Below are 53,543 nucleotides of genomic sequence, written 5' to 3'. Positions count from 1 at the left end.
ACCAGCTGGCATGGCTTTGCCGAGGCGATCTTCGCCGAAGCGGTGGAAGCGGGCCTGCTGCCGCGCGCGCCGCGGGTGCAGGCGATCACCACCGCCGAGTTCCCGACCCCGGCGCGGCGCCCGGCCTACTCGTGCCTGGATACCACCGCGCTGCGGCGCGACTTCGCGGTGGCGCTGCCGCACTGGCGCGACGCGCTGCGCCCGGTGATCGCCGCACTGGCGGCCGAACGCGCCGCCGCTCCGGCGGCCTGACGGCCGGCACGGGAACGTGCCGGCGCTGCCCGCGGCCGCTCAGGTGCGGCCATAGGTGTCCTCGAAGCGGACGATGTCGTCCTCGCCCAGGTAGCTGCCGGACTGGACCTCGATCAGCTCCAGAGGCAGCTTGCCGGGATTGCGCAGGCGGTGGGTCACGCCCAGCGGGATGTAGGTGCTCTGGTTCTCGGTCAGCAGGATCACCTCGTCGCCGCGGGTGACCTCGGCGGTGCCGCTGACCACCACCCAGTGCTCGGCGCGGTGGTGGTGCATCTGCAGGCTCAGGCTGGCGCCGGGCTTGACCGTGATCCGCTTGACCTGGAAGCGCTGGCCGCTGTCGATCGAGTCGTACGCGCCCCAGGGACGGTAGACCTTGCGGTGCCAAGTGGCCTCCGGGCGATCCTCGGCGCGGATCCGCGCCACCACTTCCTTGACCTCCTGCATGCGGTCGCCGCGCCCGACCAGCACCGCGTCGGCGGTTTCCACCACCACCACGTCGTCCAGCCCGACCAGGGCGATCAGGCGTTCACCGTAGGCGAAGGTGTTGCGGCAGTCGATCGCGATCACGTCGCCGTGGTGGGCGTTGCCGTCGGCGTCGCGCTCGGACACCTCGCGCAGCGCGGTCCAGGAGCCGACGTCGCTCCAGCCGGCGTCCAGCGGCACCAGCGAGGCGTGGTCGGTCTTCTCCATCACCGCGTAGTCGATCGAGTCCGAGGGCACCTCGGCGAAGGCCGCCGCGTCCAGGCGCACGAAGTCGGCGTCGCGGCGCGCGCCGGCCCAGGCCTTGCGCACCGCCGCCAGCATCTGCGGGTTGAACCGCTCCAGCTCGGCCAGGTAGCGCGAGGCGCGGAACAGGAACATGCCGCTGTTCCAGTAGTACGCGCCGGAGGCGACGTAGCCTTCCGCGGTGGCCAGGTCCGGCTTCTCCACGAACTGCTCCACCGCGCGCACGCCCTCGCCGGCGGTGGCGCGGATGTAGCCGTAGCCGGTCTCCGGGCCGGTGGGGACGATGCCGAAGGTGACCAGGCGCCCGGCCTCGGCCGCCGGCAGGGCCTCGAGCACCGCGCGGCGGAAGGCCTCGGGGTCGCGCACCACGTGGTCGGAGGGCAGCACCAGCAGCACCGGATCCTCGCCGCCGGCGCCGGCCTCCAGCGCGGCCACGGCGATCGCCGGGGCGGTGTTGCGGCCGGCCGGCTCCAGCAGGATCGCCTGCGGCACCGCGCCGACCTGGTGCAGCTGCTCGGCGGCGACGAAGCGGTGCGCCTCGTTGGCCACCACCAGCGGCGCGCGGGTGGCCAGCGGGGCCACCCGGCGCCAGGTCTCCTGGAGCATGGTCAGCTCCCCGTGCAACGGCAGGAACTGCTTGGGATAGGACTCCCGCGACAGCGGCCACAGCCGCGTGCCGGAGCCGCCGGACAACAGGACGGGGAGCAGGTCGTTCATGGGCTTCCAGGTCAGGCCGAGAGCAGCCGCGAGATTTCCTCGGTGCGCGCGCGCAGCAGCGCCTCGTCGCCGCGGGCCTCGACGTTCAGCCGCAGCAGCGGCTCGGTGTTGGAACTGCGCAGGTTGAAGCGCCAGTCGCCGAAGTCGGCGCTGATGCCGTCGGTGTGGTCCAGCGCCGGCGACTGCGCGGCGAAGTGGTCCATCACCCGCGCCACCGCCGCCTTGGCGTCGGCCACGCGGAAGTTGATCTCGCCGCTGCACGGGAACTTGCGCACGCGCGCCTCGACCAGGTCGCCCAGGCTGCGCCCGCTGGTGGAGACCAGGCTGGCGATCAGCAGCCAGGGGATCATGCCCGAGTCGGCGTAGGCGAACTCGCGGAAGTAGTGGTGGGCGCTCATCTCGCCGCCGTAGACGCAGTCCTCGGCGCGCATCTTCTCCTTGATGAAGGCGTGGCCGCTCTTGCACAGCACCGGCACGCCGCCGGCCTCCTGCACCTGCTCGACGGTGTTCCAGACCAGGCGCGGGTCGTGCACCACCTTGCCGCCGGGGTGCTTGGCCAGGATCGCCTGGGCCAGCAGGCCGACCAGGTAGTAGCCCTCGATGAAGCGGCCCTGCTCGTCGAAGAAGAAGCAGCGGTCGAAGTCGCCGTCCCAGGCGATGCCGAAGTCGGCGCCGTGCTCGCGCACCGCGTCGATGGTGGCCTGGCGGTTCTCCGGCAGCAGCGGGTTGGGGATGCCGTTGGGGAAGCTGCCGTCCGGCTCGTGGTTGACGCGCACGAACTCGAAGGGCAGGTGCGGCGCCAGCAGGTCGACGATGGCGCCGGCGCCGCCGTTGCCCGCGTTGACCACCAGCTTCAGCGGCTTGAGCGCCGGCACGTCCACGTAGGACAGCAGGTGCTCGATGTAGGCGCCCTTGTCGGTTAGCGCGCGCTCGCCGGCGGTCGGCGGCGCGGCCGGGGCGGTGTCGGCCTCGGCCGCGTCGGAGATGGCGAACAGGCCGGTGTCGGAGGAGATTGGGCGCGCATTCTCGCGCACCAGTTTCATCCCGTTGTAGTCCATCGGGTTGTGGCTGGCGGTCACCATCACGCCGCCGGCGGCGTCGAGGTGGTCGACCTGGAAGTACACCTCCTCGGTGCCGCACAGGCCGATGTCGATCACCTCGCGGCCCTTGCTGCGCAGGCCGGCCGACAGCGCCGCCTGCAGCGCCGGGCTGCTCAGGCGCACGTCATGGCCCAGGACCACCGGGCCGGGGCGCAGCTGGTCGGAGAGGGCCACGCCGATCCTGCGGGCCAGGTCCTCGTCCAGTTCGTCCGGAACGCGCCCACGGATGTCGTAGGCCTTGAAAGCGGGGAGCGTCATGGGTCATTCCTTTGCACGGGGGACGTTCTCCCGATTCTACCCGCCGCGGCGCCGGCGTCGCGGCAAGGGACGGCCGAAACGCCCGGCGGACCCACTAGAATGGCCCCATCCCGGCATTGGCGAGGACTCAGATGGGCAACCGGACATCCCGCAGCAAGCTGGTGGCCGACGCGCACGCCGCGTTGGCCGACCTGGTGGCCGACGGGCAGACGCTGGCGGTCGGCGGCTTCGGCCTGTGCGGCATCCCCGAGGCACTGATCGCGGCCCTGCGCGATTCGGGGGTGAAGGACCTGACCGTGATCTCCAACAACGCCGGCGTGGACGGCTTCGGCCTGGGCCTGCTGCTGGAGACCCGGCAGATCCGCAAGATGATTTCGTCCTACGTGGGCGAGAACAAGGAATTCGAGCGCCAGTTCCTGGCCGGCGAGCTGGAGCTGGAGTTCAACCCGCAGGGCACCCTGGCCGAGCGCCTGCGCGCCGGCGGCGCCGGGATCCCGGCGTTCTACACCGCCACCGGCTACGGCACCGTGGTGGCCGAGGGCAAGGAGACGCGCGAGTTCAACGGCAAGCACTACGTGCTGGAGACCGCGCTGGTGGCCGACGTGGCCCTGGTCAAGGCGTGGAAGGCCGACACGGCCGGCAACCTGGTGTTCCGCAAGACCGCGCGCAACTTCAACCCGGCCTGTGCCATGGCCGGCAAGGTCTGCGTTGCCGAGGTGGAGGAGGTCGTCGAGGTCGGCGCGATCGACCCGGACCAGGTCCACCTGCCGGGCATCTACGTCGACCGCATCGTCCACAACCCCGCGCCGGAGAAGCGCATCGAGCAGCGCACCGTGCGCCAGCAGGGAGGCAAGTGATGGCCTGGACCCGCGACGAAATGGCGCGCCGCGCCGCCCTGGAGCTGGAGGACGGCGCCTACGTGAACCTGGGCATCGGCCTGCCGACCCTGGTCGCCAACCACATCCCCGAGGGCGTGGACGTGTGGCTGCAGTCGGAGAACGGCCTGCTGGGCATCGGCCCGTTCCCGACCGAGGACGAGGTCGACCCGGACCTGATCAACGCCGGCAAGCAGACCGTGACCGCGCGCCCGGGCGCCAGCTACTTCGGCAGCCACGATTCCTTCGCCATGATCCGCGGCGGCCACATCGACCTGGCCATCCTCGGCGCCATGCAGGTCACCGACAAGGGCGACCTGGCCAACTGGATGGTGCCGGGCAAGATGGTCAAGGGCATGGGCGGGGCCATGGACCTGGTGGCCGGGGTGAAGCGCGTGGTGGTGCTGATGGAGCACACCGCGAAGAACGGCGAGCACAAGATCCTGCCCGAGTGCACCCTGCCGCTGACCGGCGTGGGCGTGGTCCACCGCATCATCACCGACCTGGGCGTGTTCGACGTCACCCCGGACGGGCTGAAGCTGGTGGAAACCGCGCCGGGCGTCGGCCTCGACGAGCTGCGCGCGAAGACCGGGGTCCCGATCGCCGCCTGACCGCCGCGCAGGCGGTCAGCGGATCGCCACCAGGGTCCACATCCCGTAGGGCAGGCCGTGCTCGAGCGAGTACGGCATGGCCATGCAGGCCTGGCTGAAGCCGGCCTCGCGGAAGCGGTCGAGCACGTCCCAGCCGAAGTGGTAGTAGCAGAGGATGCCGCCGCTGATCGGGTCGCCGTGGTACTCGGGCGGCGCGAGGTGTTCGATCCCGCCGTCGGCGGCGAGGCGCGCCCGGACCAGGGTCGTGGGCTGGTCGGTGAACGGAAAGGTGGCCACGCAGGCGCCGCCGGGCCGGAGCACGCGGTACATTTCGCCGATGGCGGCCTGGTAGTCGGGCACGTGCTCGAGCACGTCGAAGCTGGCCACGCCGTCGAGCGAGGCATCGGCGAAATCCAGCGCGGTCAGGTCGCGGAACACGACCCTGCCGCGTCCGCCCATCCGCCGCAGCGCGTGGGTCAGGCCGCGGCGCCGCCGCCAGTCGGGCTCGAACTCGCCGCCGTGGAGCTCGGCCTGCAGGTGGCGCTGCATCCAGACGAAGGTGGCGGTGGCCTGCTCGGTGACGTAGACCCGCGGCAGGCGTGGCCGCAGGCCCAGCCTCGCCAGCAGGTCCGGCAGCGGCGCCGGCGCCGGCTGCCAGCGGGCCAGCTGCTCACGCAGCAGCTTCAGCGAGGCGCGCAGCCGGGTGTTGAGCCCGCAGCCGGTGCACACCAGGCCTTCCCTGAAGTCGGGTGAGGCCGGATCGCCATGCAGCTTCAGCCGCGCCTGCGTCCCGCACAGGACGCATTCGGTGGCCAGGCCATCGGGTCCGCGCGCGGCGAATTCCTGCGAGGCCAGCCAGGCCTGCGCCAGCGCATCCTGGTCGCCGTGGCGACTTTCCCAGTCCGGAAAACAGAACCGCAAGGTCGTTCCCCCCACTCCAGGCAGTGGGGTCGATCCTAACGGGTTTCCGCGGCGCGGGTCGCGGGCGGGCCTAGAGGTTCTGGTAGTTCGGCCCGGAGCCGCCCTCGGGCGTGACCCAGGTGATGATCTCGTACGGGTCCTTGATGTCGCAGGTCTTGCAGTGCACGCAGTTGGCGGCGTTGATCTGCAGGCGCCTGCCGGCTTCGTCCTCGACCATCTCGTACACGCCGGCCGGGCAGAAGCGGGTGCAGGGGTTGCCGTACTCGACCGTGCAGCGCTCCACGCAGATCGAGGTGTCGGCCACCTTCAGGTGCACCGGCTGGTCCTCGTCGTGCTCGGTGGCGGCGTAGTACACCGCCTGCAGGCGGTCGCGCGGGGGCAGGGTGCGCTCCACCCAGCCGCGGTCCGGGGCCTGGTACTGGCCCAGCTTCTGCAGCGAGGACCAGTCCGGCGAGCCCTTGAGCGTCCACGGCGAGGCGCCGCCGGTGGCGGTCTCCCAGGCGGCGTTGGCCATGCCCAGCCACAGGCCCTTCTTGAAGCCGGGCTTGATGTTGCGGACCTTCTTCAGCTCGGCCACCACCTCCGAGGCGCGCAGCTTTGCGTCGAAGCCGGCCGGGTCCAGGCCGCTGGCGGCCAGGTGCTCGGCGGCGAGCATGCCGCTGCGGATCGCCTGGTGGGTGCCCTTGACCTTGGGCACGTTGAGCAGGCCGGCGGTGTCGCCGACCAGCAGCGCGCCAGGCATCTCCACCTTGGGCAGGGCCTGGTAGCCGCCGGTGACGATGGCGCGGGCGCCGGCGGAGAGGATGCTGCCGCCTTCCAGCAGCGGCTTGACGTGGGGGTGGTTCTTCCACTGCTGGAAGGCCTCCCACGGGCGGTACTCCGGATCCTTGTAGTCCAGGCCGCTGACGTAGCCGATCGCCACCTGGTTGTTCTCCAGGTGGTACAGGAAGCTGCCGCCGTAGGTGTCGTTGTCCGCCGGCCAGCCGAAGCTGTGCACGATCTTGCCCGGGCTGGTGCGGCCTTCCGGCAGCTGCCACAGTTCCTTGATGCCGATCGAGTAGCTCTGCGGGTCGCTGTCCGCGTCCAGGCCGAAGCGCTTGATGAGGCGCTTGGTCAGGTGGCCGCGCGCGCCCTCGGCCAGCACCGTGACCTTGGCGCGGATGTCGATGCCGGGGGTGTAGCCGGGCTTGAGCGAGCCGTCCTTGGCCACGCCCATGTCGCCGATGCGCACGCCCAGCACGGTGCCGTCCTCGGCATGCAGGGTCTCGGCGGCGGCGAAGCCGGCGTAGATCTCCACGCCCAGGGCCTCGGCCTGCGGCGCCAGCCAGGCGCACATCGCGCCCAGGGAAACGATGAAGTTGCCGTGGTTGCGCATGCCCGGCGGCACGACGGGCAGCTTCGTGCCGCCATCCTTGGTCAGCAGCCAGAATTCGTCCCCGGTGGCCGGCACGCACACCGGCGGCGGGTTGTCGCGCCAGCCCGGCAGCAGGGCGTCCAGCGGGCCCGGCTCGATCACCGCGCCGGACAGGATGTGGGCGCCGACCGTGCTGGCCTTCTCGATCACGCACACCGACAGCTCCGGGTTGAGCTGCTTGAGGCGGATGGCGAACGCCAGGCCGGACGGACCGGCGCCGACGGTGACGACGTCGTACTCCATCACGTCGCGTTCCACCTCGGGCGTGGGCGTTGGGGCGGTGGTTTCCGTCATCACGGCTCCGGCTGGCTGTTCTGGCTGGCCCGGCATTCTCGGGTTTCGCGGACGGCGGGGCAAATCCCTGCGCGCCCGGGGCCGCACCTGCTAGCGTGGCGGGCATGCAATGGCAGCGCTTCGAGCTCCCCGACGCCCGGCTGGAACTGGCCCGCGGCTGGCTGCCGCCGGCGGCGGCCGCCGACCTCATGCAGCGCCTGCTGGACGGGCTGCCGTGGGAGGTGCACCGGATCCGGATCTTCGGCCGCGAGGTGGATTCGCCGCGGCTGAGCTGCTGGATCGGCGACCCGCAGGCGGTCTACCGCTATTCCGGCAGCCGCTTCGTGCCGCATCCCTGGCCGGCGGAACTGGCGGCACTGCGCAGGCGCCTGCAGGACGAGCTGGGCGCGCGCTTCAACAGCGTACTGGCCAACCTTTACCGCGACGGCCGCGACGCCATGGGCTGGCACAGCGACGACGAGTTGGAACTGGGCCCGCAGCCGCTGATCGCCTCGCTGAGCCTGGGCGCGCCGCGCCGCTTCGTGCTGCGCCGGCGCGACGATCCGGCGCGCAAGCTGGCGCTTCAACTGGAGCCCGGCAGCCTGCTGCTGATGGGCGGGTCCACCCAGCGCCACTGGAAGCATGCCCTGCCGCGCACCGCGCGGCCGGTGGGCGCGCGCATCAACCTGACCTTCCGCCAGGTGCAGCCGCATCCCCGGCGTCCGCCGCCTGCGGCAGCTGCGCCCTGAGTTCGGCCAGTTCGTGCTCGTGCTGCTGCGCCAGTTCCCGCAGCTGGCGGGCGTGCTGGTCGCGCAGTTCCGCCAGCTCGCGGTCCAGCGACAGCGCCCAGCGGGTGCGCTCCAGGTAGCCGCCGAAGTAGTAGGACGCGCGCGCGCTCTGGATCGTTGCCTGGCGCAGCAGGCCGCAGCGCGCCAGCAGCGCGTCGTTCTCCGGCAGCGGACGGTAGATGCGCTCGCTGAAGTCCTCCGGGGCCGGATCCGGGTCGAGTTCGGCGATGCTGGCGTAGCTCTTGCCCGGCACCGGGCTGATCCGGAACCCGTGCGGCGCGAAGATCGCCTCCAGCCCGCGGATCGAGTAGCTGACGATGTGGCTCATCCGGGGGCGCGCGGCGCCAGTGTTGGGGGGCGGTGGAACCGGGAGCTTGCGGGTCTGGCTTGCTGCAGGGGACGGGCCGCGCGCTCAGGGCGCGGGGCGGCTGGCGGCGTCGGCCTGGCCTGCGGCCAGGGTCCAGCCGGCGACCTGGCGGCCGACCTCGGCCAGGGCCTGGTCGAAGGCCGCGGCCACGCTGCCGATGTCGGTGGCCGGGGACGGCTGCACCTGGGTGAAGGTCTGGCTGGCGACCACGCGCTGGTCGGTGTTGTGCATCAGCTTGGCCACCACCTCGATCACCGCCGCCGGGCGGTCGCCGCCGCGGTAGTCGGCCTCGAAGCGGCGGATGTCCAGCGCCAGCCGGTAGTTCGCGCGCAGGCCGGTGGCCACGCGGCCGACCGCGTCGATCTTGCCGGAGTCCTCCAGCACGCGCAGCACCGTAGCCTCCAGCATGTCGGTCGGCGGCTGCACCCAGACCGCGCCCTTGTACACCTGCAGCTCGCCCGGGACCGGGCGCACGCCGATGCGCGGCGAGTCCAGCAGGCGCGGGGCGGACGGGCGGGCGATGGCCAGCTGCCAGTCCACCCTCGGCCAGGAGGGATCCGGCGTGGCCGCGGCCTCGGGGGCGTAGATGGTCACCGGGTCGCCGGGCTTGCCGACCAGCGAGCAGCCGGCCAGCGTCGCGGCCAGGACCAGGAAGGCGAGCCGGCGCGCGGGCGCGGCGGGCGTGGGGAAGGGAACGGGCATCATTGCGGTTCGAACTCCTTGGCTCCGTCGCGGCCGAGCAGGAAGCGCGCCGGGTTGTTCTCGAGGCGGTCGCTGATCTGGCGCAGGTCGCGGATCAGCGCGCGCAGCTCGGTCAGGGTCGGGCCCAGCTGGGCCAGGCCGTCGTTGGCGAAGCTGTTGATCGCGGCGCGGTTCTCGCCAAGGATCGCGTCGGCGTTGCCCGCTGCCGAATCCAGCCGCGCCAGGGTCGAGTCCAGGCGGCTGATCAGCGCCGGCAGCTCCCGCACCAGGTTCTGGTCCACCCGCTGCACGGTGGCATTGGTGTTCTGCAGGGTCTGGTCGAGGCTGCGCGCGGCGTCGCGCGCGGTGGCAAGCAGCGCCTCCATGCCTTCGTCCTTGGCCGCCATGCTGGCGCTGATGCGCTCGATGTTCTCCAGGGTGCGGCCGATGTGGGCCACGTTCTGGTCGCTGAGCACCTGGTCCAGGCGCTCGACGATGCGGTTGGCGGTGTCGGTGATGTTCTGCAGCGCCGAGGGCGAGGTCTGGATCTGGGGAGTGTCGCGGGTGTCCACCGCGGTCAGCAGCGGCGCCCCGGGCGAGCCGCCGGACAGCTGGATGATGGCGGGGCCGGTGAGGCTGGTGATGGCGAGCTTGGCGCGGGTGTCGGTCTTGACCGGCACGTTGGCGTCGGCGCGGATGATCGCCACCACCCGGCGCGGGTCCTGCGGGTCCAGCGACAGCTTGTCGATCGAACCGACCGAGATGCCGTTGTACTGCACGCTGCTGCCCACCGACAGGCCGGTCACCGCCTCGTCGAACACGATCATGTAGCGCTGCCAGCTGCGTTCGGACGAGTACTTGGCCGCCCACAGCCCGAACAGCAGCAGGGCCACCGACACCACGATGGTGAAGGCGCCGATCAGTACGTAGTTGGCGCGGGTTTCCATCTCAGTCCGCCTCCTGGCGCGGGGGATTGCGCTGGCCGCGCGCGGCGCGGGCGCGCGGGCCGTGGAAGTATTCCTGCACCCAGGGATGGTCGAAGCGCTCGACTTCCTCCAGCGGGGCGTTGATCACGACCTTGCGGTCGGCCAGCACCGCCACCCGGTCGCAGATAGCGTACAGGGTGTCCAGGTCGTGGGTGATGAGGAACACGGTCAGGCCCAGGGCCTGCTGCAGGGTGCGCAGCAGGTGGTCGAAGGCGGCCGCGCCGATCGGGTCGAGGCCGGCGGTGGGCTCGTCCAGGAACAGCAGCGGCGGGTCCAGCGCCAGCGCCCGGGCCAGCCCGGCGCGCTTGCGCATGCCGCCGGACAGCTGCGCCGGCAGCTTGGACGCGGCGTCGGCGGGCAGTCCGGCGAGCTTGACCTTCAGCAGCGCCAGCTCGCGGCGCCAGGTCTCCGGCAGCTCCGGGTGGTGCTCGCGCAGCGGCACCTCCACGTTCTCGCCCACGGTCAGCGAGGAAAACAACGCGCCGTCCTGGAACAGCACCCCGGTATGGCGCTGGATGTGCTGGCGCTGGCGCGGATCGTCCGAGCGCGCGTCCGCGCCCAGTACCTCGATGCTGCCGTCGGTCGGCCGCTGCAGCCCGAGGATGCTGCGCATCAGCACCGACTTGCCGGTGCCCGAGCCGCCCACGATGCCGATGATCTCCCCGCGGCGCACGTCGAGGTCGAGGCCGTCGTGGACGGTCTGGGATCCGAATCGGTTGACCAGCCCGCGGACGCGGATGGCCGCCTCGCCGCCATCCGCGTCCGCGGGCTGGTCGCTCGTGATTCGTGATTCGTCATTCGTCAAAGCAAAAGCATTCGCTCCGGAAACCCGGCGGCCTGCTTCTGGCTTTTTCGGATCACCCATCACGAATCACCAATCACCGTTCGTCGAATCACCCATCACGAATCACCAATCCCGCCCTTTCACCAATCCATGTTCATGAACCAGAGCGCCGCCAGCGCGTCGAGGATGATCACCAGCGAGATGGTCTGCACCACGCTGGAGGTGGTGCGCTCGCCGACCGACTGCGCCGTGCCCTGCACGCGCATGCCTTCCAGGCAGCCGATCAGGCCGATCACCATGGCGAACACCGGGGCCTTGGACAGGCCGACCAGGAAGTGGCGCAGCTGCAGGGTCTCGTGCATCCGCGCCAGGTACATCTGCGGCGGGATCTCCAGGTCGAACGCGCCCACGGTCACGCCGCCGGCCAGGCCGGCCATCATCGCCACGAAGGTCAGCAGGGGCAGCATCACCAGCAGCGCGACCAGGCGCGGGATCACCAGCAGGTCGATCGGGTCCAGGCCCAGGGTGCGGATCGCGTCGATCTCCTCGCGCGCCTTCATCGCCCCGATCTGCGCGGTGAACGCCGAGGCGGTGCGGCCGGCCAGCACGATCGCGGTGAGCAGCACCGCGAACTCGCGCAGGAAGGCGATCGACACCAGCTCGACCACGAAGATCTCGGCGCCGAAGTCGGCCAGGATGGTCGAGCCCAGGAATGCGATCACCGCGCCGACCAGGTAGGACAGCAGCGCCACCAGCGGCACCGCGTCCAGGCCCACCTGTTCCATGTGCGCCACCGTGGCGGTGAGGCGGAAGCGCCGGGGCTGGCGCAGCAGGCGCAGCAGCTTGACCAGGTTCTCCCCGGTGAAGCCCAGCAGCTCGACGATGTTGCGGCCGACGGCGTGGGTGGCGCGGCCCAGGCGCTCCAGCGCGGCGGCGAAGCCGTAGTCGCGCTTGCGCGCCGGGCGCTCGTCGGACACGTCCTCGATCACCTGCACCAGCGGCAGGTGCGCCGTGCTGAAGCGCACCGCCGCCTCCGGCAGGCGCCGGCGCCGCGCGAAGCGGATCAGCTGCATCACCCCGGCCGAGTCGATCCGCCCGATCCCGGTGGCGTCCACCGCGGTCACCGCCTCGGGCAGCTCGCGCAGGCGCGCGGCCAGCTCCATGGCGTGGTCCAGCGTCCAGTCGCCGGCCAGGCGCGCCTCCTGCTCGGAGCCGGGGGCCAGGGTCCAGCCGGGCGGGTTCGGGGGGGTCGGGTCCATAGTCCGGCCGCAGCATACAGGCAAGGCGGTGACTGCTGCGCCGCCGCTGGCGCGATACTAGTGCGATGTCCAACGTCCCCGCCCGGCCCCAGGCCAGCTATCCCCAGCGCATCGCCTTCGTCGCCGAGATGGCGGTGCGCCTGCACCGCTACGGCACCACCGCCCAGCGCCTGGAGGCGGCGATCACCGCGCTGTCGCAGCGCCTGGACCTGGAGTGCGAGGCCTGGTCCAACCCCACCGGCCTGATCCTCAGCTTCAGCGAGCCCGGCAAGCCGCTGGGCAGCACCGACACCACCCGGGTGATCCGCCTGTCCCCCGGGGAGAACGACCTGCACAAGCTGTGCGAGGCCGACCGCATCGCCGAGGCCGTGGCCAGCGGCCAGCTGACCATCACCCAGGGCCATACCGCGCTGCGCGCACTGGACCGGCCGCCCTCGGCCCTGGCCAGCGCCATGCAGGTGTTCGGCTACGGTTTGGCCGCGGCCGGCGTGGCCGGGCTGTGGCGGCTGCCGTGGCTGGACATCGCGGTGGCCGCGGCCACCGGGCTGATGATCGGCCTGCTCGACCAGTACTGCGCCCGCCGCGCCGCGCTGCGCGAGGCCAGCGAGGCGCTGTCGGCGCTGGCCGCCGGCGCGGTGGTCAGCCTGGTCGCGGCCCTGGTGGCGCCGCTGAACCTCAATACCGTGGTGATCGCCTCGCTGGTGGCGCTGCTGCCCGGCATGGCGATCACCAACGCCATGAACGAGCTGTCCAGCCAGCACTGGGTCTCCGGCACCGTGCGCTTCGCAGGCGCCCTGACCACGGTGCTGAAGCTGACCGTGGGCGCGGTGGTGGCGGTGAACCTGCTGGACGTGCTTGGCCTGGAGCCGCAGGTGCGGGCGCTGCGGCCGCAACCGGAAAGCGTGGAATGGCTGTCGATGGCGGTGGCCTCGTTCGCCTTCGCGGTGCTGTTCAAGGCCAGCCCGCGCGACTACCCCTGGGTCATGGGCGCGGCCATCACCGGCTACCTGATCTCGCGCTTCGGCGGCCACGAATGGGGCAGCCCGGTGGGCATCTTCCTCTCGGCGCTGGTGCTGACCGCCGCCGGCAACGGCTTCGGCCGCTGGGCGCAGCGTCCGGGCGCGCTGATCCGCCTGCCCGGCATCATCATGCTGGTGCCCGGCAGCGCCAGCCTGCGCGGGCTGCTCACCATGGTCCAGCAGCAGGACGTGGACGCCGGCCAGAACGCGGTGCTGCTGGTGCTCAACATCGTGGTGGCCCTGGTCGCCGGCCTGCTGTTCGGCAACCTGCTGCTGCCGGCGCGCAAGAACCTCTGAGCCGCCGGTGCGGGCGCAAAAGGAAACGCCGGCCCCGGGGCCGGCGTTTCCACGTAGGGGGCGGTTACTTGCCGCGGGCCTTCTTGACCACCCGCTTGCGCGCGCCCTTGGCGGCCTTGGCCGGGGTCGGGGCGGCTGCGCCCGGGATCAGGAACTCGGCCACATCGCGGCCCTGGGCGACATAGGCCGCCAGCCAGCGCGGCTGCTTGCCGCGGCCGGTCCAGGTTTCCTTCGGGTTTTCCGGGTTGCGGTACTTCGGCGGCACCTTGCCCAGCTTGCGGGCGCGGCCGCTGCCGGCCGCGGCGCTGGCGCGGCCGCCGCCCGGGGCGCCGAACAGCTCCTCGATGGTGTAGCCCTCGGCCTTGGCCAGTTTGACCAGCTTGCTGCGGACCTTGGCGATCGGGGCCCGCTTCGACAGCAGGGCCTGGCGCTTCTTGGCGGTGGCGATCAGGGAACCCAGTTCCCGGGGCGACAGCGTACTCAGATCAATCGACATCATATTCTCCGGCAATCATGGGAGGCCCGTCCCTGGGCAATCGACTGCAGGATAATCCAGTGCAATAAACCCGGCAATGAACGGTGCGTCAAGAAAAAACGGCCCGATTATCGCCGGATAATCGGGCCGCCATAACCGCCGGGAAAACGCGCGCTCAGCCCGCCAGGCGCTGCAGCAGTTGCGCGCGGTCCAGCGCCTCGGCCTCGCCGCCGCGGCGGGCGCGGTATTCGTAGGTGCCGGCCTCCAGGCCGCGCGCGGAAACCACCACGCGGTGCGGGATGCCGATCAGTTCCATGTCGGCGAACATCGGGCCCGGGCGCAGGCCGCGGTCGTCCAGCACCGCGTCGATGCCGGCTGCCTTCAGCTCCTGCAGCAGCGATTCGGCCGCCTCGTCAACCTGCGGGTCCTTCTTCGGGTTGATGACGCAGATCGCCACCGCCCACGGTGCCATCGGCACCGGCCAGACGATGCCGGCCTCGTCGTGGTTCTGCTCGATCGCCGCGGCCACGATGCGGGAAACGCCGATGCCGTAGCAGCCCATCGCCGGGACCACGGCCTTGCCGTTTTCGTCCAGCACGGTGAAACCCATGGCCTGCGAATACTTGCGGCCGAGCTGGAACACGTGGCCGACCTCGATGCCGCGCGCCAGGCGGATTTCGCCGCCGTCGGCGGCGCGGTCGCCGGCGACCACGTTGCGGATGTCCGCCACCACGTCGGCCTCCGGCAGGTCGCGGCCCCAGTTCACCCCGGCCAGGTGGAAACCGGGCTCGTTGGCGCCGACGACGAAATCCGCCATCGCCGCGACCTCGCGGTCGGCAACCACGCGGATGGCCTTCTTCGCGCCCACCGGGCCGAGGAAACCCGGCTCGCTGCCCAGGTGCTCGAGGATTTCCGCTTCGGTGGCCGGGCGATATTCACCCACGCCGTCAACCTTGGCCAGTTTGATTTCGTTTACCGAATGGTCGCCGCGCACGAGGGCCAGGACAAAACCCTGCTCGCCGAAAAACGCCACCGACTTGACCGTGCGCTGCAGCGGGATTCCCAGCAGCGCGGCCACGTCCTCGCAGGTTTTCTGGACCGGGGTTTCGACCTTGCGCATTTCCTCGGCCGCGGCCGGGCGCGGCCCCGGGGCGGCGGCCTGCGCGGTTTCCACGTTGGCGGCGTAATCGGAGGCGGTGGAGAAGGCCAGCGCGTCCTCGCCCGAATCGGCCAGGACGTGGAATTCCTGCGAGGCGTCACCGCCGATCGCGCCCGAATCGGCCTGCACCGCGCGGAACTCCAGGCCCAGGCGGGTGAAGATGCGGATGTAGGCCGCCTTCATGTTCTCGTATTCGCGCGCCAGGTCCTCGTCGGAGACGTGGAAGGAATAGGCGTCCTTCATCAGGAACTCGCGCGCGCGCATCACGCCGAAGCGCGGGCGGATCTCGTCGCGGAACTTGGTGTGGATCTGGTAGAAGTTCACCGGCAGCTGCTTGTAGCTGCTCAGTTCCTGGCGGGCGAAGTCGGTGATTGCCTCCTCGGCGGTCGGGCTGAAGCAGTATTCGGCTTCCTTGCGGTCCTTGATCTTCAGCAGCTGGCCGCCGAATTTCCCCCAGCGCCCGGTTTCCTCCCACAGCTCGCGCGGCTGGATGGTCGGCAGTTGCAGTTCCACCGCGCCGGCGCGGTCCATTTCCTCGCGCACGACCGCCTCGACCTTGCGCAGCACGCGCAGGCCCAGCGGGGTCCAGGTGTACAGGCCGGCGGCGAGCTTGCGGATCATGCCGGCGCGCAGCATCAGCTTGTGGCTGACCAGCTCGGCGTCGGCCGGGGTTTCCTTGGTGGTGTGCAGGTGGAAGCGGGAAAGGCGCATTGGAATGCCGGAATGGGGGTGCGGAAACCGGACATTCTGCCAGCACCGCGGGCAGCGCGGGCCGGCAGCCGGCCCCAGGCAGGACGGATCGCCCGGCGACGTGGCCAGGCCGCATGGCAGTCCCGGTCCCGGGATCAGGGCGGCCAGGCGGTGGTGGGATGCGACGCACGCCGTCGCGGCAGCACCGGCGCCTGGCCATGGCGTGGCTGGCGGGGGGCGGGGAGGGCGCGGCGGACATGGCCGGGCAGCGCGGCCGCGCCGGGCTGCAGCCCTGGCGGCGCGGGAGGGCCAGGCCGAGCCGGGGCCCGTGCGCTGGCGACCGCCTTCGCGGCGGACCGGTACCGATGGGCCGGGCCGCCGGGGCTGCGTCCGGAGCCCGGCAACGGGAAACGCGGCATTGGGCCGGTGGACGGGCCCCTGGGCGGGAGCTGGCCAGGCCGGCCAGCCATGTCGCGGGCCGGGCGGTCAGGCCGGGCAGTTGGCCTTGACCGCGGCCTCGGCGACCGCGCGGTGCGACTGCCGCTCCTCGTCGGTCAGGGTGCGGTCGGGCTTGCCGTCGCCGTCGCTGTCCAGCTGCACCGGGCGCGGGTCGTCGAAGGCGGCCAGGTTGCGCCGGGCCTGGGTGCAGGTGGCGCTTTCCGGTGCTTCCCCGGCGGGCTCGGACTCCACCGCATAGCCGCTGCCGGCGACCCGCCGGACCTCGTAGTGCTGCCCCGACGGCGGCTGGTCCGAGGAATGGGTGACGCCGTTGGCGTCCTTCCACTTGTAGATGTTGCCGGCCAGGGCAGGGCCGCTGGCACAGGCGGCGGCCGCGAGCAGCAGGCAGGTGCGGGACGGCAGGCGCATCGGACAGGCTCCCCAGGCTTCGTGAGGCCCCGATTGCAGCATCCACCGCCGGGCGTGGCAAGGGACCGGTTCGCAGCCGGGCGGCCGCCCCGTACACTGGCGGCATGGATCTCGATCGCCCGCCGCCGCGTTCCCGCGGCATCTACCTGCTGCCCAACCTGTTCACCACCTGCGGCCTGTTCGCGGGCTTCTACGCGATCATCGCGGCGGCCAACAGCCAGTTCACCGCGGCCGCCATCGCCGTGTTCGTCGCCGCCATCGCCGACGGCATCGACGGCCGGGTGGCGCGCCTGACCGGCACCAGCAGCGCCTTCGGCGTGCAGTACGACTCGCTGGCCGATCTGGTCAGCTTCGGCCTGGCCCCGGCCCTGGTCATGTACCACTGGTCGCTGTCCTCGCTGAAGTTCGACGGCGGCATCGCCGGCCGCGTCGGCTGGGCCATCGCCTTCCTGTACGCGGCCTGCGCGGCGTTGCGCCTGGCCCGCTTCAACACCCAGGTGGGCGTGGTCGACAAGCGCTTCTTCGTCGGCCTGGCCAGCCCGGCGGCGGCGGGGCTGATGATGTCCTTCGTGTGGGCCTTCGCCGACGGCGAGCTGGGCTGGAGCGGCGAGGAGCTGCGCTACGTCGCGCTGGGCGTGACCCTGTGCGCGGCCCTGCTGATGGTCAGCCAGATCCGCTACTGGAGCTTCAAGGGCAGCGGCGAGGGCGGGGCGCGCGCGGACAAGGTGCCGTTCGCGGTGTTGCTGGTGGTGCCGGTGGTGATCGCGGTACTGGTGATCGACCTGCCGCGCGCGCTGCTGGCAGTGGGCATCCTGTACGCGCTGTCCGGGCCGGCGATGTGGGCCTGGCAGCGCTTCCGGCCGTCGCAGGAGGTGGCCTGACATGCAGGCCCAGGCCGGCACGCCGTGGAGCCCACGCCAGCGCTGGTGGCTGCAGGCGCTGGGCTACACCGTGCTGCGCGTGGCCGGCACGGAGGAGGAGGAACGGCTGGAGCCGGTGCAGGCCCGGGTGGCCGCGCCGGCGCGCCCGGCGCCCCCGGTCGGCCGCGATCCCGACCGCGATATCGCGCCGCCGCCGCGCCGGCGCGCGCCGGCCGCACCGGAGGCGGACGCGGCGGCCCCGGCGCCCGCGGCCGCCACGTCCATGCCGCGTCCCGGCAGCATGCGCCGCCCGGTGGGCCTGCCCGACCGCCTGCAGCTGGCGGTGCTGCGCGCTTCCGGGCTGCCGCCGACCGACCCGCGGCTGCAGGCCCTGCTGGCCGACTGGCCCAGCGAGCGCCTGCGCGCCGACCCGGCCGCCAAGCGCCAGCTGTGGCCGCTGCTGCGCGCGCTGCGGAGGCCGGCGTGAGCATCGCCGCCTACCGCGAGACCGCGCGGCCGCAGTGGCGGCTGCGCGCCATGCGCGAGGGCGACCTGGACGCGGTGATGGCGATCGAGAAGCGGGCCTATCCGTTCCCGTGGACCCGCGGCATCTTCCGCGACTGCCTGCTGGCCGGGTACCCGGCGCTGCTGGCGCTGCAGGACGACCAGCCGGCCGGCTACGGGGTGATGAGCATCGCCGCCGACGAAGCCCACGTGCTGAACCTGTGCACCGCGCCGGAGCGGCAGTCGCGCGGGCTGGGCCGCTACGTGCTGCGCGCGCTGCTGAGAATGGCGCGCGACCGCGGCGCGCACCGGGTGTTCCTGGAAGTGCGGCCGTCCAATCCACCGGCCATCGCCCTGTACCTGAGCGAGGGCTTCAACGAGATCGGCCGCCGCCCGCGCTACTACCCGGCGCACAATGGCCGCGAGGACGCGCTGGTGATGGCGATGGAGCTGGTCTCCGGCGACATCGACCGGATGCCGCCGCTCTGACGGCGCCGCTCCCGTCCCTGTTCCGCCGTCCTGCGGAGGCCGCTTAGCCCCGGCAAGCACAGCGCATCCGCGGAGGCATCACGCCTGCGGGATGCGGCACATGCATGTCCGTGGCGCGCAAACATGCGCCCCACGCAGGGCAGGCTCCCGGGCCGGCAAGCAAACGGGGCGGCCACTGGCCGCCCCGCTGTCCTCAAAGCCGCGCGCGCTGCTCGGTCAGGGCGGCGAGCTTGGTGGTCCAGTCGGCCAGGCGCTGGCGCTCCTGTTCGACCACCGCCGGCGGCACCTTCTCGCTGAAGCGGGCCAGCTTGGCCTCGCTCTTCTCCTTCTCGGCGCAGATGCGCGCGATCTCCTTGTCCAGGCGCGCGCGCTCGGCGTCCAGGTCGACCAGGCCCTCCAGCGGCACCAGCAGCTTCAGCTCGCCGACCACGGCCGCGGCGGCGGCCGGGGCGGCGGCGCCGGCCGCCAGCCATTCGATCGACTCCAGCCGCAGCAGGAAGCGCAACTGGGAGTCGAAGCGGGCGACGCGGGCGCGGTCGGCGTCCACGCCGTCGGCCAGCAGCAGGCGCACCGGCTTGCCCGGCGACACGCCCAGCTCGCTGCGCACGCGGCGCAGGCCGGAGACCATGGCCTTGAGCCATTCGATGTCGGCCTCGGCGGCGGCGTAGTCCTGTCCGGCGAAGTCGGCCTCGGCCGGGTACGGGCGCAGCGACACCGTGGCCGCCGCGATGCCCAGGCGCGGGGCGACCTGGTGCCACAGTTCCTCGGTCACGAACGGGATCAGCGGGTGCAGCAGGCGCAGCAGCGCCTCCAGCACGTACAGCAGGGTGTGGCGGGTGCTGGCCGCGGCCGCGGCGTCGTCGCCGCCCAGGGCCGGCTTGGCCAGCTCCACGAACCAGTCGCAGAACTCGTTCCAGGCGAACTCGTAGAGCGCCTGCGCCAGCAGGTCGAAGCGGTAGGCAGCGAACTGCGCGCGGGCCTCGGCGGTGACCGCGGCCAGGCGCGCCAGGATCCACTTCTCGGCATCGGTCTGCGGCTGCGGCACGCCGCTGAACGAGGCGCCGTCGGTGTTCATCAGCGCGAAGCGGGTGGCGTTCCACAGCTTGTTGCAGAAGTTCTTGTAGCCCTCGGCGCGGCCGAGGTCGAACTTGATGTCGCGGCCGTGGCCGGCCAGCGCGGCGATGGTGAAGCGCAAGGCGTCGGCGCCGTGGGCGGGGATGCCCTCCGGGAATTCCTTGCGCGTGGCCTTCTCGATCTTCTCCGCCAGCTTGGGCTGCATCAGGCCGCGGGTGCGCTTGGCGACCAGGTCCTCCAGCGAGATGCCGTCGATGATGTCCAGCGGGTCGAGCACGTTGCCCTTGGACTTGGACATCTTCTGGCCCTGCGCGTCGCGGATCAGGCCGGTGATGTACACGTCGCGGAACGGCACCTTCCCGGTGAAGTGGTCGGTGGCCATGATCATGCGCGCCACCCAGAAGAAGATGATGTCGAAGCCGGTGACCAGCACGCTGGATGGCAGGTAGCGGTCGAAGCCGCGCTCGGCCATCGCCTTCTCGTCCGGCCAGCCCATGGTCGAGAACGGCCACAGCTGCGAGGAGAACCAGGTCTCCAGCACGTCCGGGTCCTGGCGCAGGGCCACCTCGGCGCCCAGGCCGTGCTTCTGCCGCACCTCGGCCTCGCTGCGGCCGACGTAGCAGTTGCCGGCCTCGTCGAACCAGGCCGGGATGCGGTGGCCCCACCACAGCTGGCGGCTGATGCACCAGTCCTGGATGTTCTCCATCCAGTGGCGGTAGGTGTTGATCCAGTTCGGCGGGACGAACTTCACCTGGCCGGACTCGACCAGCTCCAGGCCGCGCCTGGCCAGCGCGTCCATGCGCACGAACCACTGGTCGGTGAGGTAGGGCTCGATCACCTGGCCGGTGCGGTCGCCGCGCGGCACCTGCAGCTTGTGCGGCCTGGTCTCCACCAGCAGGCCCTGGGCCTCCAGGTCGGCCAGCACGGCCTTGCGCGCCTCGTAGCGGTCCAGGCCGCGGTACTTCTCCGGGGCGTTGTCGTTGACCGCGGCCTCGGGAGTGAAGATGTTGATCAGCGGCAGCTTGTGGCGCACGCCGACCTGGTAGTCGTTGAAGTCGTGCGCCGGGGTGACCTTGACCACGCCGGTGCCGAAGGCGCGGTCCACGTATTCGTCGCCGATCACCGGCACGCGGCGGCCGGTCAGCGGCAGCACCACTTCCTTGCCGACCAGGCCCGGGTAGCGCGGGTCCTCCGGGTGGATCATCACCGCGGTGTCGCCCAGCATGGTCTCCGGGCGGGTGGTGGCCACGACCACGTAGTCGCGGGTCTCGCGCAGGACCTCGTTGCCGTCGGCGTCGAGCTCGACGTACTCGTAGCTCGCGCCGTCGGCCAGCGGGTAGCGGATCGACCAGAGGAAGCCGTCCTCCTCGACGTTTTCCACCTCCAGGTCGGAGATCGCGGTCTTCAGCACCGGATCCCAGTTGACCAGGCGCTGGCCGCGGTAGATCAGGCCTTCCTCGTGCCAGCGCACGAAGGCCTCGACCACCGCCGCCGAGGGCTGCGGGTCCATGGTGAAGGTGCTGCGCGACCAGTCGCCGGAGGCGCCCAGACGGCGCATCTGCCGCTCGATGGTGTCGCCGGAGCTGGCCTTCCACTCCCAGACCTTGGCGATGAAGCCCTCGCGGCCCAGCGAATCGCGGGTCTCGCCCTTGCCTTCCAGCGCCAGGTTGCGGCTGACCACCATCTCGGTGGCGATGCCGGCATGGTCGGTGCCCATCTGCCACAGCACGTCGTAGCCGTCCATGCGGTGGAAGCGCACCAGCGCGTCCATCAGCGTGTGCTGGAAGGCATGGCCCATGTGCAGGGTGCCGGTGACGTTGGGCGGCGGCAGCAGGATCGAGTACGGCTTGCCCTCGCCGCGCGGTGCGAAGCAGCCGCTGGCTTCCCACTCGGCGTAAAGCCGCGATTCGAAGGTCTTGGGTTCGTAGCCGGAGGGAAGAGTGGACATAAGGGCCGTGATTGGTGATTCGTTATTCGTCATTGGAAAGAGCAGTGCTTCGTCGGACCGGGATGGGTGGCAGGCGGTTTTGCTGTCGCCTTTTCGGATCACCAATCACGAATCCCGAATCACGGCCCCTCACATGTCATGTTTGTTCAGGTCGTAACCCAGGGCCTGGTACTGGCGCCAGCGCTCGCGCAGCGGGCCGCGGGCGGCGGGGTCGGCGGGCACCACTTCCAGGACGCGTTCGCAGGCGGCGGTCCAGGCGGCGTCGCGCAGGTTGATCACCAGCGGGCGCGCCGGGGCCTCGATCTCCGGCGGGACGATCAGGACCGGGGTCAGCTCGTCCTCCTCGTCGCCGGCGATCTGGTGCGGGATGTAGGCGTCCGGCTCGAACGACCACAGCAGGTCGTCCAGTTCCTCGGCCTGGGCCGCGTCGCGCGCCAGCACCAGGGTGAACTGGTTGGTCGCGTAGGCGCGCTTGGCCAGTTCGCACACCAGCAGCAGTGGCTGCCCGGCGAACCGGGGCTTGGCGATCAGGTAGAAGTCGGCGCGGGGCATGGCGGGCCGCTTACGCGGCGCTTCCTTCGGCCGCGCGGTCCAGCAGCCACTGGCTCAGCAGGCCCACCGGGCGGCCGGTGGCCATGCCGCGCTTGCCCTCGTCGCTGGCCGAGCCGGCGATGTCCAGGTGCGCCCAGCGCTGGCCCTCGGTGAAGCGCGAGAGGAAGCAGCCGGCGGTGATCGCGCCGCCCCAGCGGCCGCCGATGTTGTAGACGTCGGCGAAGCTGGACTCCAGCAGGGTCTGGTACTCATCCCATAGCGGCAGGCGCCAGGCGCGGTCGAACACGTGCTCGCCGGCGGCCAGCAGCTCGTCGGCCAGGTCGTCGTGCTTGCTCATCAGGCCGGTGGCGAACTTGCCCAGGGCGACCATGCAGGCGCCGGTGAGGGTGGCCACGTCGACCAGGGCGGCCGGCTGGAAGCGCTGGGCGTAGGTCAGCGCATCGCACAGGATCAGGCGGCCCTCGGCGTCGGTGTTGCCGACCTCGATGGTCTTGCCGGACATGGAGGTGATCACGTCCGACGGGCGGTAGCTGTTGCCGTCGATCGCGTTCTCCACCGCCGGGGCGATCGCCACCAGGTTCAGCGGCAGCTGCATCTTCACCGCGGCGACGAAGGTGCCCAGCACGCTGCCGGCGCCGAGCATGTCGTACTTCATCTCCTCGATGCCGCCCTGGGTCTTCAGGTTGACGCCGCCGGTGTCGAAGGTGATGCCCTTGCCGACCAGCACGTAGGGCCTGGCCGCCTTGTCGGCCGCGCCGTTCCACTTCAGCACGACCAGCTTCGGACGGTTGGCCGAGCCGCGGGCCACGGCCAGCAGCGAGCCCATGCCCAGGGCTTCCATCTGCTGCTCGTCCAGGATCTCGGCCTCCACGCCCTCGTGGGCGGCGGCGAAGGCCTCGGCCTGCGCGGCCAGGTAGGCCGGGTTGCAGATGTTCGGCGGCAGGTTGCCCAGCTCGCGGGTGAAGGCCACGCCCTCGGCGATGGCCTGGCCCTGGGCGAGGGCGGCCGTATCGTCGCCGGCGATGGCCAGCGCGCGCAGGCCCGGCTCGTCCTTCTTCTTGCCCAGGGTGGCGGTGTAGCGGTAGGCGGCGTGGTCGGCGGCGACCACGGCCTGGCGCACGTTCCAGGCCGCGTCGCGGCCGGGGACGGCGACTTCGGACAGGGTGAACAGGGCATGCGCGACCGGGCCGGTCTTCAGCGCCCGCACCGCGTCGGCGGCGGCCTTCAGGTACTGCGGCACGCCGAACTTGGCCGGCTCGCCCAGGCCCAGCACCAGCACCCGCGGCGCGGCCACGCCCGCCAGGTCGTGCAGGACCAGGCTGCTGCCGGTACGGCCATTGAGGTCGCCGCGTTCCAGCAGGGCGCGCAGGCGCCCGCCGCTGGCCTCGTCGATCGCCTGGCCCGCGGGGGTGAGCGTCTTGTCGGCAAAGGCGCCGATCACGACGCAGTCGGTGGCGGCCGCCGCGGCGGCCTCGCGGTTCAGGGTGAATTGCAGGGCCATTGATCAGATTCCGGGAGCAGGTACGTACAATCGCGGATCGCCCCTCGATCATGGGCCGGGAGATCCCGGCCGGCGGGGTCCGCGAAGCGAACCCGGGATTTTATAGGACTGGCCCCGCCGATGCCGAAGCTCGACCGATACCTGCTGCGCGACTTCGTCCAGAGCTTCCTGGCGACCCTGATCGTGCTGCTCACGGTGAGCCTGGGCGGGGTGCTGGTGGACGTGCTGGGCGAGATCGCCGACGGCGGCCTGCCGGCGCGCCTGCTGCTGTCCCAGCTGGGCCTGCAGCTGCTGGTGTACCTGCCGCTGGTGCTGCCGCTGGCGCTGATGCTGGGCCTGATGCTGGCCGTGGCCCGGCTGTACCGCGATTCGGAGATGGCCGTGCTCAACGCCGTGGGCGTCGGCCCGCGGCGCCTGCTGCGGCCGCTGCTGATGGCGGTGCTGCCGGTGGTGCTGCTGGTCGGGCTGTGCTCGCTGTGGCTGGGGCCCTGGGCCCAGCGCACCGCGGCGAAGATGGTCGAGCAGGCCAACCGCAGCCTGATCGTGGCCGGGCTGGAGCCGGGCCGCTTCACCTCCCTGCCCGGCGGCGGGATCGTCTACATCGACGGCATGAGCGAGGATGGCCGCACCTTGCAGGGCGTGTTCCTGCAGCGCGAGCGCGAGGATCGGATCGACGTGGTCACCGCCAGCGGAGGAAGCCTGGAGTTCGGCGGCGATCGCGACCGTTTCCTGCGGCTTGTCGACGGACACCGGGTGGAAGGTCCGCTCGGCGGCGGCCTGGACTTCCGCCTGATGCGCTATGCGGTCAACGAGGTGGCGCTGCCCGACCGGGCCGAGGACCGCGGCGAGGACGACCCCGCCATCGCCTCCACCCTGGACCTGTTCGGCGACGGCCGCCCGGCCGCGATTGCCGAGCTGCATGGCCGCCTGGCCCCGCCGCTGCTGGCCCTGGGCTTTGCCCTGCTGACCGTGCCGCTGGCGCGCAGCTCGCCGCGGCAGCAGCGCTACGGCCGGCTGATGCTGGGCTTCCTGGCCTACCTGGTGGGGCTCAACCTGATGTTCATCGGCGTGCGCATGCTGGCCGAGGGCCGCCTGCCGGCACCGGCGGGCCTGTGGTGGCTGACCCTGCCGCTGCTGGCCTTCGCCCTGTGGCTGTACCTGCGCGACGGGCGCCTGCCGCGTCCGCGGAGGGTGGCGGCATGAGGTCCCTGGTGCGCCTGCACGACCTGTACATCGGCCGGGTGGTCCTGGCCTCGGTGCTGCTGACCTGGGCGGTGCTGGTTGGCCTGGACGTGGTCCTGGCCCTGTCCGGCCAGCTCGGCGACCTCGGCAAGGGCAGCTACGACTTCCCCACCGCGCTGGCGGTGGTGGCCTATTCGGTGCCGCGCCGGGCCTACACGATCTTCCCGTACGCGGCGGTGATCGGCTCGCTGCTGGGCCTCGGCCAGCTGGCCGGCACCTCGGAGCTGACCGCGCTGCGCGCGCTGGGCCTGTCGCGGCGCCGGCTGTCGATCTCGGTGGCCGCGGCCCTGGTGCTGCTGACCGCGCTGATGGTGCTGACCGGCGAGACCCTGGCCCCCTGGGGCCAGCGCCAGGCCGACCAGCTCAAGCTGGCGGCCAAGACCAACAACGTGGCCATGGCCCGTTACTCCGGCCTGTGGGCCCGCGAGGGCGACACCTTCCTCAACGCGGTCGACGGCCAGGAGCGGGTGGAGGGCGGCCAGCGCGTGCTGGAGCTGCGCGACGTGCGCCTGTACCAGGTGGGCGGGGACGGCCGCCTGCTGGCGCTGACCCGCGCCGGCATGGCCGTGCACGACGCCGGCGGCTGGAAGTTGCGCCAGGTGCGGCGGGTGGCGTTCGGCGAGGCCAGCGCGGTGCAGACCACCGCCGAGGAGCAGCGCTGGAATTCGGAGCTGGATCCCAACGCCCTGGCCGCCGGCGTGACCCGTCCGCGCAACCTCTCGGCCGCCGACCTGCAGGCCAGCATCGAGTACCGCCGGCGCAACGGCCTGGACGCACGCGACTACGAGGACACCTACTGGAGCCGCTGGTTCTACCCGTTGAACGTGCTGGCCCTGTGCCTGGCCGCGGTGCCGTTCGCGTTCGGCAGCCTGCGCAGCGGCGGCATGGGCAAGCGCCTGTTCCTGGGCATCGTGTTCTCGCTGGGCTTCATGCTGCTGCAGATGCAGTTCGGGCGGCTGGCCGGGGCGTTCCGCTTCGACTACCGCATCGCCTACGCCCTGCCGCCGATGCTGATGCTGGCCACCTCGTGGTGGCTGTTCCGGCGCAAGTCCGGCTGAGGCCTACTTCTTGCGCTTCGGCAGCCGCTCCAGGCCGGTACCGCTGGCGCGGTCGTGCCAGGCCAGGCGGCCGCGGTCGAACCAGGCCCACCAGAAGCCCAGCCCGCCGGCCAGCAGCGACAGCGTGCCCACCGCGTAGCGCAACCACAGCGCCCGCCATGACGGCGGCGCGCCGTCGGCCGTGCGCAGCCGCAGCCGCCACGGGCGCATGCCCAGGGTCTGGCCGCCGCGGCGCCAGCTGACGGTGGCGTACAGGCCGGTGACCGCCCAGCACGCGGACCACAGCAGCCAGGACATCAGGCTGAAGGGCTCGATGTTGTGGCGGGTGTCGCCGCCGTGCAGGGCCACGTCCAGCAGCACGAACGGGATCGCGGTCAGCATCCACAGTGCCACCACCGGCAGCAGGTCGTAGCACAGGGACAGCAGGCGGCGGAGGACCAGCGCCGATGGGCGCGCGGCGGAAGCCGCTTCGGCGGCAGGGGAGGGCTGGGCGGGGACGTGCATGCGGCAAAGGATAGCGGCGCGGCGACGTATCCTGTTGCGCGATGAAGCGCCGTTGCCCCGCCTGCCACGCCGCCGGAGCCGCCCGGTGAGCGACCGTCCCCGCACTGCGGCCGAGCGCCGCGGGCAGGCCATGGCCCTGCCGCCGCTGCGCGAGGACGATGCCCGCGCGATCGCGCGCTTCCTGGACGCTGCCTGGGCCGAGCGCGGCCTGGCCCGGGCCAGCCTGGAGGCCTACCGCCGCGACCTGGAGCTGCTGGCGCGCTGGCGCGACGGCGCCGGCGGCGGGCTGGTGGGCGCCGACCGCGAGGCGTTGTTCGCCTACCTGGCCTGGCGCGCGGACCAGGGCTACGGCCCGCGCAGCAATGCCCGCCTGCGCGCCTGCCTGCGCGCGTTTTACGCCCACCTGGTCCTGGCGGGGATCCGCCGGGACGACCCGGCCGCGCTGATCGACCCGCCCCGCCTGCCGCGGCCGCTGCCCAAGGCCATGTCCGAGTCCCAGGTCGCGGCCCTGCTCGCAGCGCCGGACGTGTCCACGCCCGAGGGGCTGCGCGACCGCGCCATGCTCGAGCTGATGTACGCCGCCGGCCTGCGCGTGAGCGAGCTGGTCAACCTGCCGGCCAATGCGGTCAACCTGCGCCAGGGCGTGGTCCGGGTGCGCGGCAAGGGCTCGAAGGAGCGGCTGGTGCCGCTGGGCGAGGAATCGCAGGACTGGCTCGAGCGCTACCTGCGCGAGGCCCGCCCGGTGCTGGCCGGCGGCCGTCCGGTGGCGCCCGACGCCAGCGGCGAGGTGCCGCTGTTCCTCGGTGCCGGCCGCAGCGCGCCGACCCGCCAGGACTTCTGGCGCGCGATCAAGCGCCATGCCGCCGCCGCCGGGATCGATCCACGCTCGGTGACCCCGCACGGCCTGCGCCACAGCTTCGCCACCCACCTGCTCAACCACGGCGCCGACCTGCGCGCGCTGCAGCTGCTGCTGGGCCACTCCAGCCTGTCGACCACCCAGATCTACACCATGGTCGCGCGCCAGCACCTCCAACGCCTCCACGCAAAGCACCATCCGAGGGGGTGAGCCCCTTTTGCGGCATGCCGCAAAAGGGGCGAACGCCCGGCCATGGATGGCCGGGCCGGGGCCTAAGCCGACGTGCGCCAGGGATGGCAGGCTCCCTGGGCCCCTGCCGGCGGGGGGGCAGGCGCCGCGATACCGCGGAGGAAGCGCCGGCCAGGCCCCGGTGCGGATCCGCTCATCGGCGCTGTGCCAGAATCCCCGGCCTCAGTCCCGACAGGTTTTCCGAATGTTCCGACCGCTTGCCGTCGCGCTGCTCTGCGCGATCAGCCTTGGCGCCTGTGCCCAGCCGGCTCCGTCCACGCCCGACAAGGCCGCAGGGGGCGCCAAACCGGGCGCTGCCGGCAAGGGCGGTCCCGAGCAGGCGGTGCGCGCCGCGCTGGCGGAGGTGGTCCCGGGCGCGGAGCCGGATTACCTCGGCGCGGCGCCGTTCCCCGGCTTCCGCGAGGTCCTGCTCGAGGGCCAGGTGCTGTACGTCTCCGACGACGGCCGCTACCTGCTGCAGTCGCAGCCGATCGACCTGAAGGCGCGCGCGCCGGCCGCCAGCCCGGGCCTCAACGCCTACCGCCGCAAGGTCCTGGCCGGGGTGCCGAAGGAGGAGCGCATCGTGTTCGCGCCGGCCAACCCGGCGTACACGGTGACCGTGTTCACCGACGTCGAATGCGGCTACTGCCGGCGCATGCACGAGCAGATCGCCGAGTACAACCGCCAGGGCATCGCGGTGGAGTACCTGGCCTTCCCGCGCATGGGCATGGCCAGCCAGGACTTCCGCGACATGGTCTCGGTGTGGTGCGCGCCCGACCGGCGCCGCGCCCTGACCGAGGCCAAGGCCGGCGGCCGGGTGCAGGCGCGCAGCTGCACCAGCCCGGTGGCGATGCACTACACGATCGGCCAGCGGGTCGGGGTCAACGGCACCCCGGCGGTGTTCGCGCCCGATGGCACCCAGCTGGGCGGCTACATGGCCCCGGCGGCGCTGCGCGAGGCGCTGGACCGCCTGGCCGGCAAGGGCGAGGGCGCCGGCGGGCGCTGAACCGCCGCTTCCGGCGCGGCCGCCACCGCGGCCGCCCGCGGCGAAGCCGGCGGCCGGGTCCGGTACAATGGCCGGCCTTTCCCAGCGACATCTCCCGGACATGATCGTCCTCGAGGGCGCGCCCGCCCTTTCGCCGTTCCGCCGGCAACGGCTCCAAACCCGCCTGCAGTCCCTCGTCCCCGGCCTGCGCATCGAAGGCGCCTGGCACGTCTACTTCGTCCAGCCGGGCGATGCCGCACCGGATCCGGACGCGCTCAACCGCATCCTCCAGGCCGGCCCGGAGCCGGCGCCGCGGGCCGAAGGCGCGCTGTCGCGCTACGTGGTGCCGCGCCTGGGCACGCGCTCGCCGTGGTCGAGCAAGGCCACCGAACTGCTGCAGGGCGCCGGCCAGCCGGTCGCCCGGGTCGAGCGCGGCATGCGCCTGGACCTGGCAGGCTGGCCGGACGACGCCGCGACCCAGGCCGCGCTCGGCAAGCTGCTGCACGACCCGATGACCCAGTCGCTGCTGGAGTCGCGCGAGGCGGCCTCGGCGCTGTTCGCCGCCCCGGCGCGGCGCCCGCTGGAGCGCATCCCGCTGGACGGGCTGGAAGCGGCCAACCGCCGCCTGGGCCTGGCCCTGGCCGAGGACGAGATCGAGTACCTGCGCGCGCGCTACGCCGAGCTGGGCCGCGATCCCTCGGACGTTGAGCTGATGATGTTCGCGCAGGCCAACTCCGAGCACTGCCGGCACAAGATCTTCAACGCCAGCTGGACCATCGACGGCAAGGAGCAGGAGCGTTCCCTGTTCCGGATGATCCGCAACACCCACCAGAAGGCGCCGCAGCACACGCTCAGCGCGTACAGCGACAACGCCGCGGTGATCGAGGGGCACGTGGCCTCGCGCTACCGCCCGGACCCGGCGACCGGCGAGTACCGCAGCGAGCCGCCGGTGCCCTCGGCGTTCCAGATCAAGGTCGAGACCCACAACCATCCCACCGCGATCTCGCCGTTCGCGGGCGCCTCCACCGGCGCCGGCGGCGAGATCCGCGACGAGGGCGCCACCGGCCGCGGCGGCAAGCCCAAGGCCGGCCTGACCGGCTTCACCGTGTCCCACCTGCGCATCCCCACGCTGCCGCAGCCGTGGGAGGGCGAGCGCGCGCTCAACCCGCGCATGGCCCCGGCGCTGGAGATCATGCTCGACGGCCCGCTGGGTGGCGCCGCGTTCAACAACGAGTTCGGCCGGCCGAACCTGCTGGGCTACTTCCGCAGCTTCGAGCTGCCGGAAGGCGAGGGCCCGGACGGCAGCAAGCTGGTCCGCGCCTACGACAAGCCGATCATGCTGGCCGGCGGCCTGGGCGCGATCGACCGCGTGCAGGTGGAGAAGATCCCGCTCAAGCCCGGCGACGCGGTGATCGTGCTCGGCGGCCCGGCGATGCTGATCGGCCTGGGCGGTGGCGCCGCCAGTTCGGTGGCCTCCGGCGAGAGCGCCGAGGACCTGGACTTCGCCAGCGTGCAGCGCGACAACCCGGAGATGGAGCGCCGCTGCCAGGAGGTCATCGACCGCTGCGTGGCGATGGGCGAGCGCAACCCGATCCACTTCTTCCACGACGTCGGCGCCGGCGGCCTGTCCAACGCCATCCCCGAGCTGCTGCACGACTCCGGCGTGGGCGGCGTGATCGACCTGGCCAAGGTGCCGACCGACGACCCGTCGCTGTCGCCGCTGGAGCTGTGGTGCAACGAGTCGCAGGAGCGCTACGTGCTGGGCATCCCGGCCGAACGCCTGGACGAGTTCGCCGAGATCTGCGCGCGCGAGCGCTGCCCGTTCGCCGCCGTGGGCGTGGCCACCGCCGAGCAGCGGCTGGTCGTGGCCTACGGCGCGACCCCGGGCAACATCCCGGCCGACCCGGCGATCGACCTGCCCATGGACGTGCTGTTCGGCAAGCCGCCGAAGATGCACCGCGACACCGTGCACCCGGCGCCCGCGCCGTGGCCGGCGCTGAGCACCGCCGCGCTGGACCTGCGCCAGGCCGGCCTGCGCGTGCTCGCGCACCCGACCGTGGCCGCCAAGAGCTTCCTGGTCACCATCGGCGACCGCAGCGTCGGCGGCCTGACCGCGCGCGACCAGATGATCGGCCCCTGGCAGCTGCCGCTGGCCGACTGCGCCATCACCCTGGCCGACTACGACGGCGTGGCCGGCGAGGCCATGGCGATCGGCGAGCGCACCCCGCTGGCCCTGCTGGATTCGGCCGCGGCCGCGCGCATGGCGGTGGGCGAGGCGATCACCAACCTGTGTGCGGCGCCGGTCGAGGCGCTGGAGCAGGTCAAGCTGTCGGCCAACTGGATGGCGGCCGCCGGCCACCCGGGCGAGGATGCGCTGCTGTACGACGCCGTGCACGCGGTGGGCATGGAACTGTGCCCGGAGCTGGAAGTCAGCATCCCGGTGGGCAAGGACTCGCTGTCGATGCAGGCGCAGTGGCAGGCCGACGGCCAGCCGCAGAAGTCGGTGTCGCCGGTGTCGCTGGTGGTCTCGGCGTTCGCGCCGGTGGCCGACGTGCGCCGGCAGCTGACCCCGCTGCTGGCCGCCGAGCCGGAAAGCGACCTGTGGCTGATCGGACTGGGTGGCGGGCGCCAGCGCCTGGGCGGCTCGGTGCTGGCCCAGGTGCACGCCGAAGGCCAGCTGCCGGCGTTCGGCGGCGAGGTCCCGGACCTGGACGACCCCGAGCGCCTGCGCAACTTCTTCGCCCTCATCCGCGATGCGCGCGAGGCCGGGCTGCTGCTGGCCTACCACGACCGCAGCGACGGCGGCGCCTTCGCCGCGCTGTGCGAGATGGCCTTCGCCTCGCGCCGCGGCCTGGACATCGTGCTCGACGGCTGGGGCGATGATCCGTTCCGCACCCTGTTCAACGAGGAGCTGGGCGCGATCGTGCAGGTCGCCGACGAGGACCGCGCCGCGTTCGCCGACTTGGTCGAGCGCCATGCCCTGACCGAGTGCGCCCAGCGCATCGCCCGTCCGACCGGCACTCCGCGCGTCCGCGTGCGCCATTCCGGTGCGCTGCTGGCGCAGTGGGAGTGGGACGAGCTGTTCGATGCCTGGTGGTCGGTCACCCACGCCATGCAGAAGCTGCGCGACAACCCCGACAGCGCCGACGAGGAGCGCGCGGTGGCGCGCGATTTCTCCGCCCCGGGACTGAAGCCGCAGCTGAGCTTCGACCCGGCTGAGGACGTGGCCGCGCCGTTCATCAACACCGGCGCGCGGCCGCGGGTGGCGATCCTGCGCGAGCAGGGCGTCAACAGCCACATCGAGATGGCGCGCGCGTTCGACCGCGCCGGGTTCACCCCGGTCGACGTGCACATGAGCGACCTGGTCGCCGGCCGCGCCACCCTGGACGGGTTCAAGGGCCTGGCGGCGTGCGGCGGCTTCAGCTACGGCGACGTGCTTGGCGCCGGCCGCGGCTGGGCCACCTCGATCCTGGAGCGCCCGGAGCTGCGTGCCGCGTTCGCCGCGTTCTTCGCCCGGCAGGACACCTTCTCGCTGGGCGTGTGCAACGGCTGCCAGATGATGAGCCAGCTCAAGGACATCATCCCCGGTGCCCGCCACTGGCCGAAGTTCCTGCGCAACCGCAGCGAGCAGTTCGAGGCCCGCACCTCGCTGCTGGAGGTGGTGGAGTCGCCCTCGGTGCTGCTGCGCGGGATGGCCGGTTCGCGCATCCCGGTGGCGGTGGCGCACGGCGAGGGCCGCGCCGAGTTCGACTCGGCGGTGGACCAGGCGGCCGCGCGCGTGGCCCTGCGCTACGTGGACGGCGACGGCAACATCGCCACCACCTATCCGCTCAACCCCAACGGCTCGCCGGACGGCATCACCGGCCTGACCAGCGAGGACGGCCGCGCCACCATCCTGATGCCGCATCCGGAGCGGGTGGCGCGCACGGTCAACCTCAGCTGGCATCCGGGCGACTGGGGCGCCGACTCGCCGTGGATGCGGATGTTCCGCAACGCGCGCGTGTGGGTCGGCTGAGCCCCCCGGACATGGAGTGAACGACGGCGCCCCGGCGGGCGCCGTCGCGTATCCGGGCCGGGCGCGCGGCCCTGCTAAAGTTGCGCCGTTTCCAGAAGGAGTCCCGGTCCCGCCGTGAGCGACCTGCCCATCGTGCTGCTGCCGCTTGCCGCCGACGAGGACGCGCTGGATGCCTGCCTGGCCGCGCTCGACGCCGCCACGCCCGCCGGCACCCCGGTGTGGCTGGCCGACGACGCCCAGGCCGGCCCGCGCGGCGTGGCCCTGGTGGAGCGCTGGCTGCAGCGCACCCGGCTGCGCGCCGAGTACACCCGCCGCCCGCAGCCGGTCGGACCGGTCGCGCACCTGCAGCAGATGCTGGCCGCCTGCGGCGACGCCGACGTGGTGGTGCTGTCGCCCGACGCCCAGCCGCTGCCGGGCTGGCTGGCGCAGCTGGCCTCCTGCCTGGCGCGTGACGCCTCCATCGCCACCGCCACCCCGTGGTGCAATGCCGGCGAGGTCGCCAGCTGGCCACGCCTGGGCGAGGTCGCGCCGGCGCCGGCCGATCCGGCGCTGACCGCGCAGGCCTGCGCGGCGATGGCGCCGCGCCACCCGGAGCTGCCGACCGCGGTCGACCACGCCGTGGCCCTGCGCGGTTCGGCGCGCGCCCGCGCCGGCGGCCTGGACACGGCCAGTTTCGGCTCCTGGTATGGGGCCCTGGCCGACCTGTCGCTGCGCCTGGCCGGGCTGGGCTGGCGCAACGTGCTGTGCGAGACCGCGTTCGTCGCCCGCGGCGGCGAGGGCGGGGCGGCCCCGGGCGACCTCGACCTGCTGGCCGCGCGCTGGCCGGCCTGGCAGGCACGGCTGGCGGACTTCCTGATGCGCGACCCGCTGCGCGGCGCGCGCGCCGAACTGCAGGCGCTGCACGAGCGCCTGCGCGACAGCCGCCAGGACGACCTGTTCGACGTTGCCGGGGCCAGCGCATGAGCACGCCGGCGGACATCGCCGCGGTGGTGGTCAGCTACCGCAGCGCCTCGACCCTGGACGCCTGCCTGCACCGGCTGCGCATCGCCGACGGGGTCGCCCAGATCCGGGTGGTGGACAACGGTTCGGACGACGGCACCCTGGAGATCGCGCGCCAGCACGCGGTGGCCGACCCGCGGGTGCGCTTCATCGCCAACCCCGACAATCCCGGCTTCGCGGTGGCCTGCAACCAGGGCGCGGCGGACACCGATGCGCCGTGGCTGGCCTTCGTCAATCCCGACCTGCAGGTGGAGCGCGACTCGCTGGTGCGCCTGCGCGCGCACGCGCTCGCCCATGGCGGGCCCTGCCTGCTGGGCGCGGACCTGTACGGCGAGGACGGCGTGCACGACGGCGCCGCGCGCCGCCGCGATCCGGACTTCGCGGCGATGCTGCGCAACCCGGCGGCCGCGGCGAAGCTGGACGTGGCGGCTGATCCGGAGCGGGTGCTGCAGCCGGTGGACGCGGTGTCCGGCGCGCTGATGCTGGTGCCGCGGGAGCTGTTCGGGCGCATCGGCGGCTTCGACGAAGGCTACCGCCTGCATGCCGAGGACCTGGACCTGTGCCGCCGCGCGCGCCGGGCCGGGGCACTGGTGGCGGTGGCCAACGACGTGGCCGTGCTGCACGTGCGCGGCGTGTCCAGCCGCTCGCGCCCGCTGTTCGTGGAGTGGCACAAGCACCGCGGGCTTTGGCGCTATTTCTCCCGGTTCGAGGCCCCGCGTCGCGGCCTCGCCGTCCGTGCCGCGGTATTCGCGGCGATCTGGGTCCACTTCGCGGCGAAGCTGCCGGGGATGTGGCCACGCCGATGACGCCCCTGGAGGCGCCCATGCCGATCATCCCCTCGCTGCTGGACACCGACCTGTACAAGCTGACGATGATGCAGGCGGTGCTGCACCAGCACCCCGGCGCCCAGGTCGAGTACCTGTTCCGCTGCCGCAGCGAAGGCGTGGACCTGGTCCCGTACCTGGACGCGATCTCCGACCAGATCGACGCCCTGTGCGTGCTGCGCGCCACCCCGGAGGAACTGGACTACCTGCGCGGGCTGCGCTTCATCAAGCCGGACTTCGTCGATTTCCTCGGCCTGTTCCACTTCGACCGCAAGTACGTGCAGCTGCGCGCCAATCCGGACGAGAACGGCGGCATCGAGCTGCGCGTGCGCGGGCCGTGGCTGCACACCATCCTGTTCGAGGTGCCGCTGCTGGCGATCGTCAGCGAGCTGTACATGACCGGCACCTACGGCCCGCCGGACCGTGAGGAAGGCCTGCGCCGGATCCGCGCCAAGACCGCGCGCCTGCGCGAGGCGGTGGGCTTCGAGGACTGCGTGATCACCGACTTCGGCACCCGCCGGCGCTATTCGCACGCCTGGCACGGCGAGGTGCTGCCGCACCTGCGCGCCGAGTTCGGCAGCCACTTCGTCGGTACCTCCAACGTGTACTTCGCGCGCAAGTACCGCCTGGTGCCGCAGGGCACGATGGCCCACGAGTGGCTGCAGGCGTTCCAGGCCCTGGGCCCGCGCCTGCGCGATTCGCAGGTAGCCGCGTTCGATACCTGGGCGCGCGAGTACCGCGGCGACCTGGGCGTGGCCCTGACCGACGTGATCGGGCTGGATGCCTTCCTGCGCGACTTCGACCTGTACTTCTGCAAGCTGTTCGACGGCATGCGCCACGACTCCGGCGACCCGTTCGAATGGGGCGAGCGGATCATCGCCCACCTGCAGGCGCACCGGATCGACCCTCGCACCAAGACCCTGGTGTTCAGCGACGGCCTGGACATCGAGCGGGTGATGGCGCTGTACGACCACTTCCGCGGCCGCTGCCGCATGTCCTTCGGGGTCGGCACCAACCTCACCAACGACCTCGGCCCCAGGCCGCTGCAGATCGTGATGAAGATGGTCCGCTGCAACGACCAGCCGGTGGCCAAGCTCAGCGACAGCCCGGGCAAGACCATGGTCGACGACCCGGGCTACCTGGCCTACCTGCGTCAGGTATTCTCGGTGGCCGAGCCCCCAGAACGCTGATCCGGCGAGGGGTGTGGCGCAATGCGTCAGAAAGTGGCGTAGTGCGTCAGTTGGCTAACTGAATACTTTGGCGCTGGTTTTTGCGACGTAATTCGCATATTTTTTGTGCGCCGGTACTCGGTGCCGGTCTTGCGAAAGCTCGGGTCCGTATCCCCCTTCCCCCATTGCCCTGGCCTCGACCGGGGAGTTGCCGCATGAGCCCTGCCGACCTGCTGGACCACTACCGCTCCCGTTGCTGTTCGCCGCAATGGCAGGGCTTCGTGCGCGCGCTGTGCGAGGAACTGGAACAGGGGCTGGACGAGGCCGACCGCGCGCGCCTGATGGCGCGGCTCGGCGGGCGCTTCGCCGCAGCCCATCCGCTGCCCGAGGCGGCGACCCTGCAGGCGCTGCAGGACGCGGCCAACGCGGTGTGGTCGGCGCTCGACTGGGGCCGGGTGGAATTCGAGGAACAGCCCGACTGTGTGCTGGTCCGGCACTGCGCCTCGCCGCTGGCGGCCGCCGGCGGGACCGGGCGGCCGTGGCTTGCCGCCTACCTGGAGGGCGTCTATCGGGCCTGGTTCCACGCCGCAGGCGGCGCGCCGGTGCTGGACGTGGTGTGTACCCAGGCCGATGCCGGCCATGTCGACAGCTACGTGCTGTGCCGCGTGACCTGAGGGCCTCCCCGATGCGCGACCCGAACTCCCTGAGCAGCGGCGACGACGACGTCGCCGGACTGTTCAACCGCCTCGGCGCAGACGGCGGGGTGGACTACCGCGATTTCGGCACCCGGCGCCTGCGGACGCCGAAGCCCGCGCCTGCGCCCGCGGCAAGGCCGGCACCTGCACCTGCACCTGCACCTGCAACGGCAACGGCAACGGCAACGGCAACGGCAACGGCAACGACTCCCGCGATCGCGATTGGGGCCGGCGAAGACGCGTCCGCCGTCCCGGCAGCCCCGGCTGCCGCCCGCGCGCTGCCGCCGGCGCCGCGCACGCCGTTGCAGCAATTGTTCGACCGCCTGGCAGGGGCCAGCGCGGAGACCGGCAACGAGAGCCCGCTGCGGCGGCTGCGTGGCCACTGATCCAGCCAGGCGGGCGCCTGCCGGGTTCGGCGGGAACTGATCCGGGCGCCCGGACGCGACGAGGACATGCGAATGGGACTGGGGGACAAGCGGGAGGGAAGCGTCGTGGGCGGCAAGCTGGCGACCGCCGCGCTGTGGGTCGCCGGGCTGGCGCTGGTCGGCTTCGTGGCCAGCGTGCCGCTGGACGTGAAGCAGCAGTTCGTGCTGTCGGCGGCGGTGTTCGTCGCCGCGCTGCTGCTGCGGCGCAGTTCCAGCCGGCTGGTGGTGCTGGCGCTGATGGGCCTGTCGCTGACGATGTCCACCCGCTACATCTGGTGGCGCCTGACCCGCACCATGGACGTGGGGACCCCGCTGGACCTGGTCCTGGGCAGCGGCCTGCTCGTGGCCGAGCTGTACGCCTTCCTGGTGCTGGTGCTGGGCTACTTCCAGGTCGCCTGGCCGCTCAACCGCAGGCCGGTGCCGCTGCCGCAGGACCAGTCGCAGTGGCCCACGGTCGACGTGTTCATCCCCACCTACAACGAGCCGCTGGCGGTGGTGCGCACCACCGTGCTGGCGGCCTCGGTGCTGGACTGGCCGGAGGACAAGCTCAACATCTACGTGCTCGACGACGGCCGCCGCGAGGGGCTGCGCGAGTTCTGCGAGCAGGCCGGCGTGCACTACCTGACCCGCACCAACAACAGCCACGCCAAGGCCGGCAACATCAACGCCGCGCTGAAGAAGACCTCCGGCGAATTCGTCGCCATCTTCGACTGCGACCACATGCCCTCGCGCTCGTTCCTGCAGGTGGCGATGGGCTGGCTGGTGCGCGACCCGAAGCTGGCGGTGGTGCAGACCCCGCACTACTTCTTCTCGCCCGATCCGTTCGAGCGCAACCTCGGCACCTTCGGCAAGGTGCCCAACGAGGGCCACCTGTTCTACGGCCTGCTCCAGGACGGCAACGACGCCTGGAACGCGACCTTCTTCTGCGGCTCCTGCGCGGTGATCCGGCGCGGCCCGCTGGAAGAGGTCGGCGGCGTGGCGGTGGAGACCGTGACCGAGGACGCGCATACCGCCATCCGCCTGCACCAGCGCGGCTACGGCAGCGCCTACCTGCCGATCCCGCAGGCCGCCGGCCTGGCCACCGAGAGCCTGTCGGCGCACGTGGGCCAGCGCATCCGCTGGGCGCGCGGCATGGCCCAGATCTTCCGGGTCGACAACCCGCTGTTCGCCCGCGGCCTGAGCTTCGCCCAGCGCATCTGCTACACCAACGCGATGCTGCACTTCTTCTACGGCCTGCCGCGGATCATCTTCCTCACCGCGCCGCTGGCCTTCCTGCTGTTCGGCGCGCACGTGATCCACGCCTCGGCGCTGATGATCCTGGCCTACGCGCTGCCGCACATCGTGCAGTCGGGCCTGACCAACCTGCGGGTGCAGGGCCACTACCGCAGCCTGCTGTGGAACGAGGTCTACGAGACCACCCTCGCCTGGTACATCCTGCTGCCGACCACCATGGCGGTGATCAACCCGAAGCTGGGCAAGTTCAACGTCACCGCCAAGGGTGGCCTGGTGCAGCGCAGCTACTTCGACACCCAGATCGCCAAGCCCTACCTGTTCCTGCTGGTGCTCAACCTCACCGGCATGGCCGCCGGCATCCTGCGGCTGGTGTTCGGCGGCTCCGAGGGCGAGGTGCAGACGCTGTGGCTCAACCTCGGCTGGACCGCCTACAACATGATGATCCTCGGCGCGACCATCGCCACCTGCAGCGAGCAGCGCCAGATCCGCCGCGCACACCGCGTGCCGCTGCGCATGCCGGCGCTGCTGCACCTGCCGGACGGCACCAGCGTGCCCTGCCACACCATCGACTTCTCCACCGGCGGCATGGCCCTGCGCCCGGACGCGCCGCACCCGCTGGCCCCGGGCACCGAGGTCCAGGTCGAGCTGGGCCACCGCGGCCGCAGCTGCAGCCTGCCGGCGGTGGTGCGCCAGGACCGCGACGAGCACGGCCTGAGCCTCGAGTTCCGCGAGCTGGACCTGGAGCAGGAGCGCTGGCTGGTGGCCTCCACCTTCGCCCGCGCCGACCTGTGGCTCTCGCAGTGGGGCCGCCACGACCGCGACACCTTCCTCGGTTCGCTGGGCGGCGTGCTGCGCGCCAGCATGCGCGGCTTCGTGGCGCTGGGCCGGCACGTGGCCAGCAGCAGCCGCGAAGGCTTCCGCGGCACGCGCGCGGGGGAGAAGGCATGAACCCCCGCCACCGACCCTCCACCCAGACCACCACCGCCCGCATGCGCCTGAGAATCCCGGCCGCCTTCGCCTTCGCCTTCCTGTTCGGACTGGCCCATGCCCAGGACCCGGCCGCCGCCGCGCCGCAGGGCCAGGAGCTGCGCCAGAGCCGCGCCACCCTGCGCCAGCTGGGCGTGGACTACGAGATCACCCTGCGCGGCATCGAGGGCACCGCCGGCGTGCCGTTTCCGGTGCGCAGCGACCAGGTGGTCCAGCGCGCCACCCTGCACCTGAAGTACAGCTATTCGCCGGCGCTGCTGCCGGACCTGTCGCACCTGAAGGTCACGGTCAACGGCGTCACCGCGGCCACCGTGCCGGTGCCCGCCGAGGACGGCGGCCGCGACCTGGAGCGCGACATCGAGCTGGACCCGCGCCTGTTCGTGGACCACAACTGGATCAACCTGCAGCTGATCGGCCACTACACCCGCGACTGCGAGGACCCGGACCACACCAGCCTGTGGGCCAACATCGACCGCGGCAGCTACATCGAGCTGGCCTGGGCGCCGCTGCAGCTGGCCGACGACCTGTCGCTGCTGCCGCTGCCGTTCTTCGACCCGCGCGACACCGCGCGCCTGGAGCTGCCGTTCGTGTTCGCCGGGCAGCCGTCCAGCGCCACCCTGCAGGCGGCCGGCATCACCGCGTCCTGGTTCGGCGCCCTGGCCGGCTACCGCGGCGCGCTGTTCCCCGCCTACACCGGCATGTTGCCGGCCCAGGGCCACGCGGTGCTGTTCGGCACCCCGCGCAACCCGCCGCCGGGCGTGGAGCTGCCGGAGGTCGAGGGCCCGACCCTGGCCGTCGCCACCCACCCGCAGGACCCCAACGCCAAGCTGCTGCTGGTGCTGGGCCGCGACGAGGACGAGCTGCGCACCGCCGCCAGCGCGCTGGCGCTGGGCACCCCGCTGGCGGGCGAGCGTGCGCTGGTCCGCGACTTCCGCGAGGCCGCGCCGCGCAAGCCCTACGACGCGCCGGCCTGGCTGCCCGGCGACCGCCCGGTGCGCTTCGACGAACTGGTGCCGGACACGGCCGCGCTCAACGTGCGCGGCTACCACCCGGACCTGGTCCGGATCGGCCTGCGCCTGGCCCCGGACCTGTTCGTGTGGGAGAGCGAAGGCATCCCGGTGAACCTGCGCTACCGCTACACCCTGCCCGAGGGCGCGAACCGCTCGGCGCTGAACGTCAGCATCAACGACGCCTTCGTCGCCACCCTGCCGCTGGACGGGCGGCCGCGCGGGCGGGCGCTGCCGGTGCAGCTGTGGCACCAGGTCGCGCCGAAGGGCCGCATGCCGATCGAGCAGCCGCTGCGGTTGCCGACCGGCCCGTTCTCGGCCAGCAGCCAGCTGCGCTTCCACTTCTTCTTCGACCGTCCGGTGGCCGAGGCCTGCAAGAACACCTTCCCCGACGTGTCGGCGGCGATCGATGGCGATTCGACCATCGACGTCAGCGGCTTCGCCCACTTCATCGCCATGCCCAACCTGGCGGCGTTCGGCAACGCCGGCTTCCCGTTCACCCGCCTGGCCGACCTGGCCGAGACCGCGCTGGTGATGCCGGACAACCCCGGCGCCGACGACGTGGCCAATGCCCTGGCCCTGTTCGGGCGCATGGGTGCCTCCACCGGCTACCCGGCGCTGCGCGCGCGCGTGGTCTCCGCCGCCCAGGTCGAGCAGCACGCCGGGCGCGACCTGCTGGTGCTGGGTTCGCGCCGCAACCAGCCGCTGTTCGAGCGCTGGGCCGCGCACCTGCCGGTGGGCGGGCAGGGCGAGGACCGGCGCTTCGCGCTGAGCGACTGGATCGGGCGCAAGCTGCCGTTCCTCTCGCCGGACGCGCGCCGCACCGACCTGCCGACCACCGCCGAGGTGGCGGTGCGCCCGGAGGCCGGCGACGTGGTGCTGATGGGCTTCGAGTCGCCGCTGCGCGCGCGCCGCAGCGTGGTCGCGCTGATGGCCGACGACCCGGCGCAGGCCACGCGCCTGTTCGAGGCCTGGTTCGACCCGCAGAAGCTGGCCCTGTTCCAGGGCAGCGTGGTCCTGCTGCAGCGGGACAGGCTGGTGAGCCTGGCCGGCAACCAGACCTACCACGTCGGCCGCCTGCCGCCGCTGACGGCGATGCGCTGGTTCTTCGCCAACCACCCGTTGTGGCTGGCGGTGCTGGTGTGCGCGGGCAGCCTGCTGCTGGCGCTGCTCGCGCGCGGGCTGCTGCGGCGCCGTGCCGCCGCCCGGCTGAAGTCGGGGGCTTGATGGAGCACGCCAGCCACGGGCCGGATCCGGTCCGCCGCCACGCCCTGCGCGCGCTGCTGGCCGCGGCTGGCGCCGGCGCGCTGCCGGCGCGCCTGCGCGCCGCCATCCCGGCCCCGGCCCCGGCCTGCCCGGGGCCGTGGCGGGAATGGCAGGCGTTCGTCGCCCGCCACGTCGAGCAGGACGGGCGGGTGGTGGACTTCGCCAATCCCGACCTGCGCAGCACCTCCGAATCGCAGTCCTACGGCCTGTTCTTCGCCCTGGTCGACAACGACCAGCTGCTGTTCGAGCGGATCCTGGCCTGGACCCGCCGCCACCTCAGCGGCGGCCGCGCCGACCTCAACCTGCCGGCCTGGCTGTGGGGGCGGGCGGGCGACGGCAGCTGGCGGGTGCTGGACCCCAACACCGCCGCCGACGGCGAGCTGTGGATCGCCTACGCCCTGCTCGAGGCCGGGCGCCTGTGGAACCGCCCGGGCTTCACCGCGGCCGGGCGCCAGGTGCTGGCGCTGATGCGCAAGGCCGAGGTGGTGGACCTGCCCGGTTTCGGCACCATGCTGCTGCCGGGCAACCGCGGTTTTGCCCACGGCGACTCCTGGACCCTCAATCCCTGCTACCTGCCGCTGTTCGCGTTCCGCCGCTTCGCCCTGGCCGACCCCAAGGGACCGTGGGCGAAGCTGGCCGAGCGCAGCGTGGCCCTGCTGCGCCAGGCCGCGCCCAACGGCTTCGCCCCGGACTGGATCCGCTGGAACGGGCGCGCCTTCGTCACCGATCCGGACAAGGGGCCGATGGGCAGCTACGACGCCATCCGCACCTACCTGTGGGCCGGCATCACCCATCCGGCCGATCCGCTGCGCAAGCCGCTGCTGGAAGCGCTGTCCGGGCCGCTGCGCATGCTGCGCGCGCAGGGCGCGTTCGCCGAGAAGGTGGACGTGCGCAACGGCGTCGGCATCGGCACGCCGCCGCCGGGTTTCGCCGCCGCGCTGCTGCCGTACCTGGCCGCGCACGGCCAGGGCACCCTGGTCCGCGCCCAGGCTACGCTGGTGCCTGCCTCCGGCGCAGCCGCCGATTCGCTGCCTTACTACGACCGCTGCCTGGTGCTGTTCGGCAAGGGCTGGGTCGATCGCCGCTACCGCATCGCCGCCGACGGGCGCCTGCAACCCGCCTGGAGTACGCCATGTTCCGCCAAACGCTGAAACCGCTCTGCCTGCTGGGCCTGTCGGTGCTGGCCGCGCCGCTGGCGGCGCAGTCGCCCTCGGCCACCCAGCAGCTGGTCAACCAGGGCAACTATTGGCTCGACCAGGGCCGCGAGGACCTGGCCGCCGATGCCTGGCGCAAGCTGCTGGCGGTCGACCCCAACCAGCCGGACGCACTGCTGGGCCTGGGCCTGATCGACCTCAACCAGGGCCGCCGCGCCGAGGCGCAGCGGCGCCTGGCGCAGCTGCAGTCGGCGCATCCGGACGCGCCGCAGACCACGCGCCTGCGCATGGCCCTGGGCGGCGGGGGCGGCGGCACCAGCCAGCTGCAGGCCGCGCGCCGCGCCGCCGCCGCCGGCCGCTACGCCGAGGCAGTGCGTGCCTACGACCAGGCCTTCGGCAACGCCGCGCCGCCGGACGACCTGGCGCTGGAGTACTACCAGGTGCTGGCCGGCACCCCTGACGGCTGGGAGCGCGCGCGCGATGGCCTGCGCCGGCTGGCCGGCAACAACCCGGCGCCGGCGGTGTCGCTGGCCCTGGGCCAGGTCCTGACCTACCGCGAGCCGACCCGGCGCGAGGGCATCACGCGCCTGCGCGCGCTGGCTTCGCGCGAGGACGTCGGTGGCCCGGCGCGCGCGGCCTGGCGCCAGGCCCTGCTGTGGCTCAACGCCAGCCGCGGCGACGCCGCGCTGTACGAGGAATTCCTCAAGCTGCAGCCGAACGACCGCGAGGTCGCGGCCAAGGCCGCGCAGCTGCGCGGCCAGGGCGCGGCGGCGCAGCAGGACCCCAACCAGCGCCTGCTGGGCGAGGGTTTCCGCGCGCTGGAGGAGGGCAACGACGCGGTGGCCGAGGCGCGCTTCGCCCAGGTGCTGCGTGCGCGCCCGCGCGATCCGGAGGCGCTCGGCGGGCTGGGCTCGGTGCGCCTGCGCCAGCAGCGCTTCGCCGAGGCCGGCGAGCTGCTGCGCCCGGCCGCGGCGGCCAACCGCAAGTGGCAGCAGGCGGCGGACACCGCGCAGTACTGGCAGGCCTTGCAGGAGGCCCGCAACGGCGGGCCCGACGCCATCGCCCGGGTGTCCGCGGCGGTGCGGACGATGCCGCGCGAACCGGCCGGCCACGTGCTGCTGGCGCAGCTGCAGGAGGGCACCGATCCGGCCGGGGCCGAAGCCGGCTACCGCAAGGCGCTGGAACTGGATCCGGCCAACGCCGGCGCGCTGCAGGGCCTGGTCGGCCTGCTTGGCCGCCAGGGCCGCGCCGCCGAGGCCGCGGCGCTGTACGAACGCCTGACCCCGGCCCAGCGCGAGCAGGCCGGCGGCGCCGGCGCGCTGCGCGCGGCGCTGGCCCGCGCCCGCGCCCAGGAGGCGCTGGCCGCCGGTGACCTTGACGCGGCCCGGATCGAACTGGAAGACGCGTTGCTGGAGCAGGGCCGCGATCCCTGGCTGCGGCTGGAGCTGGCGCGCCTGTACCAGCGCGGCGGCCGCCCCGACCAGGCGCGGGCGATCATGGAAGGCCTGCTGGCCCTGGACGATTCCCCGCAGGCGCTGCACGCGGCGGCGGTCTACGCCCAGGAGCAGGGCGACTGGAACGCGGTCTACGCCACCCTCGAGCGCATCCCCGCCGGCTCGCGCGACGGCGCGATGGCGGCGCTGCACGACGTGGCCTGGATCCACGTGCAGGCCGCGCGCGCGCGGCAGCTGGCGGCGCAGCAGCGCACCGGCGAGGCGCAGCTGCTGCTGGCGCGGGTCGAGGCCTCGCTGGGCGACCGCCTGCAGCGCGCGGATGCCGCCGGCGCGCTGGCCGAGGCCTATGCCCGGATCGGCAGCCGCCAGCGCGCCCTGGTGCTGGCGCAGCGCTTGCTGTCCGGTCCCGACGCCGGCACCGAGGAACGCCTGCAATACGCCGCGGTGCTGCTGCGCGCCGGCCAGGACGCCGAACTGGCGGCGCTGCTGCGCAAGCTCGACGAGGCGCCGATGACCCCGGCCCAGGCCGCGCGCTACCGCGACCTGCGCACCGGCTACGTGCTGCGCCAGGTGGACGCGCTGCGCGAGATGGGCAACCTCGAGGCGGCCTACGAGACCCTGGCCCCGGTCCTGGCCGAACAGCCGCAGGATCCGCGTACCGTGGCCGCGCTGGCGCGGCTGTACGCGGCCGCCGGCGACCACCGCCAGGCCCTGGCGCTGTACCAGCAGCAGCTGCAGCTGGCCCCGGACGACGTCGACGCGATGGTTGCCGCCGCCGGCAGCGCCGCCGCCCTGCGCGACCTGGACACCGCCGAGTACTACCTGGGCCAGGCGCTGGCGCGCCAGCCGCAGTCGCCGGAGGTGCTGGCCGGCGCCGGCCGCGCGTACCGCGCCGCCGGGCAGAACCGCAAGGCCGAGCGCTATTTCCGTGCTGCCCTGGCCGCGCAGGCGCGCGAGGCCGGGCAGGCCGACCACGGCTATCCGGCGGCCAGCACCGCGCTGGCCGGCAGCGGCGGCCGTGCCTTCAACCCGTTCGCCGGCCTGACCGGCGGCCAGGCCCGTGGCAGGGCGTTGCGCGGCGAGCGCTTCGATCCGCTGGCCACGCCGGCCGCGGCGGCGCCGGCACCGGTGGCGATGCTGCCGGCCGCCAACGGCGCGCTGCCGCCGCCGGCGGCCACCACCGGGTTCGCGCCGGATCCGCTGCCCACGCGCGGCACCGACCTGCCGCCGCCGGCCGCGCTGCAGGCGGTCGTCCCGCAGGCGCCAGCGCAGCCGGCCCTGGCCCTGCCGGTGCCGGGCACGGCCGTGGCCAGCGCGCCGCAGCCGGCCCTGGCGGCCCCGCCGCGCGCGCAGCGCGCCAGCCCGAACCCGGTGCTGGACGAGCTGCGCGAACTGCAGGGCCAGAACAGCAGCCAGCTGGGCGTGGCCGCGGCCTACCGCAGCCGCGACGGCGAGGCCGGCCTGGGCCGGCTGGACGACCTGCAGGTGCCGCTGCAGGGCCGCTTCGCCGTGGGCGAGGGCAAGCTGCAGGTGGCGGTCACCCCGACCATCCTCGACGCCGGCAGCATGGATGCCGGGTACGGGGTGGCCAGCCGCTTCGGCGGCGGCCCGCAGGCGGCGCTGGCCGGGGCCCTGGCCGCCGACCGCGAGCCGGTGGACAAGCTGGTCGGCTCCAGCCTGTACCAGCTGCTGCTGACCCGCGGCGACACCAACGCCACCCGCAACCTGATCTACGACACCGCGCTGGCCAGCGGCCGCTACCAGGAGCTGTACAACCAGACCGACGGCGCCCTGACCGCGGCCGAGCGCCGCGCCGCGGCGCTGCAGGCGCTGTACCAGGATCCGCTGCCGGCCTACGTGCTCTCGCGCGACCTGGGCAACCTGCCGATCGGCGACATCGCCGCGCAGATCCTCGGCAACGCCACCCTGGCGCGCGGCCTCACCGCCGAGCAGCAGGCGCAGCTGCAGGGGCTGGCGCGCGGTTCCAGCGCGACCCAGACCCCGCTGGCGTTCCAGGACACGCTGTACGCGATGGTCGCCAACGCCGCCAGCGCGCGCCCGGTGGGCGCCCAGGACGCCAGCGGCGCGGGCGTGGCGGTCGCCTACGAACACGGCGGCCTGCGCCTGGACATCGGCAGCACGCCGCTGGGCTTCCGCCAGTCGCAGGTGGTTGGCGGCGTGGCGTACCGCGGCCAGGCCGGCGAGACCGTGAGCTGGGGCGTGGAGGCCTCGCGCCGGCCGCTGACCGACAGCCTGCTGTCCTTCGCCGGCGTGGAGGATCCGCGCACCGGCATGCAGTGGGGCGGAGTGACCGCCACCGGCGCCAAGGTCGAGGCGACCATGGACAACGGCCTGCTGGGCACCTATGGCAATTTCGCCTGGCACCGGCTGGAAGGCGAGAACGTGGCCGGCAACGACCGCCAGGAGGCCAGCGTGGGCGTTTACGTGCACGCGCTGGAGACCGACAACCAGTCGCTGACCGCCGGCCTCAACCTCACCGCCATGCGCCACGACCGCAACCTCAGCGGCTTCACCTACGGCCACGGCGGCTACTTCAGCCCGCAGTCGTACTTCGACCTCGGCTTCCCGGCGCACTGGACGGGGCGCAGCGCCAGCCAGCGCCTGGCCTGGCAGGTGGACGCCAGCGTCGGCGTGCAGCACTTCCGGGTCGATCCGGCACCGTACTTCCCGGACGATCCGCAGCTGCAGGCCGCCGCCTACGAGGCCGCCTCGCTGGCCGCGCTGCTGGGCCTGACCCCGCAGTACATCGAGCCGGTGTACGCGGGCCAGAGCAAGACCGGGGTGTCCTACAACCTCAGCGCGGCGGCGGAATGGCAGCTGTCGCGGCAGCTGTTCCTGGGCGGACGCATGGACCTCAACAACGCCCGCGACTACCAGCAGTTCGGCACCAACCTGTACCTGCGCTTCCTGCTGGACCGCTACGGCGGTTCGCTCGGGCGCCAGCCGCAGCCGCTGCGTTCGCCCTACGCGACCGGCGAATAAGAAAGACCCCGGGACCGGCCGCCACGGATGGCGGCGGGCACGGGCCGCCGGCTCAGCCGGCGGGCATCGCCAGGACCGTGATCTCCTCGCGGTCGTGGTACAGCTGGCGCGCGCGGATGGTGAGCGGGCGTCCGGCCTGGGCCGCGAACAGGTCCAGGCACAGCCGGGTTTCCTGCCAGCGCTTCTTCATCGGCAGCTTGAGGTTGAACACCGCCTGCCGGCACCAGCCTTCGGCGAACCACTGCGCCATGCGCGCGGCCACCCGGCTGGGCTGTTCGACCATGTCGCACACCATCCAGTCCAGCGGCTGGGCCGGTTTCCAGTGGAAGCCGTCGGCGCGCAGGTGCTCGACCAGGCCGGTGTCCAGCACGTGCTGGCGCAGCGGACCGTTGTCGACCGAGGTCACGCGCAGGTGGTGGCGGGTCAGCACCCAGGTCCAGCCGCCGGGCGCGGCGCCGAGGTCGGCCGCGGTCATGCCGGGACGCAGCAGGCGCTCGCGCTCGCTTTCGCCCAGCAGGACCAGGAAGGCCTCCTCCAGCTTCAGCGCCGAGCGCGAGGGCGCTTCCGGATGCAGCTTCAGCCGCGGGATGCCCAGCGGCCAGGGCGCGCTGTCGCGCGGGTCGGCCAGGGCCAGCAGCAGGTGGTCGCCGGCCAGGAAGCACACGTGCAGACGCGGCAGGCGCGGGTCTTCCTTCGCGCCGAGCACGCCGGCCCTGCGCAGCGCCGGGCGCAGCGCGTTGCCGAAGCTGCGTGCCAGGCCGGAGAGCGGCTTGCCGGCGTCCGAATCCGGATGCTCGACCCAGGCATCGCCCACGCGCAGGCCCTCCGGCAACGCCGCCAGCAGCGGCGCCAGCCGGTCCTTCGGATCGATCCCGCGCAGCTCGGCCAGCAGGCGCAGCTTCTGCCGCGCGAACACCAGCTCGCGGAACGGCAGGGCGCGCTCCAGCGCGCGCGCGTCGGCCGCGTCGCCGGTGACGAACAGCACGTAGCCGTCGTCGCGGCTGGCGCGGGCGTAGCCGGGGATGCCGGCGGCCGCGGCACGCTCGCCCAGCTCGGCGGCCAGTTCCGGCTCGAAGCCCTGGCGGCAGTAGCCGAGCAGTCCGTTCATCGGGTGGCCTCCGGCATCTGCGTGGATCGCATCAGTACTTGTCGCCGCCGCTCTCGCCGTAGGCGCGCAGCACTTCGCGCGCCGGCCCGCGCAGGATGTCGCGCGCCACCGCGATGCCGCGGCGCTCCAGCTCGCCGGTCCAGTCCGCCGGCAGCGGGCCCTCGTCGAACTCGGTCAGTTCCATCACGTCCTCGGCGCGGGCACCGATCAGCAGGCGGTCGATCCCGGCCCAGATGGTGGCGCCGTAGCACTGGCAGCACGGCTGCGAGGAGGTGGCCAGGGTCACCGGCGAGAGCACGTCATTGAGGCGCGGGGTCTGCAGCTTCTGCTGCGCCAGCATGTAGGCCATGTTCTCCGCGTGCGCCAGCGAGGTGGCGTGCGGCACCACCCGGTTCACGCCGGCGGCGATCACCCGGTGGTCGGGCCCGAACACCACCGCGCCGAACGGACCGCCGCTGCGCGCCTGGACGTTGCGGCGCGACAGCTCGATCGCCAGCGCCACCTTGTCCTCGTCCGTGGCATAGACGGCGGCCGGATCGACGGCCTCGTGGATCCAGACCGGGAGGGTGAGGTGGACCTGGGCGTGCAGCATGGTGTTCCTGGGAAGTACGGGGGAATCGTGCAGTGTATCGGCCTCCCCCGGCCGCGGCTAACCGGCGTGCGCGGGCGCCTGCGCCGGTGCGTGCCGCGCCGCGCACCACAGCACCCCGCCCAGCAGGCAGGCGATGGCCGCGATTTCCAGCAGCCCGGGCAGGCGCCATTCCCACAGGAAGCCGTACAGCAGGGCGAACAGGGTTTCGAACACGATCATCTGCCCGGCCAGGCTCAGTGGCAGGCGGCGGCTGGCCGCGTTCCAGAACGCGTTGCCGACCACCGAGGCGAACAGGGCCAGCGCGGAGGAGATTCCCAGCAGGCGCAGCCAGGCGCCCGGCTCGTGCGCCGATGCATCCCACAGCAGCGCCAGCGGCGCCAGCAGCAGGGCCAGGCCGCCGGTGGCCACGCCGGTCAGCAGCGACCAGTCGCGGCTGGAGATGTCCGGACGCCGCTCCAGCCAGCGTGCGTTGCCGACCGAGTACGCCGACCACGACACCAGCGCGCCGACCGCGCAGGCCAGCCCGCCGATGCTGCTGGCGGCATCGCTGTTGAGCCCGCGTCCGGCGCGCACCGCATCGACGGCCACCAGGGCCATGCCCAGCACCGACAGCACGCAGGGGCCGGCCAGCGCGCGCAGGCGCGGGCCGCTCGCATGGTGGCGGCGCACGCCGGCCACGGTGACCACCACCGGCACCAGGCCCACGATCAGCGCGGTCGCGGCGCCGCCGGCGGCGTGGATGGCGCTGGCCAGCAGCACGAAATAGAGGAGGTTGCCCAGCAGGCTCAGCGCGACCAGCGCGCGCCATTCCGCCTTGCCCAGCGGCGCGGTGGCGCGGCGCCATCGCGGTACGAGCAGGGCCAGGGCGAGCACGCCGTAGGCCAGGTAGCGCGCCACCGACTGCTGCAGCGCGCCGAAGTCCGGCAGCAGCTGCGGCGCCAGGAACACCAGGCCCCACAGCGCGCCGGCGGCCACGCCGCTGGCCACGCCCCCGGCCAGGCCCGGGTGCGTGCGCGGATGGGGGGCGGGTGGCGACATCGCGGATCGGGCGTGGCCGGCCGCGGCCGGCCACGCGACGGGTCAGGGGTGGGTCAGGGGTGGGTCAGCCGGCCCAGGTGTCGCGCAGGGTCACGCTGCGGTTGAACACCGGCGCGTCGGCGCGGTGGTCGTAGCGGTCGGCGACGAAGTAGCCGGTGCGCTCGAACTGGAACGACTGCTCCGGCGCAGCCCCGGCGGCGGCCGGTTCCACCCAGCCGCGGACGATCTTCTTCGAGTCCGGGTTGAGGTGGTCGCGGTAGGTCTTGCCGTCGGATTCGTCGTCCGGCTTCTCGACCAGGAACAGGCGGTCGTACAGGCGGATCTCCGCGGCCACGGCATGCCTGGCCGAGACCCAGTGGATGGTGCCCTTGACCTTGCGATTGGCGCCTTCCATGCCCGGGCGCGATTCCGGGTCCAGCCAGCCGCGCAGCTCGACCACGTTGCCCGCCTCGTCCTTGACCACTTCGTCGATGCGCACGATGCCGGCGCCGCGCAGGCGGGCCTCGCCGCCGGGGACCAGGCGCTTCCAGCCCTTGGGCGGGACCTCGGCGAAGTCCTCGCGCTCGATCCACAGCTCGCGCGAGAACGGCACCTGGCGCTGGCCCTGCGCCTCGTCCTTCGGGTGGTTCGGGAAGCTGAGCGACTCCTCGTGGTCTTCCGCCAGGTTGGTCAGCACCAGCTTCAGCGGGTCGATCACCGCCATGCGCCGCGGCGCGGTGGCGTCCAGGTCCTCGCGCAGGCAGCCTTCGAGCACCGAGAAGTCGATCACCGAGTTCTGCTTGGAGATGCCGACGCGGTCCACCAGCAGGCGCAGCGCGGCCGGGGTGTACCCGCGCCGGCGCAGTCCCTGCAGGGTGTACATGCGCGGGTCGTCCCAGCCGTCGACCAGGCCTTCGGCGACCAGCTGGGTCAGCTTGCGCTTGCTCATCACCGTGTAGTTGATGTTCAGGCGCGAGAACTCGATCTGGCGCGGCTTGGCGGCCTCGATCGGCAGGCCCTTGGCCTTCAGCGGCTCCAGCAGCTCCGGGTGCCCGGCCAGGTCGACGTTGTCCACGCACCAGTCGTACAGCGGACGGTGGTCCTCGAACTCCAGGGTGCACAGGGAGTGGGTGATGCCCTCGATGGCGTCGCCCAGGGAATGGGCGAAGTCGTACATCGGGTAGATCGGCCAGGCGTTGCCGGTGTTCTGGTGTTCGACGTGCTTGATCCGGTACAGCGCCGGGTCGCGCATGTTGATGTTGCCGCTGGCCATGTCGATCCTGGCGCGCAGGGTGCGGCTGCCGTCCGGGAACTCGCCGGCGCGCATGCGCCGGAACAGGTCCAGGTTCTCCTCGACGCTGCGGTTGCGGTACGGCGACTCGCGGCCCGGCTCGGTCAGGGTGCCGCGGTAGGCGCGCACTTCCTCCGGCGACAGGTCGCAGACGTAGGCCTTGCCGTCCTTGATCAGCTTCTCCGCGGCCAGGTAGTAGACCTCGAAGTAGTCCGAGGCATGGCGCAGGCTGGCCCATTCGAAGCCCAGCCAGCGCACGTCGTCCTGGATGGCACGCACGAACTCGGGGTCTTCCTTGGCCGGGTTGGTGTCGTCGAAGCGCAGGTTGCAGCGCCCGCCGAACTCGGCGGCGATGCCGAAGTCCAGGCAGATCGCCTTGGCATGGCCGATGTGCAGGTAGCCGTTGGGCTCGGGCGGGAAGCGGGTCTTGATCGCGGTGTGCTTGCCGCTGGCTAGGTCCTCGCGGACGATCTGGCGGATGAAGTCGCGCTTCTCGGGAACGGCTTCGGTGGCGGGCGTGGTGGCTTCGGACATCGTGGCGGGGGCTGCGAAGGCAAACCGCAAGTTTAGCCGAGCACCGCGGTCCCCGGGCCGCGGTGCCGCGGCCGTTCAGGGCCGCCGGACCGGCCGGGCGTATGCTCGGGGCCAGCCCATCCCCCGGGAGCCCCCATGCAGGTCGCCTACCGCGCCCATAACCTGATCGACGCCCACCTGGCCCGGCACGTGCTGGAGGACGCCGGGATCCCGGCCTTCGTCTTCGGCGAGAACCTGCTGGGCGCGGCCGGGGAGCTGCCCCTGTTCGGGGTGCTGCGGGTATGCGTGCCCGACTCCTCGCTGCCCCTGGCCGATGCAGCGTTGCGCGCCGCCGGCTTGCGGGCCGACCCGGAGGACCCCATCCCGGAGGCCGACCCCGGCCTGCTGCCGGCCTGAAGGAGACCCCATGAGCCTGGAATCCCTGCTTGGCATCGGTGCCTGGAAGCAACGCATGCCGCGCCCGGAGGACCTGCTGCCGGGCCGCCCGGACCCGCTGCCGTTGCACAACGTCCACCACGTCCACGGCCGCCCGCTGCGCGGCGAGTTCCCCGGCATGGAGCAGGTGGAGTTCGGCATGGGCTGCTTCTGGGGCGCCGAGCGCAAGTTCTGGCAGGTGCCGGGGGTGTTCACCACCGCGGTCGGCTATGCCGGCGGCGGCACGCCCAACCCCACCTACGAGGAGGTCTGCTCCGGCCGCACCGGGCATGCCGAGGTGGTGCGGGTGGTCTACGACCCGGCCCGGGTGGACTTCGCCAACTTGCTGAAGCTGTTCTGGGAAAGCCACGACCCGACCCAGGGCATGCGCCAGGGCAACGACGTCGGCACCCAGTACCGCTCGGCCATCCACAGCCATACCGCCGCCCAGCACGCGGCGGCGCAGGCCAGCCTCGAGGCCTACCAGGCGTCGCTGGCGGCAGCCGGCTATCCGCCGGTCACCACCGAGCTGCTGTACCCGGCGCCGCCGTTCTACTACGCCGAGGACCTGCACCAGCAGTACCTGTCCAAGAACCCGAACGGTTATTGCGGGCTGGGCGGGACGGGAGTGTCCTGCCCGATCTGAGCGGTGCCGCCCGCGGACGACGGCAAGCGCGGGCAGCCGGCTTGGGAGGGGCTGCCGTTCCGGGCGGGCATGGGCATGGCGCGGCGTCCAGGCGCGGCTCCGACCGGCCGTGCCTCCGTGGCGCCACCGCGGTCGTGCAGCCCGATGCACCCAAGGAAAAAGGCCGCCCTGGGGCGGCCTTTCCGGTTCGGGCCGGGGGCGGCAGGGCCGCCGTGGCGATCAGGCGCCCAGGCGGGCGCCGATGTCGGCGCGCAGGGCGTCCAGGTCCTTGGCGAAGGCGGCGATGCCTTCGGCCAGCTTCTCCGAGGCCATGGCATCGGCGGCCAGGTCGGCGGCGAAGCTCTCGGCGGTGACCGGGGCCACGGCGCGGTCCTCGCGCGGCAGCGGCGACAGCTTGCGCTCCACCACGCCGGTGGAACTGGCCAGCTGCTCGAGCAGGTCCGGCGAGATGGTCAGGCGGTCGCAGCCGGCCAGGGCCAGCACCTGGTCCACCGAGCGGAACGAGGCGCCCATCACCACGGTGGCGTGGCCGCGCTTCTTGAACTCGTTGTACACGCCGCGCACGAACTTCACGCCCGGGTCCTCGTCGATGCTCGCCGGCACCTGGCCGCGGGCCTTGTACCAGTCGAGGATGCGGCCGACGAAGGGCGAGATCAGGAACGCGCCGGCCTCGGCGCAGGCCAGGGCCTGGGTCGGGTTGAAGATCAGGGTCAGGTTGCAGTCGATGCCCTCGGCCTGCAGCTGGCGCGCGGCCTCCACGCCTTCCCAGGTGGCGGCGACCTTGATCAGCACCTTCTCGCGCGGGATGCCGCGCTCGGCATACATCTGGATGAACTTGCGCGCCTTGGCCACGGTGGCGGCGGTGTCGTGCGCCAGGTCGGCGTCGACCTCGGTCGAGACCCGGCCCGGGATCAGCTCGCTGAGCATCGCGCCCACGCCCACGGTCAGGCGGTCGGCGACCTCGTCGACCACGGCCTTGCCGGGCGCGCCCTGGGCGCGGGCCCATTCCAGCTCGCGCTCGATCAGCCCGGCGTAGACCGGCAGGTCCAGGGCCTTCTTCACCAGGGTGGGGTTGGTGGTGCAGTCCACCGGCTTGAGCCGGGCGATGGCGTCGTAGTCGCCGGTGTCGGCCACCACCACGGACAGTTCGCGCAGCTGCTGCAGGCGGGACGGGGAAGAGGTGTCGGTGCTGGTCATGTCGTTTCCTGGGATCGGGCAACGGTTGTGCCGCTCCTCCGCGGGGCGGGGATGGGCGAGTACACCCCGATTATGCGATGCTGTGGATGGTAGCGGTACCAACACGCTGCGTCCCATTCTCCGGCGTATGTGACATGCGCCGGGAAATCCTTGCCCCATGTGGATTTGCGCCATTGACAGCGCTGCCGTCGGGTGCGCCCTTTGTGATAGTTTT

At 72.6% G+C, this 53,543-nt stretch carries 45 protein-coding genes; 24 read left to right on the top strand and 21 right to left on the bottom strand.

The features are described 5' to 3' along the window. Positions 1 to 252 (top strand): sugar nucleotide-binding protein (locus PSEJ31_RS0113020; protein ID WP_028915699.1); only part of this gene is annotated, 252 nt, incomplete at its 5' end. Between the two features lie 39 nt (positions 253 to 291). Here the strand turns inward: PSEJ31_RS0113020 and PSEJ31_RS0113015 are convergent. Together PSEJ31_RS0113015 and PSEJ31_RS0113010 are read right to left on the bottom strand one after the other, a co-directional pair. Then, the gene (locus PSEJ31_RS0113015; RefSeq protein WP_019399569.1) at positions 292 to 1,695 is read right to left on the bottom strand and encodes a mannose-1-phosphate guanylyltransferase/mannose-6-phosphate isomerase; all 1,404 of its coding nucleotides are present in this window, start codon (positions 1,693 to 1,695) and stop codon (positions 292 to 294) included. Positions 1,696 to 1,706: 11 nt separating this feature from the next. Next, the gene (locus tag PSEJ31_RS0113010; RefSeq protein ID WP_028915698.1) at positions 1,707 to 3,053 is read right to left on the bottom strand and encodes a phosphomannomutase/phosphoglucomutase; all 1,347 of its coding nucleotides are present in this window, start codon (positions 3,051 to 3,053) and stop codon (positions 1,707 to 1,709) included. A gap of 131 nt (positions 3,054 to 3,184) precedes the next feature. Here PSEJ31_RS0113010 and PSEJ31_RS0113005 point away from each other — a divergent pair, with 131 nt between their 5' ends. Both PSEJ31_RS0113005 and PSEJ31_RS0113000 read left to right on the top strand, forming a co-directional pair. Beyond that, positions 3,185 to 3,910 (top strand): CoA transferase subunit A, encoded by a 726-nt coding sequence (locus tag PSEJ31_RS0113005; protein ID WP_028915697.1) that lies wholly within the window; start codon positions 3,185 to 3,187, stop codon positions 3,908 to 3,910. Then, entirely contained in the window at positions 3,910 to 4,539 is a 630-nt protein-coding gene (locus PSEJ31_RS0113000) for a CoA transferase subunit B (protein ID WP_019399566.1), read from the top strand. The genes PSEJ31_RS0113005 and PSEJ31_RS0113000 overlap by 1 nt, the downstream gene beginning before the upstream one ends. Before the next feature lie 15 nt (positions 4,540 to 4,554). On the opposite strand, the gene PSEJ31_RS16350 is transcribed toward PSEJ31_RS0113000, so the two are convergent. Then, entirely contained in the window at positions 4,555 to 5,439 is an 885-nt protein-coding gene (locus PSEJ31_RS16350) for a class I SAM-dependent methyltransferase (protein WP_051403744.1), read from the bottom strand. A gap of 70 nt (positions 5,440 to 5,509) precedes the next feature. Next, entirely contained in the window at positions 5,510 to 7,147 is a 1,638-nt protein-coding gene (locus PSEJ31_RS0112990; RefSeq protein WP_028915696.1) for an electron transfer flavoprotein-ubiquinone oxidoreductase, read from the bottom strand. A gap of 104 nt (positions 7,148 to 7,251) precedes the next feature. Between PSEJ31_RS0112990 and PSEJ31_RS0112985 the strand changes: the two genes are divergently transcribed. Continuing rightward, on the top strand, positions 7,252 to 7,875 hold the full coding sequence (locus tag PSEJ31_RS0112985) for an alpha-ketoglutarate-dependent dioxygenase AlkB (protein ID WP_037035168.1): 624 nt from the start codon (positions 7,252 to 7,254) through the stop codon (positions 7,873 to 7,875). Here PSEJ31_RS0112985 and PSEJ31_RS0112980 read toward each other — a convergent pair. The 5 genes from PSEJ31_RS0112980 to PSEJ31_RS0112960 form a co-directional block, all read right to left on the bottom strand. Beyond that, on the bottom strand, positions 7,808 to 8,242 hold the full coding sequence (locus PSEJ31_RS0112980) for a hypothetical protein (RefSeq protein ID WP_028915694.1): 435 nt from the start codon (positions 8,240 to 8,242) through the stop codon (positions 7,808 to 7,810). The genes PSEJ31_RS0112985 and PSEJ31_RS0112980 overlap by 68 nt on opposite strands. A gap of 84 nt (positions 8,243 to 8,326) precedes the next feature. Continuing rightward, positions 8,327 to 8,986, bottom strand: a complete 660-nt coding sequence (locus tag PSEJ31_RS0112975) for an ABC-type transport auxiliary lipoprotein family protein (RefSeq protein WP_037035156.1) — start codon at positions 8,984 to 8,986, stop codon at positions 8,327 to 8,329. Beyond that, the gene (locus PSEJ31_RS0112970) at positions 8,983 to 9,909 is read right to left on the bottom strand and encodes an MlaD family protein (protein ID WP_019399560.1); all 927 of its coding nucleotides are present in this window, start codon (positions 9,907 to 9,909) and stop codon (positions 8,983 to 8,985) included. Before PSEJ31_RS0112970 ends, PSEJ31_RS0112975 begins: the two co-directional genes overlap by 4 nt. A 1-nt stretch (position 9,910) precedes the next feature. Continuing rightward, positions 9,911 to 10,753, bottom strand: a complete 843-nt coding sequence (locus tag PSEJ31_RS16065) for an ABC transporter ATP-binding protein (protein WP_019399559.1) — start codon at positions 10,751 to 10,753, stop codon at positions 9,911 to 9,913. Positions 10,754 to 10,872: 119 nt separating this feature from the next. Then, positions 10,873 to 11,991 (bottom strand): MlaE family lipid ABC transporter permease subunit, encoded by a 1,119-nt coding sequence (locus tag PSEJ31_RS0112960; protein ID WP_051403743.1) that lies wholly within the window; start codon positions 11,989 to 11,991, stop codon positions 10,873 to 10,875. A 65-nt stretch (positions 11,992 to 12,056) separates the two neighbouring features. Here PSEJ31_RS0112960 and PSEJ31_RS0112955 point away from each other — a divergent pair, with 65 nt between their 5' ends. Next, entirely contained in the window at positions 12,057 to 13,307 is a 1,251-nt protein-coding gene (locus tag PSEJ31_RS0112955; RefSeq protein ID WP_019399557.1) for a threonine/serine exporter family protein, read from the top strand. Positions 13,308 to 13,371: 64 nt separating this feature from the next. Here PSEJ31_RS0112955 and PSEJ31_RS0112950 read toward each other — a convergent pair whose 3' ends face one another. The 3 genes from PSEJ31_RS0112950 to PSEJ31_RS0112940 form a co-directional block, all read right to left on the bottom strand. After that, on the bottom strand, positions 13,372 to 13,803 hold the full coding sequence (locus tag PSEJ31_RS0112950) for an H-NS histone family protein (protein ID WP_026010717.1): 432 nt from the start codon (positions 13,801 to 13,803) through the stop codon (positions 13,372 to 13,374). A 154-nt stretch (positions 13,804 to 13,957) separates the two neighbouring features. After that, a complete protein-coding gene (locus PSEJ31_RS0112945; protein WP_028915691.1) occupies positions 13,958 to 15,652 on the bottom strand; it encodes a proline--tRNA ligase in 1,695 nt (564 codons plus the stop codon). 465 nt (positions 15,653 to 16,117) lie between these two features. Next, positions 16,118 to 16,498, bottom strand: coding sequence for a DUF4124 domain-containing protein (locus PSEJ31_RS0112940; RefSeq protein ID WP_019399554.1), 381 nt, complete (start codon positions 16,496 to 16,498; stop codon positions 16,118 to 16,120). Between the two features lie 104 nt (positions 16,499 to 16,602). On the opposite strand from PSEJ31_RS0112940, the gene pssA reads away from it, so the two are divergent. From pssA to rimI, 3 genes are read left to right on the top strand one after another with little or no spacing between them, the layout of a single operon-like run. Continuing rightward, positions 16,603 to 17,379: a CDP-diacylglycerol--serine O-phosphatidyltransferase gene (gene pssA / locus PSEJ31_RS0112935; RefSeq protein WP_019399553.1), complete on the top strand. Its 777-nt coding sequence runs from the start codon at positions 16,603 to 16,605 to the stop codon at positions 17,377 to 17,379. 1 nt (position 17,380) lies between these two features. Then, on the top strand, positions 17,381 to 17,845 hold the full coding sequence (locus PSEJ31_RS0112930) for a hypothetical protein (protein ID WP_028915690.1): 465 nt from the start codon (positions 17,381 to 17,383) through the stop codon (positions 17,843 to 17,845). A 50-nt stretch (positions 17,846 to 17,895) separates the two neighbouring features. Next, a complete protein-coding gene (rimI, locus tag PSEJ31_RS0112925; protein ID WP_051403747.1) occupies positions 17,896 to 18,351 on the top strand; it encodes a ribosomal protein S18-alanine N-acetyltransferase in 456 nt (151 codons plus the stop codon). 193 nt (positions 18,352 to 18,544) lie between these two features. On the opposite strand, the gene PSEJ31_RS0112920 is transcribed toward rimI, so the two are convergent. From PSEJ31_RS0112920 to PSEJ31_RS0112910, 3 genes are all read right to left on the bottom strand, one after another. After that, positions 18,545 to 21,373, bottom strand: coding sequence for a valine--tRNA ligase (locus PSEJ31_RS0112920; RefSeq protein WP_028915688.1), 2,829 nt, complete (start codon positions 21,371 to 21,373; stop codon positions 18,545 to 18,547). Positions 21,374 to 21,502: 129 nt separating this feature from the next. Then, the gene (locus PSEJ31_RS0112915) at positions 21,503 to 21,925 is read right to left on the bottom strand and encodes a DNA polymerase III subunit chi (protein ID WP_019399549.1); all 423 of its coding nucleotides are present in this window, start codon (positions 21,923 to 21,925) and stop codon (positions 21,503 to 21,505) included. Positions 21,926 to 21,935: 10 nt separating this feature from the next. Then, entirely contained in the window at positions 21,936 to 23,426 is a 1,491-nt protein-coding gene (locus PSEJ31_RS0112910; protein ID WP_028915687.1) for a leucyl aminopeptidase, read from the bottom strand. 120 nt (positions 23,427 to 23,546) lie between these two features. Between PSEJ31_RS0112910 and lptF the strand changes: the two genes are divergently transcribed. Next, positions 23,547 to 24,629, top strand: coding sequence for an LPS export ABC transporter permease LptF (gene lptF, locus PSEJ31_RS0112905; protein ID WP_028915686.1), 1,083 nt, complete (start codon positions 23,547 to 23,549; stop codon positions 24,627 to 24,629). Beyond that, on the top strand, positions 24,626 to 25,726 hold the full coding sequence (lptG, locus tag PSEJ31_RS0112900; protein ID WP_019399546.1) for an LPS export ABC transporter permease LptG: 1,101 nt from the start codon (positions 24,626 to 24,628) through the stop codon (positions 25,724 to 25,726). Before lptF ends, lptG begins: the two co-directional genes overlap by 4 nt. 3 nt (positions 25,727 to 25,729) lie before the next feature. Here lptG and PSEJ31_RS0112895 read toward each other — a convergent pair whose 3' ends face one another. Next, entirely contained in the window at positions 25,730 to 26,230 is a 501-nt protein-coding gene (locus tag PSEJ31_RS0112895) for an RDD family protein (protein WP_019399545.1), read from the bottom strand. Between the two features lie 130 nt (positions 26,231 to 26,360). Between PSEJ31_RS0112895 and xerD the strand changes: the two genes are divergently transcribed. The 12 genes from xerD (at position 26,361) to PSEJ31_RS0112840 (ending at position 46,530) form a co-directional block, all read left to right on the top strand. Further along, entirely contained in the window at positions 26,361 to 27,296 is a 936-nt protein-coding gene (gene xerD, locus PSEJ31_RS0112890) for a site-specific tyrosine recombinase XerD (protein ID WP_050992222.1), read from the top strand. Between the two features lie 223 nt (positions 27,297 to 27,519). Then, entirely contained in the window at positions 27,520 to 28,320 is an 801-nt protein-coding gene (locus PSEJ31_RS0112885) for a thioredoxin fold domain-containing protein (RefSeq protein ID WP_019399543.1), read from the top strand. Positions 28,321 to 28,420: 100 nt separating this feature from the next. Continuing rightward, positions 28,421 to 32,314, top strand: a complete 3,894-nt coding sequence (purL, locus tag PSEJ31_RS0112880; protein ID WP_028915685.1) for a phosphoribosylformylglycinamidine synthase — start codon at positions 28,421 to 28,423, stop codon at positions 32,312 to 32,314. Positions 32,315 to 32,428: 114 nt separating this feature from the next. Beyond that, positions 32,429 to 33,277 carry a glycosyltransferase gene (locus PSEJ31_RS0112875; RefSeq protein WP_028915684.1) on the top strand — a complete coding sequence of 283 codons (849 nt, stop codon included), beginning with the start codon at positions 32,429 to 32,431 and terminating at the stop codon, positions 33,275 to 33,277. Continuing rightward, complete coding sequence (locus PSEJ31_RS0112870) at positions 33,274 to 34,119, top strand: glycosyltransferase family 2 protein (RefSeq protein WP_028915683.1); 846 nt, start codon at positions 33,274 to 33,276, stop codon at positions 34,117 to 34,119. Before PSEJ31_RS0112875 ends, PSEJ31_RS0112870 begins: the two co-directional genes overlap by 4 nt. A 17-nt stretch (positions 34,120 to 34,136) precedes the next feature. Further along, positions 34,137 to 35,327 carry a nicotinate phosphoribosyltransferase gene (gene pncB, locus PSEJ31_RS0112865; protein ID WP_028915682.1) on the top strand — a complete coding sequence of 397 codons (1,191 nt, stop codon included), beginning with the start codon at positions 34,137 to 34,139 and terminating at the stop codon, positions 35,325 to 35,327. A 194-nt stretch (positions 35,328 to 35,521) separates the two neighbouring features. Continuing rightward, on the top strand, positions 35,522 to 35,980 hold the full coding sequence (bcsD, locus tag PSEJ31_RS0112860; RefSeq protein WP_028915681.1) for a cellulose biosynthesis protein BcsD: 459 nt from the start codon (positions 35,522 to 35,524) through the stop codon (positions 35,978 to 35,980). Positions 35,981 to 35,991: 11 nt separating this feature from the next. Then, the gene (locus tag PSEJ31_RS17130; RefSeq protein WP_186828185.1) at positions 35,992 to 36,387 is read left to right on the top strand and encodes a hypothetical protein; all 396 of its coding nucleotides are present in this window, start codon (positions 35,992 to 35,994) and stop codon (positions 36,385 to 36,387) included. Positions 36,388 to 36,459: 72 nt separating this feature from the next. Next, positions 36,460 to 38,607, top strand: coding sequence for a UDP-forming cellulose synthase catalytic subunit (gene bcsA, locus PSEJ31_RS0112855; RefSeq protein ID WP_028915680.1), 2,148 nt, complete (start codon positions 36,460 to 36,462; stop codon positions 38,605 to 38,607). Continuing rightward, positions 38,604 to 40,880 carry a cellulose biosynthesis cyclic di-GMP-binding regulatory protein BcsB gene (gene bcsB, locus PSEJ31_RS0112850; protein ID WP_125111422.1) on the top strand — a complete coding sequence of 759 codons (2,277 nt, stop codon included), beginning with the start codon at positions 38,604 to 38,606 and terminating at the stop codon, positions 40,878 to 40,880. The genes bcsA and bcsB overlap by 4 nt, the downstream gene beginning before the upstream one ends. Continuing rightward, a complete protein-coding gene (gene bcsZ / locus PSEJ31_RS0112845) occupies positions 40,880 to 42,070 on the top strand; it encodes a cellulose synthase complex periplasmic endoglucanase BcsZ (RefSeq protein ID WP_028915678.1) in 1,191 nt (396 codons plus the stop codon). Before bcsB ends, bcsZ begins: the two co-directional genes overlap by 1 nt. Beyond that, positions 42,052 to 46,530 (top strand): cellulose biosynthesis protein BcsC, encoded by a 4,479-nt coding sequence (locus PSEJ31_RS0112840; RefSeq protein ID WP_028915677.1) that lies wholly within the window; start codon positions 42,052 to 42,054, stop codon positions 46,528 to 46,530. Before bcsZ ends, PSEJ31_RS0112840 begins: the two co-directional genes overlap by 19 nt. A 52-nt stretch (positions 46,531 to 46,582) precedes the next feature. On the opposite strand, the gene rlmM is transcribed toward PSEJ31_RS0112840, so the two are convergent. The 4 genes from rlmM to PSEJ31_RS0112820 all read right to left on the bottom strand — a co-directional run bounded on the left by rlmM (position 46,583) and on the right by PSEJ31_RS0112820 (position 51,072). Beyond that, on the bottom strand, positions 46,583 to 47,638 hold the full coding sequence (gene rlmM / locus PSEJ31_RS0112835) for a 23S rRNA (cytidine(2498)-2'-O)-methyltransferase RlmM (RefSeq protein WP_028915676.1): 1,056 nt from the start codon (positions 47,636 to 47,638) through the stop codon (positions 46,583 to 46,585). 31 nt (positions 47,639 to 47,669) lie between these two features. Beyond that, positions 47,670 to 48,230 (bottom strand): nucleoside deaminase, encoded by a 561-nt coding sequence (locus tag PSEJ31_RS0112830; RefSeq protein ID WP_028915675.1) that lies wholly within the window; start codon positions 48,228 to 48,230, stop codon positions 47,670 to 47,672. A gap of 57 nt (positions 48,231 to 48,287) precedes the next feature. Next, entirely contained in the window at positions 48,288 to 49,268 is a 981-nt protein-coding gene (locus PSEJ31_RS0112825) for a DMT family transporter (RefSeq protein ID WP_051403742.1), read from the bottom strand. A 64-nt stretch (positions 49,269 to 49,332) separates the two neighbouring features. Next, on the bottom strand, positions 49,333 to 51,072 hold the full coding sequence (locus tag PSEJ31_RS0112820; protein ID WP_028915673.1) for a glutamine--tRNA ligase/YqeY domain fusion protein: 1,740 nt from the start codon (positions 51,070 to 51,072) through the stop codon (positions 49,333 to 49,335). Positions 51,073 to 51,207: 135 nt separating this feature from the next. On the opposite strand from PSEJ31_RS0112820, the gene PSEJ31_RS0112815 reads away from it, so the two are divergent. Both PSEJ31_RS0112815 and msrA read left to right on the top strand, forming a co-directional pair. Further along, positions 51,208 to 51,468: a DUF2007 domain-containing protein gene (locus tag PSEJ31_RS0112815; RefSeq protein ID WP_019398641.1), complete on the top strand. Its 261-nt coding sequence runs from the start codon at positions 51,208 to 51,210 to the stop codon at positions 51,466 to 51,468. A gap of 25 nt (positions 51,469 to 51,493) precedes the next feature. Further along, a complete protein-coding gene (gene msrA, locus PSEJ31_RS0112810) occupies positions 51,494 to 52,132 on the top strand; it encodes a peptide-methionine (S)-S-oxide reductase MsrA (protein WP_026010520.1) in 639 nt (212 codons plus the stop codon). A 219-nt stretch (positions 52,133 to 52,351) separates the two neighbouring features. Here msrA and PSEJ31_RS0112805 read toward each other — a convergent pair whose 3' ends face one another. Continuing rightward, positions 52,352 to 53,329 carry a transaldolase gene (locus PSEJ31_RS0112805; protein WP_019398639.1) on the bottom strand — a complete coding sequence of 326 codons (978 nt, stop codon included), beginning with the start codon at positions 53,327 to 53,329 and terminating at the stop codon, positions 52,352 to 52,354. Between the last annotated feature and the right edge of the window lie 214 nt (positions 53,330 to 53,543).

Source organism: Pseudoxanthomonas sp. J31 (assembly GCF_000510725.1).
Lineage (GTDB): Bacteria > Pseudomonadota > Gammaproteobacteria > Xanthomonadales > Xanthomonadaceae > Pseudoxanthomonas.
This window is presented reverse-complemented; position numbering and strand designations above follow the sequence as displayed.

Bases quoted from the DNA above. Each gene is read 5' to 3' on its own strand.
- PSEJ31_RS0113015 (WP_019399569.1), bottom strand. From the start codon at position 1,695: ATGAACGACCTGCTCCCCGTCCTGTTGTCCGGCGGCTCCGGCACGCGG.
- PSEJ31_RS0113010 (WP_028915698.1), bottom strand. From the start codon at position 3,053: ATGACGCTCCCCGCTTTCAAGGCCTACGACATCCGTGGGCGCGTTCCG.
- PSEJ31_RS0113005 (WP_028915697.1), top strand. From the start codon at position 3,185: ATGGGCAACCGGACATCCCGCAGCAAGCTGGTGGCCGACGCGCACGCC.
- PSEJ31_RS0113000 (WP_019399566.1), top strand. From the start codon at position 3,910: ATGGCCTGGACCCGCGACGAAATGGCGCGCCGCGCCGCCCTGGAGCTG.
- PSEJ31_RS0112990 (WP_028915696.1), bottom strand. From the start codon at position 7,147: ATGACGGAAACCACCGCCCCAACGCCCACGCCCGAGGTGGAACGCGAC.
- PSEJ31_RS0112985 (WP_037035168.1), top strand. From the start codon at position 7,252: ATGCAATGGCAGCGCTTCGAGCTCCCCGACGCCCGGCTGGAACTGGCC.
- PSEJ31_RS0112980 (WP_028915694.1), bottom strand. From the start codon at position 8,242: ATGAGCCACATCGTCAGCTACTCGATCCGCGGGCTGGAGGCGATCTTC.
- PSEJ31_RS0112975 (WP_037035156.1), bottom strand. From the start codon at position 8,986: ATGATGCCCGTTCCCTTCCCCACGCCCGCCGCGCCCGCGCGCCGGCTC.
- PSEJ31_RS0112970 (WP_019399560.1), bottom strand. From the start codon at position 9,909: ATGGAAACCCGCGCCAACTACGTACTGATCGGCGCCTTCACCATCGTG.
- PSEJ31_RS0112960 (WP_051403743.1), bottom strand. From the start codon at position 11,991: ATGGACCCGACCCCCCCGAACCCGCCCGGCTGGACCCTGGCCCCCGGC.
- PSEJ31_RS0112955 (WP_019399557.1), top strand. From the start codon at position 12,057: ATGTCCAACGTCCCCGCCCGGCCCCAGGCCAGCTATCCCCAGCGCATC.
- PSEJ31_RS0112950 (WP_026010717.1), bottom strand. From the start codon at position 13,803: ATGTCGATTGATCTGAGTACGCTGTCGCCCCGGGAACTGGGTTCCCTG.
- PSEJ31_RS0112945 (WP_028915691.1), bottom strand. From the start codon at position 15,652: ATGCGCCTTTCCCGCTTCCACCTGCACACCACCAAGGAAACCCCGGCC.
- PSEJ31_RS0112940 (WP_019399554.1), bottom strand. From the start codon at position 16,498: ATGCGCCTGCCGTCCCGCACCTGCCTGCTGCTCGCGGCCGCCGCCTGT.
- pssA (WP_019399553.1), top strand. From the start codon at position 16,603: ATGGATCTCGATCGCCCGCCGCCGCGTTCCCGCGGCATCTACCTGCTG.
- PSEJ31_RS0112930 (WP_028915690.1), top strand. From the start codon at position 17,381: ATGCAGGCCCAGGCCGGCACGCCGTGGAGCCCACGCCAGCGCTGGTGG.
- rimI (WP_051403747.1), top strand. From the start codon at position 17,896: ATGCGCGAGGGCGACCTGGACGCGGTGATGGCGATCGAGAAGCGGGCC.
- PSEJ31_RS0112920 (WP_028915688.1), bottom strand. From the start codon at position 21,373: ATGTCCACTCTTCCCTCCGGCTACGAACCCAAGACCTTCGAATCGCGG.
- PSEJ31_RS0112915 (WP_019399549.1), bottom strand. From the start codon at position 21,925: ATGCCCCGCGCCGACTTCTACCTGATCGCCAAGCCCCGGTTCGCCGGG.
- PSEJ31_RS0112910 (WP_028915687.1), bottom strand. From the start codon at position 23,426: ATGGCCCTGCAATTCACCCTGAACCGCGAGGCCGCCGCGGCGGCCGCC.
- lptF (WP_028915686.1), top strand. From the start codon at position 23,547: ATGCCGAAGCTCGACCGATACCTGCTGCGCGACTTCGTCCAGAGCTTC.
- lptG (WP_019399546.1), top strand. From the start codon at position 24,626: ATGAGGTCCCTGGTGCGCCTGCACGACCTGTACATCGGCCGGGTGGTC.
- PSEJ31_RS0112895 (WP_019399545.1), bottom strand. From the start codon at position 26,230: ATGCACGTCCCCGCCCAGCCCTCCCCTGCCGCCGAAGCGGCTTCCGCC.
- xerD (WP_050992222.1), top strand. From the start codon at position 26,361: ATGGCCCTGCCGCCGCTGCGCGAGGACGATGCCCGCGCGATCGCGCGC.
- PSEJ31_RS0112885 (WP_019399543.1), top strand. From the start codon at position 27,520: ATGTTCCGACCGCTTGCCGTCGCGCTGCTCTGCGCGATCAGCCTTGGC.
- purL (WP_028915685.1), top strand. From the start codon at position 28,421: ATGATCGTCCTCGAGGGCGCGCCCGCCCTTTCGCCGTTCCGCCGGCAA.
- PSEJ31_RS0112870 (WP_028915683.1), top strand. From the start codon at position 33,274: ATGAGCACGCCGGCGGACATCGCCGCGGTGGTGGTCAGCTACCGCAGC.
- pncB (WP_028915682.1), top strand. From the start codon at position 34,137: ATGCCGATCATCCCCTCGCTGCTGGACACCGACCTGTACAAGCTGACG.
- bcsD (WP_028915681.1), top strand. From the start codon at position 35,522: ATGAGCCCTGCCGACCTGCTGGACCACTACCGCTCCCGTTGCTGTTCG.
- PSEJ31_RS17130 (WP_186828185.1), top strand. From the start codon at position 35,992: ATGCGCGACCCGAACTCCCTGAGCAGCGGCGACGACGACGTCGCCGGA.
- bcsA (WP_028915680.1), top strand. From the start codon at position 36,460: ATGGGACTGGGGGACAAGCGGGAGGGAAGCGTCGTGGGCGGCAAGCTG.
- bcsB (WP_125111422.1), top strand. From the start codon at position 38,604: ATGAACCCCCGCCACCGACCCTCCACCCAGACCACCACCGCCCGCATG.
- bcsZ (WP_028915678.1), top strand. From the start codon at position 40,880: ATGGAGCACGCCAGCCACGGGCCGGATCCGGTCCGCCGCCACGCCCTG.
- PSEJ31_RS0112840 (WP_028915677.1), top strand. From the start codon at position 42,052: ATGTTCCGCCAAACGCTGAAACCGCTCTGCCTGCTGGGCCTGTCGGTG.
- rlmM (WP_028915676.1), bottom strand. From the start codon at position 47,638: ATGAACGGACTGCTCGGCTACTGCCGCCAGGGCTTCGAGCCGGAACTG.
- PSEJ31_RS0112830 (WP_028915675.1), bottom strand. From the start codon at position 48,230: ATGCTGCACGCCCAGGTCCACCTCACCCTCCCGGTCTGGATCCACGAG.
- PSEJ31_RS0112825 (WP_051403742.1), bottom strand. From the start codon at position 49,268: ATGTCGCCACCCGCCCCCCATCCGCGCACGCACCCGGGCCTGGCCGGG.
- PSEJ31_RS0112820 (WP_028915673.1), bottom strand. From the start codon at position 51,072: ATGTCCGAAGCCACCACGCCCGCCACCGAAGCCGTTCCCGAGAAGCGC.
- PSEJ31_RS0112815 (WP_019398641.1), top strand. From the start codon at position 51,208: ATGCAGGTCGCCTACCGCGCCCATAACCTGATCGACGCCCACCTGGCC.
- PSEJ31_RS0112805 (WP_019398639.1), bottom strand. From the start codon at position 53,329: ATGACCAGCACCGACACCTCTTCCCCGTCCCGCCTGCAGCAGCTGCGC.